Here is a 53359-nt window from a genome sequence, read left to right on the forward strand (position 1 = left end):
GCCTGCGGCCTCCTCCTTGATTTCGCTGCGGGAAGCACCCAGTGTCCTGCGCACGGGACGCGGCGGTGGTGTGCGGCTGATCAACAAGTGCTCTGACCGCGCTCACGTCGATGGGGTGCCTTGCGCAGCGAAATCAAGGAGGAGGGGCGCAGCCCCGGGGGACATTCGCGGAGCAAGGCTCCCCGTCGGCGGGAGCGCCGCCCCGAACACTCGGCCCTTCAAAAATCAAACTTCGCCGACACCTCGAAGGTCCGCCGCGGCGCCAGCAGCACCTGGCTCGCGGCGCGGCCGGTCCAGGTCGCGTAGAGCCGGTCCGTCAGGTTGCGCACACGGAAACTCAACAGGGCATTCTTCAAGCGATAGCTCACGGCCGCATCGACCGTCGTGAAGCCGTTGATGCGGATCTGGTTGGCGTTGTCGGTGTACATCGGCCCGGTGTGGTTCAGCGATGCGAAGTACTCGAACTTCGAGCCGTCGGGCCGGTAGGTGGCGAAGACATTGGCCATGCGCTCGGGCACGTTCGGCGGGGTCTTGCCCACGCGCGAGACGTTGCCGGCTTCGACCAGCGTGTCGAAGCGCGCATCGAGCGCCGCGAGGTTGCCCGCCAGCGTCCATTCGCGCGTGGGCTTCCACACGGCCGACAGCTCGAGGCCGCGTGACGACTGCCGGCCGTTGTTCACGGTGGTGGCGGCGTTGTTCGGGTCGCGCGAGAGCACGTTGTCGAGTTCGATCTTGTACAGCGCGGCCGTCCACTCCAGGTTCGCTGCAGGCAGGCTCTGCTTGAAGCCCACCTCGGCCTGTTTGCCGCGCGACATCGGGAACGCGGCGTTCGACGCCGACAGCAGGAAGAGCGATCCCACCGGCAGCGTGGCGTTGGTGTACTGCGCATACAGGCTCGACTGCGGCGACAGGTCGTACACCGCGCCGAGGCGCCCCGAGGTGGCGCGGTAGCTCGCACCGAAGCGCGTGACGCTGCCTGCGTTCAGGTCCCAGATGCGGCGGTCGACCTCGGTGCGGTCGTGGCGCAGGCCGCCGACCAGCGTGAGGTCGCGCATCGGCTTGAGCGCGTCTTCCACGAAGACCGAGGCGACCTTCACGCGCGAGAAGGTGTCGGCGCGGTTGCCCGCGCCGGTGGTCAGCGCGGGGTTGTCATCGAAGTAGCCGGTGTACGGATCGAACACGGGCACGCGCAGTTGCGCGGCGGTGGCGGGGCTGCTGTTGGAGAAGCGGCGCTGGCTGCCGAAGCGAGTTTCGCTGTACTCGCCGCCGACGACGAAGCGGTTGTCCAGCCCGGCGATCTTTCCCTTGTGCGTGGCGTCGAAGCGGTCGAGCCAGAAGTCCTGGTCGTGCGTGATGAGCGTCTGGTCGCGCGCGATGCTGGCGGGCGGCACGAAGGTCGCGCTTTCGGAGTTGCGGAACATGCGCTTCGATTGGTTGGCCGAGAACTCGTTGCGCCACGACCAGCCGCCGTCCAGTTGCCCCGTGAGGCGCGCGCGCAGCCAGTAGGTCTCCGACGAGTTCTCGTCGTCGCGCACGTTGTAGTTGGTGCGCGCCATGCGCCGGTCGATCACGCGGCCGTCGGGCGTGCTGACGACGTTCGTCGGCTGTGTGGCGAAGCTGCGCGGCACGAGCGGCGTGCCCCAGTAGGCGTCGTTGTCGTCGCGCAGGTAATCGAACGAAAGGTCCAGCTTCACCGAGCCACCCAGGTCCACCAGCAGGCCGCTCGTGAAGTGGTCGATGCGCTCGCCGTTGCGGTCGATGGTGCCCACCTTCGTGTCGTTGCGGCTGTAGTCGAGCCGGTAGGCGCTGGCCTCGCCCAGCGCACCACCGAAGCCGAAGGCCGCGCGCGTGGAGCCGTAGCTGCCGTACGAAAGCAGCGCCTCCTTGTGCGGGTTGCTGCGGTCGGGCCGCTTGGTCACGAAGTTGACGATGCCGCCGATGGCGCCCTCGCCGTCGAGCACCGAGGCCGGGCCCTTGAGCACTTCGATGCGCTCGTAGTTCCAGGTGTCCTGCACGCGGTTAGTGACGCCCGCGCCCGAACTGCGCACGCCGTCGTACAGGTACATGAGGCTCGTGAAGCCGCGCAGCGACAGCGTGGTCGGCGACGAGGGCGGGCCGCCGCCCGAGAGGCCCGCCATGCCGCGCAATGCTTCGCTGAAGGTGCGCGCGCCGCGCTGCTGGATCGCGTCCTGCGACAGGATCTCGACCGAGGCCGGCGTCTCGCGCACCGACAGGCCCAGGCGCGAGGCCGTGCCGCTCGAATCATCGAGGTGCAGGCTGTTCGCGTCGCGGCTGCCTTCGATGGTGACGGTGCCGAGTTCGGCGTTGTTGCGGCTGTCTTGTGCAGAGGCGACTTGCAAGGCGGTGAAGGCGGCCAGCGCGACGGTGGTGCGGGTGAACGGGGTCATGGAGCGGTGCGTGGAAGAAATGAAGAAAGCGTCAGGCCACCGAGAAGCGCCGCAGCCGCCAGGCCGCGAGGCCGAACAGCAGCAGGCTCGGCACCAGCAGTTGCAGCACGGCCAGCGCGGCCTGCCCGCGCACGAGCTCGGCAGGCTCCTCGTGCCAGGCGAAGGTGGGCATGCGGTCGAAGTCGGCCGGGGCGAGCGCATCGCGCGCGTCGATGCGCGGGAAGAAGAAGGCCTTCCAGGCTTCGTGGTGCGCCACGGTCTGCGCATCGAAGCGCGCGTGGCGGCGTGCGCCGTTGCCGGCCAGCGCGGTCATGCCTTCGTAGGCCACGGCCGCCGGCGACACGGCGCCGAAGCGGCCCACCAGCGCCTGCTGTGCCGCCTGTTGTGCGTCGAAGCGCGCGAGCGCGGGGCGGATCGCTTCGTCGACCTCGCGCTGGATGCGGTAGTTGGCCAGCGAGCGGCCGGCGATCTCGATCTTGCCGTCGCGCGGCACGAGGATGGCGCCCTGCCCCACGTGCTGGTACTCGGTGCCCAGCAGGTCCTGGTAGCGCTTCATCGCCTCGGCCGTGACCACGCGCTGGCGCGTGGCCAGTTCGGTGCGCGACGGCGCGGGCGCGGCCTGCGTGACGGCCAGGTTCAGCAGCACCGGCGCCACGAGCACCAGCAGCACCCAGGCGATGACCAGCACCATCGCGTTCGTCGCCGACGAGGCGCCGAAGGCATTGACCGCCACCACCAGCGCGAACCAGAACAGCGCGTAGGCGCCGACCAGCAGCGCCCACCACAGCGTGGCGCTGCCCGCGCCGCCCGCCGTGAGCCCCGCATGGCGCGCAATCCACAGCACCGCCACCGGCAGCAGCACCGCCGGCCCCAGCAGCACGGCTGCGCGCACCGTGAGCTTGCCCGCGAGCAACGTGCGCAGCCGCAGCGGTTGCGACAGCAGCAGGCGCAGGGTGCCGTTCTCGCGCTCGGCCGACAGCAGGTTGTAGCTGAGCGCAAAGATCAGCAGCGGCAGCAGGTAGACGATGACGAAGGCCAGGTCGAAATGCCCGCTCAGCAGGTGCCACGGGTTCTCGATGTCGCTCGGGTTCATGAACACCACGCGGCTCTGGTTCGTGACCTGGTACTGGCTCGGGAACAGGTCGCTCTGCCCCAGCGCGACCGGGCCCAGCGGCGCGGTCGGCAGCAGCACGTGCTGGCCGCCGTAGCCGCTCGCCATGCGCGAAGGGTCGGCCGGATTCTCGAAGGGCGTGGGCTGCGCGGTGCCGGCCAGGATGGCTTCGAGCAAGGTGCGCTGCGCGGTGCGGGTGTCGCGGTCGGCCTGCGCCACGGCCGCCTGCGCGCGGTCGCGCTGGGCGGTCTGCAGCAGGCCGTTGCCCAGTGCATAGGCCACGAGCAAGAGGAACAGCGCGCCGACGACCCAGAGGCCGCGCTCGGCGAGCATCAAACGAACTTCCTGGCGCATCACGGCCAGCAGGCGGCGGCCTTGGGGAGGATGGAGGGACGACATGGGTGGCATCCCCTCTCAGAGCGCGCGCTGGCGCAAGGTGGCAAAGGCCGCGAACGCCGCCGCGAGCAGCAGGCCGGCGCACAGCACGAGGAAGCTGCGCGCCTGGTGCCGCAGCGCCCACCCTGCGCCCGGCGGGTGGTAGTCGAAGGGCGGCACGGTGGCCCAGAGCTCGGGCGTGGCCTGGTAGGAGAAGTGGCGGTCACCGAGCGGATCGGCATGCGCCACGAGGTCCTTGCTCATCAGGTCCTGGATGTGGCGGCGGTGCAGCTCGGCGGCCGTGGTGAAGCGGCGGTGGTGCGAGAAGTCGGTGCCCGCCATGCCCATCGAGAAGCTGCGCACCGCGAGCAGCGGCAGCAGCAGGCCGCTCCACTCCTGCACTTTCTGCTGCTGTTCCCAGGTGTCCCACAGGCGGCCGTAGTGACGGTCGTACACGGGGTACGAGGCTTGGTCGTCCAGGCGCAGCGCAATGCCCCATTTGCTCAGCGGCACGTCGCGCCCCCAGCGCTCGGTGGTGCCGAAGTTCTGCTGCCAGACCTGGTTCGACACGGCCTTGAGTTCCGCGCCCAGCGCTTTGTTGAATTCGAGCCGCGTCGGGCTCGGATACCAGGTGCGCGAAAGCTCGGAGAGCACGCGCGGCGCCATCACGGCCTGCCCGATCCACAGCGCGAGCAGCACGGTGATCGCCATGCGCGAGGTGGACGACAGCGCCGACACACCCAGCACGAGGCACACGAAGATGCCGAGGTACACCGCGTAGCCCAGCGACCACGCGCCCAGCCGCAGCAGCGCATCGACGCGCCCGCCCGGCTCCGCGCCCACCGCCACGGCGACAGCCGCGACCAGTGCCGCCGGCACCAGCAGCACCGCGAGCAGCGCCGACAGCGCGAGCGCCTTGCCGGCCAGCAGGCGCAGCGGCGCCACGCCCAGGCTCAACGTCTGGCGCAGGATGCCCTGCTCGCGCTCGCCCGCGAAGGCGTTGAAGCCCAGCACGATCACCAGCAGCGGGCCGAGCACCTGCAGGATCCAGCCCACCGACAGGTTGCCGAAACGCTGCAGGCCCGTCGCGTCCTGCGCGGCGTTGAACTTGACCTCGCTCTGGCGGTGCGCCTGCAGCCACACGGTGCTGCCGATGTAGGGGTTGATGCCCGCGTCGACCATCGACAGCGGCGGCTCGGGCTTGAAGGCGTGCATGCCCTGGTGCGCGGCGTCGTGCGGATGGCGCTTGTCCTGGTGCAGCCAGTCGCGGTAGTCCATGGCCTGCGCGGCGACCTGCTCGGCATGCGCGCCGCGCTGGTGCGCCCAGCCGACGGCCAGCGCGGTGAAGAGCAGCACGGCCACGAGCCCGCCGGCCCAGTACAGGCGGCCGTCGCGCAGGCGTTCGGTGAATTCGCGTCGGGCGATCCAGCGCATCGTCATCGGGTCAGGCCCTCATGTGTTGCAGGTAGAGGGACTGCAGGTCGGTCTGGCCGATCTGCGCGCCGTCGAGGCTTTCGACCAGCCGGCCGCGCTTCATGATTCCGACGCGCGTGGCGGTCTGCTGCGCGTGGAACAGGTCGTGCGTGGTGGTGAGCACGGCCACGCCGCGGTCGGCCGCGCGCCGCAGCAGGTCGGAGAACTCGGCGGCGGCATGCGGGTCGAGCCCCGAGGTGGGCTCGTCGAGCAGCAGCGCCTTGGCCTCTTTGGCCAGCGCCACCGCGATCCACACCTTCTGGCGCATGCCCTTCGAATACATGCTGACGCGCTTGTCGGCGGCCGCGTGGTCGAGCCCCACCTCGGTCATCAGCGCGAGCAGGCGTTCGCGCGGCAGTTCGTGGCCCAGCGCCAGGCCGGCGAAGAAGCGCAGGTTCTCCAGGCCCGAGAGCGTGCCGTACAGCGTGACCTGCTCGGGGATGTACGCCACGTCCTGCTTGGTCGCGACCGGGTGGCGCGTGACGTCGGTGCCGTTGATCTGCACCGTGCCGTCGGTCGGCGCGATGAAGTTCAGGAACAGGTTGATGGTCGTCGTCTTGCCCGCGCCGTTGGCACCCAGCAGGCAGTAGATGTCGCCGCCGCGGATGTCGAGGTCGAGGCGGTCGAGCGCGGTGTGCGCGCCGTAGCGTTTGGTGAGGCCGGAGGCTCGGAGCATGGCGGAGGGATTCCGATGGAAGGAAGAAGGAAAGGAAAGACGCGCGCAGGCACGCCCCGGCGTGGGCACGCCGATGCGGTCATCGAGGGGGAATGAAGGCGGCAGCGGTGCCGCCGCGCGTCAGCGCTTGTTCTTGTTCTTTGCGCCGCCTTGCCGCGCCTTGAAGCGCGGGTTGGACTTGCAGATGACGTAGGTGCGGCCGCGCCGCGTCACCACCTGGCAATCGCGGTGACGCTTCTTGGCTTCCTTGAGCGAGGACAGGACTTGCATGTGCGTGGCCGGGGAGTTCGTTCGGACACGCGAATATACGTTATTGCGAATTCATTCTCAATAACTTTGTTAACCTTCCCCGGCATCCGGGGCTTCGCCGTCGTCAGTGCGGCGGATGCGCCTTCGGTGCTTTCGCGCCGGCGTCGACGCAGGCCGCGCACAGGCCATGCAGCGTGACCTCGTGGTGCGTCACCTGGAAGCCCTTGGGGGCGAGGTCGTGCATCGGCCCCGGGCACGCGTGCAGCAGGAAGACCTGGCCGCAGTGCGAGCAATGGAAGTAGTGATGGTGGTGGTGCCCTGCATCGTCACCAGCGCCGTGCGAAGCGTGGTCGTGTGGATCAGCCTTGCAGGCCACTTCGTAGCGTGCCGGTTCGCCCGGCAGCTCGACCTTGGCGATCTCGCCGTCGGCCAGCAGCAGCGAGACCTGGCGGTACACCGTCGACAGGCTGATCTCGGGCACGATGGCCCGTGCGTGTTCGAGGATTTCGGGGGCGGTCAGCACGCGGCCGGCGTCGCTGAAGGCGGAGAAAACGGCGTTGCGCTGGCGCGTGAGACGTTGCATCTCTCGATGATAGGGGCGGCCCGCGCGGCCTTCAGCGCGGCGCGCGCAAGACCTTCACGCGTCGGCCGTCGGGCTGCCGTCAGCCTCGGGCGCCTCGGGCTTGGCCTTGCCCTTCTTGCCACGCGCCGCCTTCTTCGCGGCGCGCTCGGCGTCGGCGCGCTGGCCGGCGGCCAGCCACTGCGCAAACTCCTCGGGCGTCTCGAGCGTGATGCGCCCCAGGTTGCCGGCGCGGAACTCGTGCATCACGATCTCGGCGGCCTTCTGCAGGTTGACCTTGCCCTTGCCCAGCAGCGCGCCGCGCTTGCGGCCGACGGTGTCGAGAACGTCTTCGTCCTTCATGCCAGCCAGGGTGGAGGCATCGAGCTCGACGAGCTTGAAGCGCGCGACGATGCCCTCGGCGTAGTTCGCCTTGAGGTAGTCGAGCAGCTCCAGCGCCACTTCTTCTTCATCGAAGGCATTGCGCCCCACCGCGCCGCTGGCCGCGAGGTTGTAGCCGCTCTTGGGCACGATGATGCGCGGCCACAGCATGCCGGGCGTGTCCCACAGGTAGAAGTCGTCGGCCAGCGTGATGCGCTGCTCGAGCTTGGTGATGCCGGCCTCGTCGCCGGTCTTGGCCTTGCGCCCGCCGGTGAGCGTGTTGATGAGGGTCGACTTGCCCACATTGGGAATGCCGCAGATCAGCACGCGCATCGGCTTGGCCATGCCGCCGCGGTTGGGCGACAGCTCGTGGCAGGCGCGCACGATGCGCTGCGCGGGCATGGTCAGGCTGGCATCGAGCGCGATGGCGCGGGTGTCGGGCAGCGCGTTGTAGTGCGCCAGCCAGGCCTCGGTGCGCGCGGGGTCGGCCAGGTCCTGCTTGTTGAGCACCTTCAGCGTGGGCCGCCCGGCCGTGAGCTCGGCCAGCATCGGGTTGGCGCTGGAGCCGGGCAGGCGCGCGTCGAGCAGTTCGATCACCACATCGATGTCCTTCACCCGTTCGGTGATGGCCTTCTGGGTCGAATACATGTGACCGGGGAACCACTGGATCGCCATCGATGGATGCTCTTTCTTTCGCGCTGTCTGGAAGGGGACCGGCCTCGCAGGCCGGGTGCGCATTGTGAACCGGGAAACGGACCGATTTCTCGATGCTTCGCTTTTGATAGCACCGACTGGCGTATTCACTGGCTTGTTGGCCGCAAGATCACCCCTAGAATCCGCGCGCTGCGCCTGCAGCCGTTTCAAAAAGTCACATCGAGGGAGATCCTTTTCATGGTCCAGCGCCTTGCCGCCGCCGCCCTGCTCGCGGCCACCACCATCCTGTCCGCCACCGTGGCGCATGCCCAGCGCCCGTCGCCGCCGCCCGGCCCGCTGACCGACGGTTTCCTGTGCTGCAACATGCGCACGTATGGCGACTCGATCAGCGACATCAACTACGACGAACAGGGCACGAGCATCGTCCCGGTGGGCACGCCGGCGCGCATCACGGCCTACGACTTCCGCTTCTTCAACCTCGACCTCGCGGGCAAGCCCCAGCGCATCAAGAACGACTACAGCCGCAACATCACGCTGATCGACTTCGCCAAGCGCTACGTGGTCACCGAAGACCCCAAGCGCAAGATCGCCAGCTTCCCGCCTGCGGTGGGCGCCGCCATCCTCGCGGGCAAGGTGATGCCGGGCATGACGCGCGAACAGGTGCTGATGGCGCTGGGCTACCCGGTGGCCAGCGAGAACCCGAGCCTGGACGCGCCGGTGTGGCGCTACTGGCGCGACAGCTGGTCGGAGTTCCAGGTGAACTTCGACGCGCAGGGCCTCGTGAAGGACGTCGCGGGCAATGCCGTGGCGCTGAGCCGCGTGCTCGCCGCCGCGCCCTGAGCACCCTTGATCATCCCCAGGTTCGTGTGCGCGGCATGACACGCGCAACACCCGGGAGGGTTTTGCATCGCGAAGGGCGATTCCGCCCCTATGATTTGTCCGAAGCACGGCGCCGCCACGTGCGTCGGCCGGATCGAAACCCCTGAATGGAGTGCCTGCGATGAAACCCGTCTCCGAACTGCTCAAGCGCCACGATTCCGCCGCCTGGCGCACCTCGCCCGACACCAGCGTGTTCGACGCGCTGGCCACGCTGGCGCATTTCGAGGTGGGCGCGCTCATGGTGATGGACGGCGAGAAGCTCGTGGGCTTTCTGTCCGAGCGCGACTACACCCGCAAGGTGGCGCTGCAGGGCAAGAACTCCAAAGAGATGAAGGTCGCCGAGATCATGACGCCCGACGTGATGACCGTCACCCCGCAGACCCGCACCCGCGCCTGCATGGCGCTCATGAGCCAGCGCAAGTTCCGCCACCTGCCCGTGGTCGACGGCGACAAGGTGGTCGGCATGATCTCGATTCAAGACCTGATGGACGACATCATTTCCGAGCACGAGCAGACCATCACCCAGCTGACCAGTTACATCCAGAGCTGAACACGCTGCGATGCCCCGGCAAAAAGGGGCAACACACCTACGCACAGGGGCACTCTTTCGGGTGCACAGTGAAGGCTCGTTCACCATCCAGCAGGGACATACGCAATGCAGATCCAGGTCAACACGAGCAATGGCATCACCAACAAGGACACGCTGGAGCGCTGGGCAGACACCGAGATCAAGCAGCACCTGAGCCGTTTCGTCGAAGACGTGACGCGCGTCGAGGTGCACCTGAGCGACGAGAACCACGACAAGGCCGGCGGCGGCGACAAGTGCTGCGTGATGGAAGCGCGCCTGGCGCACCACCAGCCGCTCGCGGTGACACAGCATGCCACCAGCCTCGACGAGGCCTTCCGCGGCGCGGCCGACAAGCTCAAGCGCCTGCTCGACAACACGCTGGGCCGCCTCAACAACCACCGCGCGCGCGATTCGATCCGCCGCGACGGCGAGGGCTTCGTCGCCGAGTAGTCGAGTCGAAGCTCAGCGCGCCGGCTTGCGCTTCGGCGCGGGCAGGCGCTGCGGCGTCTCCACCGGAATGAGCGGCGGGCGCCGCCCGTCGGCCATCCAGGCGTCGTAGAAATCGATCTTGCGATCGACCAGCGACAGCGCCTGCTGCCAGTCGGCGATCGTCTGGTGCACGCGCGCGCGGTGCGCCTCGAGCAGGTCGCGCCGCTGGCGCAGCGTGGCCTTGCCCTGCAATGCGAGCGCCGTGTAGTCGCGCATCTCGGCGATCGACATGCCGGTGCGGCGCAGCCGGTCCATCAGGTCGAGCCAGCCCACATGCAGTTCGCCGTACACGCGCCGTCCGCCCGCATCGCGCGCCACGCCGGGCACGAGGCCCTGCGATTCGTACCAACGGATGGCATGCACCGTGCGGCCCGTGCGCGCGGCCAGTTCGCCGATGTGGAACGACGGCGTGGCAGTGCTGGCGTCAACCGGCATGGGCGGTCGGCGCGTCGAGCGCCCGCTCGACCAGCGCGGTGTCGAAGTACTCGGTCAATGTTTTCACCTGGCCTCCTTCGAGTCGGTAGACGTAGCAATAGCGATTGTTGTAGCGCTTGCCGGCCTTGGTGGGCACGTCGCCGCTGAACAGCACCACCACGCGGTCGCCCTCGGCAATGATGCATTCGGTCTTGCTCACATAGGGCCCGGCGAACTGCCCGAACAGCGGCTTGATCAGCTCTTCGCGGATCGCCTGCTTGCCCTGGTAGGTGCGCGACCAGGGCGTGCTGCCTTCCAGCGTCCAGCTGGCGTCGTCGGCGAGGCTGTCGATGAAGGCCTGGCCGTTGCCCCTGTCCAGCTCCGCGTGGATGCGCTGGACCAGGGCCTTGTTGTCGATCGTGTGCATGGCGTGATTTCCTTGGATGAATGAAGACACCGGACATCCGGTGAATTCATTGGAAATGCTCGAGTGCGCTCGAAGTCAAGCGCCATGCACCGAGTGACGAAAGTTCAGCCCCGGCCGGCGTTCGCCTGGCCCTTGGCGACTTCGTTCGCGCCCTGGGCGGCGCCGCTTTGCGGCACGGCCTCGCCCTCGCGCGCCGTCACTTCCGACAGGCGCGCGGCCAGCTGCTCGGGCGTGTCGGCGGCAATGCCCAGCCAGGCGCCCTGCGTGAGCGTGATGTGGGCGGCCTCGAAGGTGCCGGCGCCGGCGCAGAGGATGGTGCGGTTGGGCGCGTCCTGCGCGGCCAGCACCAGCATCGCGGGCACCACGGCCTCGGGACGGAAAGCCTCGAGCATGTCCTTGGGGAACAGGTCTTCCGTCATGCGCGTGGCGGCGGTGGGCGCCAGGCAGTTCACGCGGATGTCGTTCTTGGCGCCTTCGATGCTCAGCGTCTGCATCAGGCCCACCAGCGCCAGCTTGGCGGCGCCGTAGTTGCTCTGGCCGAAGTTGCCGTACAGGCCCGACGACGAGGTGGTCATCACGATGCGGCCGTACTTCTGCTCGTTCATGAGCGCCCAGACGGCCTTGGTGCAGTTCACGGCGCCCATCAGGTGCACGTCGACCACCAGCTTGAAATCGTCCAGTTCCATCTTGGCGAAGCTCTTGTCGCGCAGGATGCCGGCGTTGTTCACCAGGATGTCGACGCGGCCCCAGGCGTCGACCGCCTGCTTGACCATGGCCTGCACGGCCTCGAAGTCGGTCACCGAGGCGCCGTTGGCAATGGCTTCGCCGCCGGCCGCCTTGATCTCGTCGACCACCGCCTGCGCGGCGCTGACCGAGCCGCCCGAGCCGTCGCGCGCGCCGCCCAGGTCGTTGACCACCACCTTGGCGCCGCGCGCCGCCAAGGCCAGCGCATGCTGGCGGCCCAGGCCGCCGCCGGCGCCGGTCACGATGGCCACGCGGCCCTGGAAGTCGATGGAGGTGCTGTTGCTCATGAGGTCTCTGCTCGCTGTCTGAACTGTGTGGGTCGGTGTTGGTGAGGGTTGCCAATTGACAACAACCCAACGTTTTACCTCAGTTCCCCGCCCCGTTCGCCGCCGGGCGCCCCCGGTGGGAGTCACCCATGCGACGGCTGGACCGTGGCGCAGTACGCCACCAGCTGGTCGAGTTCGGCCGATTTGTCGAAGAAGGCATCGGCGCCCAGTTGCTGGGAACGCAGACGCATGTCGGCGGTGGCGTAGTTGCTGAGCACCACCACCTTCTGGTGCGGCGAGCGCTGGCGGCAGGCGTTCAGCACGGCCAGGCCGTTGCCGCGCTGCAGGAACAGGTCGACGATGGCCAGGTCCCAATCGCTCTTGTGATCGCGCAGCCAGTCGAGCGCTTCGTCGGCGGTGCTGGCCGAGGCGATCACGTGCGCATCGATCACGTCCTCGAGAAAGTCGACCAGGTTCTCGCGGATCACCGGACTGTCCTCGACCAGGTAGGCATGGAGCGTCATGGTGGGTGTCTCGGGTCCGGAACTGGGCAGCGCATGACGCCATCTTCGGGGCTGGCCGCCGCGCCACGGTGAGCCGGACAGGTCAATGGCTGTAGGCCATCGGCCAGCGGCGCTGTCGGCATGCGCCGGCCGGCGCCGCCGTGGCACCGCCGTGAGGATGCTTCAGGCTGCGACCGGCAGGCGGCCGGGGGCCATGCCCAGGCGCGCCGGCGAGACGTACTGCTCGCGGTAGATCTCGAAGGGCATGGTGTCGGCCGCCTCGATGCGCTTTTGCGCCTGGATCGACTCGGCCGTCATCTGCTCGAACCCGGCCTGCTGCGCGGCCGAGAACGGCAGCGCCAGCAGCGCGGCGCGGGTCTGCTCCGACTGGGCACGCACGAAGCCGACGAAGGAGTTGCCGTGCTGCTGCTCGATGGCCGCGAGCACGCGGGCCGAGGGCAGGCTGTCGGGGTTCTCGAGGCCGGCCTTGGCGGCGCGCACGGCGTCGACGTGCTGCGTGCCGCCCTGCGCCGCGTCGAGCGCGGCAGCAATCGGCAGGCACTGCTCGACCAGCTCCAGGCCCCAGTCGGTGAGCGCGACCTCGCGCCCGTCGCGGCGCAGCTTCAGCCCCGGCTCGCGGCCGCGCGCGGCCGTGAGGTGCTGGTTCTGCGCCAGGTCGGCGATTTCTTGCGGGGTGTCGTCGGGGCTGTCGTTCAGCAGGCAGTGCAGCAGGAACACGTCGATGAAGCGCATGGTCTGCGCGTTGATGCCGACGGTCTCGAAGGGGTCGAGGTCCATCAGGCGCACCTCGACGTACTCCACGCCGCGCTCGCGCAACGCATGCAGCGGGCGCTCGCCGGAATGGATCACGCGCTTGGGGCGGATCGTGCCGTAGAACTCGTTCTCGATCTGCAGCAGACTGGTGCCCAGCTGGTTGTAGTCCCCGCCCAGGTTGCGGATGCCGATGGCTTCGTAGGCCGGCCACGGGCGCGTGAGCGCGTCCTGCAGCGAGGCGCCGTAGCCCTCCAGGCTGTTGTAGCTCACGGCCAGCGAGGCCTGTGCCTCGCTCTGGTAGCCCAGGCGGCCCATGCGCAGCGAGGTGCCGTGCGGCATGTACATGCTGCCGTCGCCCAGCGGCTGCAGCTCGTGCGGGCGGCCCGCGACAAAGCTCGAACACAGGGCCGGCGAGGCGCCGAACAGGTACAGCAGCAAAAAGGCCTGGCGGCGGAAGTTGCGGATCAGCGCGAAATACTCTTCGCTCGACACCTCCGGCAGCGACCAGTTGTAGTGGATGCCCGAGATGGTCTGCATGCGCCGGCCATAGCGGTGGCTCAGGCCCATGCGGTAGACGCTCTTGGCGCGGCCCACGTTCGACGAGCCGTAGCGGCCGATCGGAATGGTCTCGTCGGTCGGCAGGCCGCAGGGCATGCTCGACACCCAGAGGCGCTCGTCGCCGAGCTGGTCGAGCACGCGGTAGGTGAACTGGTGCACCCGCGTGAGCTCTTCGAGCGCCGACTCCACGCCAGCGTGCACGCCCGTGATGAGTTCGAGCTGCGACTCGCTGAAGTCGGTCGTGATGTGCGGATGCGTGAGCGCCGAGCCCAGCGCCAGCGGATGCGGCGTGAGGGCCAGCTTGCCGTCGGGCAGCGCGCGCAGGCTTTCCTTCTCGATGCCGCGACGCATTCCCTTCAGTCGCGCGGCCGGGAGTGCACCCAGCCTCTCCTGCAATCTGTTGCTCATGTTCTTATGACCCATCAATCTTCTGTGGGGCTGGAAGGTAGCACGGGCGGACAGGCACTGCTGAAGCAGGGAATCCCGCATCCGGCTATGCTGTTTTTTGCTACTTTTTTCATAGCTACCCTCTCAAATACCACCGGCCTTTCGGCGCGCAGCGGGGTTCGAAATTCAGGCCTTGGCGCGGCCCGCCGACAGGTCGATCTCTTCCGACTGGTAGACATGGATCGACGGCACCCCGTCGGCCATGGCCGCGAGCGCCTTGCCGAAAGCGCGCGACGCATCGACGCGAAAGTGCGCCTGCAGCGCCGCCATGTCGCTCCAGCGCTCCACGAAGGTGAGCTGCAGCGGGTCTTGCACGTCGGTCGTGACGTCGTGCGAGATGCAGCCGGGCTCGGCGCGCGAGCGCAGCACGTGTTCCACGCTGATGGCCAGCATCGCCTGCAGGGTGTCGGCCTTTGCCAGCGCGTGTCCGATGACCAGGATCATGGGGGTCTCCTTCTGTGCGTTCTTTCGGGGTGACAGGATCAGGATGGATGCGCGCGCGGCCCGCCGTGGCGGGCCTTCAGCCGAACACGCGCAGCAGGAAGCGGTTGAGGTCGGCGATCTCTTCCATGCAGACCGAGTGCGCCATCTGGTATTCGTGCCATTCGACGGGGTGGCCCAGCGCCACCAGCGCGTCGCGCGACTGTTCGGCGCGCGCCAGCGGCACCACCGGGTCCTGCCGGCCGTGCGCGAGGAACACGGGCGTGTCGTGGTTGGCGCCGTGGCGCTCGGCCGCCGTGGTCGCGGCGATCGGCAGATAGCCCGAAAGGCCGACGATGCCGGCCAGCCGCTCGCCGTGGCGCAGCCCCGTCATCAGCGCCATCGCGCAGCCTTGCGAGAAGCCGGCCACCACGATGCGATGGGTGGGAATGCCGCGTGCCTTTTCGTTGGCGATGAGGGCCTCGATGCTCGCCTGCGAGCGGCGCAGGCCGGCCTCGTCCTCGCGCGCCACCAGATCGGCCACCGCGATGTCGTACCAGGCGGGCATCTCGTAGCCGCCGTTGATGGTCACGGGAATGACGGGCGCGTTGGGGAACACGAAGCGCACCGGGCCCACGGCCGACAGGTCGAGCTCGCCGGCGATCGGCACGAAGTCCTTGCCGTCGGCACCCAGGCCGTGCATCAGGATCACCGAGGCGGTGGGGTTCGGGGCGGTTTCGATTTCGATGGGGGGACGGGACATGGTCAACGAAGGTATTCAGGAATGCGAATGCCCGGACCTTAGCGCATTCGGGCGACCCGGGCCGCGGCGAAACGGCCGGTTGGCTGACTTGCACCTCGCAACATCCGGGCCTTCGGGCCCGCCCCGGCGCCCTTGCCGGCACAAGGGGGCGCCGGATGCAACACAATGGCGTTTCGCATGAAGACCACCCCGAACCCGTCCCCGAAGACCTCGTCGCCCGGCCCCGCCTTCGACAGCGAGGCGCTGCTGCGCGGCAGCGGGCTGCGCGTGACGCGCGCCGCCCAGACCGTGCTCGAGCTGCTCGAACACGGCTCGCAGCCGCTGACTCACGAGGAAGTGGCCGCCGCCTACACCGCCGCCACGGGCGAGCCGCCCGACCGCGTCACGCTCTACCGCGTGCTCGACCGGCTGGTCGAGGCCGGCCTGTGCGACCGCCGCGTGGGCGCCGACCGGGTCAACCGTTTCGCGCGGCACGTTGACACCGCCTCGGGCAACACCTTCGAATGCGACCAGTGCCACAAGGTGCTGGCCCTGCCCTCCGACCCCGAACTGCCCAAGGTGATGGGCCGGCTCGGCAAGGCGCTGCGCAAGCAGGGCATCGACACGCGGCACACGGCGCTCACGCTGCACGGCATGTGCGGCGACTGTGCCCGATAGGTCGCCGAGCCGACCAGGCCGCGCGTGTACGTCTCCCGGCACCACCGCCAGCCCGACCTCGGCGCGAGCCACGCGCTGATCGACGCGCATCCGCTGGGCGCCTGGGTCGTGCCGGGCGCCGACGGGCTGGTCGCCAACCACCTGCCCTTTCTGCTCGACCGCTCGCGCGGCCCGTTCGGCACGCTGCTCGGCCACGTGTCGCGCGCCAATCCCGTGTGGCGCCAGCTCGATGCCGCGGCCCCTTCGGTCGTGATGTTCCAGGGGCCGCAGGCCTACATCACGCCCGGCTGGTACCCCGGCAAGGCCGAGCACGGCCAGGTGGTGCCGACCTGGAACTACGCCGTCGCCCATGCGCACGGCATCGCGCGCGCCATCGACGACGAAGCCTGGCTGCTCGACCTGCTCGCGCGGCTGACCGCGGCGAACGAGGCCAGCCAACCGGTGCCCTGGCAGACCACGGACGCGCCCGAGACCTTCATCCGCAAGCTGGCGCGCGCCGTGGTGGGCATCGAGATCCCCATCGACCGCCTCGAAGGCAAGCTCAAGGCCAGCCAGGACGAAGCCCTGCAGGACCGTCAAGGCACCGTGCAGGGCCTGGCCGCTGTCGGCAGCGAGAACGCGTCGGCCATGGCGCGGCTGGTGCAGCAGGCGATGCAGCCCGGCAGCGCCGGCGACTGAACCGCCCGCGCACTCACACGTTCCACGACGGAAACGGATCGGGCAGGTTCTGCCACCACGAGGGGCCGAAGCGCATCTCGTTGGGCGTGAGCAGGCAGGCATCGAGCCGCGCGCGCAGCGCGGCTTCGTCCATGCCGATGCCGATCAGCACCAGCTCCTGGCGCGCATCGCCGGTGGCGTCGTCCCAGTTCTTGCGGATGAGTTCGAGCCCGTCGGGGTCGGTGGGCCAGTGTTCGCGCGGCACGGCCGCCCACCACAGGCCTGCCACGCCGTAGCGGCAGGCGCCGCCGGCCTGCGACCACGAACCCGCGCGGGTCGGCCGGCTCGCGAGCCAGAAGAAGCCCTTGGAGCGCACCACGCCCTCCCACTCGCTCTGCACCAGGTCCCAGAAACGCTGCGGATGGAACGGCAGGCGCGAGCGGTAGACGAAGCTGCGGATGCCGTAGGCCTCGCTCTCGGGCACATGCTCGCCGCGCAGCTCGGCCAGCCAGCCGGGCGCCTGCTCGGCCTGCTCGAAGTCGAACAGGCCCGTGTCGAGCACGCGGTCGAGCGCGACGCGGCCGAACTCAGACTCCTCGATGCGCGCACGCGGGTTGAGGCTGCGCAGGATGGCCATCAACCGCTCGCGCTCCTCGCCCGTCACGAGGTCGGTCTTGTTGACCACCAGCACGTCGCAGAACTCGATCTGCTCGATCAGCAGGTCGACCACCGTGCGCGTGTCTTCGTCGCCCAGCGACTGGCCGCGCTGGCCCAGGCTGTCGGGCGAGCCGTAGTCGCGCAGGAAGTTGAAGGCATCGACCACCGTGACCATGGTGTCCAGCCGCGCCACGTCGGCCAGGCTCTGGCCGTCCTCGCCCGCGAAGGTGAAGGTCTCGGCCACGGGCAGCGGCTCGGAGATGCCGGTCGACTCGATCACGAGCTGGTCGAAGCGCCCTTCCTTGGCGAGCCGCTTCACCTCGATCAGCAGGTCTTCGCGCAGCGTGCAGCAGATGCAGCCGTTGCTCATCTCGACCAGCTTCTCGTCGGTGCGCGACAGCGCGGCGCCGCCTTCGCGCACCAGCGCGGCGTCGATGTTGACCTCGCTCATGTCGTTCACGATCACCGCCACGCGGCGGCCCTCGCGGTTGTGCAGGATGTGGTTGAGCAGCGTGGTCTTGCCGGCGCCCAGGAAGCCGGACAGCACGGTGACGGGAAGGCGATCGGCCATGAGGGCAGGCTCCATAGTTGCAACAGAATTGCATTATATGGATTGACGCAACTAAGTTGCATTTATTGCAAGAGTGACCGACAGGCGCGCGCTCGCCTACCATCCAGCGCATGACCGATTTCTCTGCCTTCGTCGCCCCGCCGCCCTCCGACGCGCCGCACGCTGCCGTCGTCGCCGCCGCGTCGGCCTGCCTCGACCGCTTCACGGCCGCCTTCAACGCCTCGGACACGCGCGGCATGGACGCCGAGCTGCACTTTCCGCACACGATGCTCTCGGGTGCGCAGCGGCTCGACTGGCCCGCGCCCGGCCGGCACCCGGTGGATTTCTTCGACACGCTCAAGGCCGGCGGCTGGGCCTCCACGCAGTACGAACAGAAGGAACCCGTGCTCGTGAGTCACGACAAGGTGCACTTCGTCGTGCACTACACGCGGCGCGATGCGGCCGGCGCGGTGCTCAGCACGCACGCCAACCTCTGGATCGTCGTGCAGGCCGAGGGGCGCTGGGGCATCGCCCTGCGCTCGTACTGATCAAAAAACAAGGACCGTTTCCCATGTCCCTTTCCGCACTGCAGCTCGTCTGGCCGTCGCCCGAGCACCTGCCCGGCTACATCGCCGCCCTGGAGCGCGGCTGGTCGCCCAACAACCTGCGGGCCGAAGCCGGCCTGGAAGAACTGGCGCTGATCCGCACCGACCCCGACGGCTTTCTCGCCGGCCTCGTCGACCGCGAGGCCAAGGGCCCGCCCATCGCGCTGCCCACCGGTGGCACCGTCCCCCGGCTGCCGGGCTACCGGCGCTGGCTGTGGGACGGCGAGTTCTGCGGCAGCATCCAGCTGCGCTGGCAGCCGGGCACCAACGCCCTGCCTTCGTACTGCCTCGGCCACATCGGCTACGGCGTGGTGCCGTGGAAAAGCGGCCGGGGCTATGCCACCGCCGCGCTGCGTGCGCTGCTGCCCGATGCACGCGCCATCGGCCTGGACCATGTCGAGATCACCACCAGCCCCGACAACCTCGCCTCGCAGCGCGTGATCCGCGCCAACGGCGGCGTGCTGGTCGAGGAGTTCATCACCGAGCCCGGGCTCGGTGGCGCGCCCGAGCTGCGCTTTCGCATCGACGTGCGCGACCTGCGCTGACGTGCCCTACAGCTCGAACGCCTCGACCTGCCGCCCGTCGATGTCGGTGAAGCCGTAGGCACGCGCCAGGTCGGCCACGCGCAGCACCTGGCCGGTCTTGTCGAGCACCTGCGCATCGCCCGCCAGCGCGGCCACGGCGCGGCCCAGGTAGCGCGGCGATTCGGTGCGCGCCAGCGCGGGGCGCTCCTGCCAGTGCGCTTCGTCGGTCTTGTGGCCCGCGAGCACGAACTCGGTGCGCATCCAGCCCGGCGACACCGCCACCGAGGCCACGCCGTGCGGCTGCAGTTCCTGCGCGATGCCGAAGGCCAGCCGCGTCATCGAGGCCTTGGCGAGGTCGTAGAACAGGTTGCCGCGCAGGTAGTGGCCGCGGTCCCAGAAGGTGGTGGTGACGATCAGGCCTTGCTTGCGCGCCACCATGCCCGGCGCGGCGCAGCGGCTGGCCACGAGGTGGTTGCGCACGCCGCGGTCGAACATCGAGTCCCAGTTGGCGAGCGGGTGTTCCCAGAACGGCGCCTCGAAGACACCCGTGAAGCTTTCGTGCCCGCCCCAGGCGTTGTTCACGAGCAGGTCGAGCCGGCCCTGTTCGCGCTCGACGCGCGCGAACAGCGCCGCCACTTCGTCTTCCTTCGTGTGGTCGCAGGCCACGGCGATGCCACGCCCGCCGCGTTGCGTGACCTCGTCGGCGGTGTCGTCGATGGTGCCGGGCAAGGCGGCCAGCTCGGACAGGGCGAGCAGCTGCCCGTAGCTGTCCGCCGGCCGCGCGCGGGTGCTGCGCCCGGTCACGTACACGGTGGCGCCGGCCGCGCCCAGTTCCTGCGCGATGCCGCGGCCCGCGCCGCGGCTGGCGCCGGTGACCACGGCCACGCGGCCCGCCAGCGGACGGTGCGCGGCGTCAGGGGTGGAGGGGGCTGCTGTCATTTTTCGTTGCTCCTTCGTTCGGTGAGGGTCCTCCTTCCAGAGCGAGGACAAGCCGCCACGATAGGCCGGCCTCAGCGCGCCGTCTTGGAAGAAACCGAAACCCGGCACCCGAGGAACTCGGTGGGTGTCACGCCGCACAGGGCGCGGAACTCGTTGACGAGGTGCGACTGGTCGTAGAACCCGTGGTCCAGCGCCATGTCGGCCCAGGCCGGCGCGCTGTGCAGGCGCAATGCGCGCAGGCAGGCATGCAGCCGCGCGAGCCGGCCCCAGGCGCGCGGCGACAGCCCGACGTGCGCATGAAAGAGCTGCTGCAGCCGGCGCTCGCCCACGCCGACCGCCTGCGCCACCTCGCGCAATGCCTGGCGACCGTCGGCGGCGGCGATGAGCCGTGCAGCGTGCATCGCGGCGGCCGGCGGCGTGCCGTCGCCGGCTTTCTGCAGGCGCTTCATCAGGGCCTGCTGCAACAGATCGGCGCGTGCAACATCGCCGTGCGCTTCGGCCATGCGCGCGAGCAGCGTCGTGCCCTCGCCGCCCCAGAGTTCGTCCAGGTGCACCGCACGGCCCGCGATCTCACCGGCCGGCACGCCCAGCAGCGCGGCCGCCGCGCCGGGGCGCAGCGCCACCGACAGGCCTTCCACCGTGTCGCGCATCCGCACCACGGCGGGCGCGGCGAAGGCGCCGATGGCTTCGATCGCCTGCCCGGGCGCGTCGTCGGCCGAGGGCGCGTCGCCGAAATTGAAGACCAGCCGGATCGCGCCATCGGGCAGCACGCGCTCGCGCACCTCGTGGCCGGGCGCGAAGGTCTCGCGGTACATCAGCAGGTGCGAGACATGCGACCGCAGGGCCGGCGCGATCGGCAGCACCTGCAGCGTGCCGTCGGGCACGCCCGACTCCGGCCCGTGCAGTGGGTCGTCGTGGAGCCGGAGGAAAAGGCGTTCGCCCATGGCGGTCGATTGTGAGTAAAAACCCGCCGCCGCGCGACCCGGCAGGCACGGGCCGACAATCGGCCGGCTCCCTCTGCTCCCCTGTCGTTCGCATGCCCGATTCCGCCCTCCCCGTGCTCTATTCGTTCCGCCGTTGCCCCTATGCGATGCGGGCCCGGCTCGCGCTGGTTGCGAGCGGACAGCGCTGCGAACTGCGCGAGGTCGAGCTCAAGCGCAAGCCCGCCGAGATGCTCGCGGCCTCGCCCAAGGGCACGGTGCCCGTGCTGGTGCTTGACGGCGGCGCGGCGGTGCTGGAGCAGAGCCTTGACGTGATGCTGTGGGCGCTGCGTCGCCACGATCCGCTGCGCTGGCTGGCTCCGGAGCGCGGCACGCTCGATGAGCTGCTCGCGCTGATCGCCGCCTGCGATAACGATTTCAAGCCGCTGCTCGACCGCTACAAGTACCCGGCGCGTTATCCCGCGTCGGAAGGCTCAGCGCGCGACGAGGGTGCGCGCTTCCTGCAAGGGCTCGAAGACCGGCTCGCAATGTCGGCGCAGCTGGCCGGCGCGCACGCCACGCTGGCCGATGCGGCGCTGATGCCTTTCGTTCGCCAGTTCGCGATGGTCGATGCGGCCTGGTTCGACGCTCAGCCGTGGGCGCGCCTGCAGGCCTGGCTCGCGGGCTGGACCGCGTCGGACATGTTCGCGCGCATCATGGCCAAGTACGCGCCGTGGCAGACGGGCGACCCGGGCGTGGACTTCCCGCCCGCGTAGCCGGTCAGTACACGTCGCGGCGGTAGCGGCCTTCGGCGATGAGCGCGTCCATGCCGCTCTCGCCCAGGACCTCGGTGAGCGCCGCATCCACGCCCGGCGCCATGCCTTCGAGGCTGCCGCAGACGAAGACGATCGCGCCCTCTTCGTCCACCCACTGCGTCAGCACCTCGCCAGCCTCGCGCAGGCGGTCCTGCACGTACACGCGCTGCGCCTGGTCGCGCGAGTAGACGAAATCGGCGCGCGCCACGAGGCCGCCGGCCTGCCATGCCGCGACCTCGTCCGCGCCGAAGCCGTCGTGCGCCGCCTGCCGTTCGCCGAACACCAGCCAGTTGCGGCCGTGCCCTCGGCGCGCACGCTCGCGCAGCAGCGCGCGCAGGCCCGCAAAGCCCGAGCCGTTGCCGATGAAGATGCAGGGCCGCGCATCGTCGGGCAGCGCGAAGCCCGGGTTGGCGACGAGGCGCAGCGCGAGTTCCGTGCCCATCGGCGCGCCGACCGTGAGCCAGCCCGAGGCCACGCCCAGGCCGTTGTCGTGCCGCGCCTGCCGCACCAGCAGTTGGACGGCGCCGTCGGACGGAATCGACGCGACCGAATAGCTGCGCGGCGCGGGCGCCGGGGCGCCGTCGTCGTGCATCTGGCGCGGCACGATCTCGACCAGTGCGCCGGGCGTCCAGTTCACCGCATCGCTGCCGCTGACGCGCCGCAGCTCGATCTCGAACAGCGGATCGCCCTGGCTGCCCGCATTGAGCAGGCGCCGACCGTCGAGCCGCCAGGCCTCGAAAGCCGGCGCGGTCGACACGGGCCACGTTGCATCGCGTACCCCGAAGGTCTCGCGCAGCGCGTCGTGCCAACGTGCAAGCGCCAGCGGGTCTTCGCCGTCCACCTCGATCATGGGGAACAGCGGCTGCGCCCCCTGGTTGTGCAGGTCGTGGTCGAGCTTGCGGCCGAAGCCGCAGAAGGTCGCGTAGTGGCGGTCGCCGAGCGCGAGCAGGCCATAGCGCAGGTGGCGCAAGCCCGGGCCGCTCTGCCGCGCGAACGCACGGGCGAAGGCACGCGCGCTGTCGGGCGGCTCGCCCTCGCCGAAGCTGCTCGCCACCCACAGCACCTGACGGAAATGCAGCAGCGCGTCGGCACTCAACGCGGACACGGGCCGCACCACCGCCGCGACACCGGCCGCCTGCAACGCGCCGGCCGTCTGCAGCGCGAGGCGCTCGGCATGGCCGGTCTGGCTCGCGAAGGCGACCAGCACCTGCCCCGCGTCGCCCGCCGGGGCGGGCACGGCGACCGCATCGAGCCGCGCACGCTCGGCGCGCACGGCCTTCGCGGTGCGGCGGCGGCCGAGGTACATCATCCAGCCGCTGATCGCGAACAGCGCGAGCCCCAGGCTCGTGAGCATCATCACGATGCGCCCCGGCAGGCCCCAGTAGGTGCCCATGTGCAGCGGGTAGATGCTGTTCACGAAGCGGCCCAGGGGCGGCTTGTCGGCATAGCGTTCGTGGCGCAGCGTCTCGCCGGTCGCGGCCTGCAGGTACAGGCGGTTGCGCGCGCGCTCATGCTCGGGGTGCGTGCGCAGGTAGACGGCCTCCACCTGCGCCCCGTTGCGCGCCGGCAACCGCAGCGTCACCTGGGTCCAGTCGCCGCCCGTGGTGTCGACGAAGGCCTGCCAGACGCGCGCCAGGTCGAGCGTCACCGGGGCATCGGCCGGCGCGCGTTCGGCGCGCGCCATGCGGCCTTCGCCGACCGCGCCGTCGACCGCCTTGCGCAGCCCGTCGAAGGCCCAGTACATGCCGGTGGTGGTCGACACCACATACGCCAGCAGCGCGACGGTGCCGACCACTGCGTGCAGGTTCCAAAGGAAGGCGCGCCCGCGCAGCGCGAAGTCGATGCGCAGCCACTGGCGCCACGCGAAGGGGCGGCGCGGCCAGCGCAGGTACAGGCCCGACAGCGCGAGCAGCAGCAACAGGCCGGCCAACGAGCCGGTGATGGGCTTGCCGTCGTCGCGCGGCAGCAGCAGCCAGCGGTGCAGCTCCTCGACGAACTCGAAGAAGTGCTCGCCCACCGGATCGGGCAGCAGCGCGCCGGTGGCGGGATCGGCGAAGCGCGTCTCGCCGCGCCGCTCACCGGGCGGAGGCGCGAAGCCGATGCGCGCGGCGCGCCCGGGCTCGGTGGAGACGGCGACAGTGGCGATGCGCCGCCCGGGCATCTCGGCCTGCACGCGCGCAACGAGCGCAGGCGGCGCCAATGCGGGCGCGGCCGAGGCCGCCGGGATCGGGTTCAGCAGGTCGGTGATCTCGGCACGGAACGACAGCGTCGCGCCGCTCAGGCCGATGACGACCAGCACGCTGCCCGCCGTGATGCCGATGAACCAATGGATCTGGAACCAGACGCGTCGCAGCAAAGCCATGAAAAACAGAAGAAAACGAGAAACAGGAAGCCCCGCCAGGCGGGGCGCGCGGGTTCAAAGATCGATCTTGACCAGGGCCTTGATCGTACGCGGCGCGCCCACCGCCAGTCGCGTGCCGGCCGCCGACCAGTAGCGCTTGTCGCCCACGTTGTCGACGTTCAGCTGGAAGGTGGTGCGCCTGCCCATGAGCTGCGCCACGTAGCGCGCGCCCAGGCCGAAGACGGTGGTGCCACCGATGAAGCCCTGGTTCAGGTCGTCGACGGGACGCCGCCCCGTGAAGTACGCACCGCCATTGACCGACAGCCCCGGCACCGCCGCGATGTCGTACGAGAGAAAGGCGCTCGCCGTGGTGCGCGCCGTGTTCTCGGGCCGCTTGCCGTCGTACTGCGCGTTGATGCGGCGGAATTCGGCATCGAGCCACTGGCCCGAGAGCTGCCACGCCAGCGCGGGCGTGAGCCGCCCCTGTGCCGACACCTCAAGGCCGCGATAACGCTGGCGCCCGCTGGCCACGAAGGTGTTGGCGCTGTCGGTGTAGGCGCCGGGCCGTTCGATGTCGAACAGCGCGCCCGACAGCAGCGTGCCGCCGCCGGTCAGCCAGCGCAGGCCGACTTCCTTCTGCCGGCTCACGCCGGGCGGCATGCGCGTGTTCTGGTTGGCGGTGCCGGCGGGCGCCACCTCGCCCTCTTCCACGCCCTGCGAGTACGACACGTAGGCCATGAGCTCGGGCGTGAACTTGTAGCTCAGCGCCGCCAGCGGCGTGGTCTTGCGCACGCTGTAGTCCAAGGCCGGCAGCGTGGCGCTCGCGCCCTGCCAGCTCTGGTAGCGCGTGTGGCGCAGGCCGGCCACCAGCTGCCACTGCGGCGAGAACGTGATGCGGTCGAGCGCGTACAGGCCGAGCTCCTCGCTGTCCTGCGCGCCCGAGGTGGGGCGCGACGGCAGCGCGCTCAGCGCCAGCGCGCCGATGGGCACGGGGCTGCACAGGTTCTGCAGCGTGGTCGCGCCGCCGTAGTTGCGCTGGAACACGGGCGCCTGCGTCTTGTCGCTGCGCGCCGCGCCGAGCGTCAGCTCATGCTGCAGCGCGCCGGTGGCGAAGGTGCCGAACAGCTCGGCGCGCAGCAGGTCGGAGCGCTGCTCGAGATGCTGCACATTGCCCGTGAGGCGGCCCAGGCCGGTGCGCACGTTGTAGGTGCCGAACTGCGCCAGGCGCCGGTCGCGCTCGGCCTCGGAATGGCCGGCTTCCACGCTGAGCGCCCAGTGGTCGCTCAAGGCGTAGTCGGCACGCAGCTGCGTGTTGGTGACCTCGGCCTCGAACACGGCCCAGGGCGGTGCGATCAGCTTGTGCGGGTCGGGCAGCGCCGGCAGCGCGATGACGCCGTTCACGGCCGCAAGCCGCGCGATGCCGGCCTGCTCGGTGATGCGCTTGCGGTAATGCTCGATGTCGGCCTTGAGCGTGAGTCGCCGGTTCACGCGCCAGTCGAGCGCGGCCGAGACGAAGCTGCGCTTGCCGTCCACGCCGTCGATGGTCGAGCCCAGCTGGCCGCCGGCCGCGTTCAGGCGCAGCCCGAACTGGTCGTTCTCGCCGAACTGGCGGCCGATGTCGACCTGCCCCTGCAGCCCGCCCTGGTTGTCGACGCTCATCCCGAGCGAGGTGACGGGCGTGCGGCCCGCGCGCTTGGTGACGAAGTTGATCACCCCGGCCGGCGTGGTGAAGCCGTAGTACAGCGCCGACGCGCCCTTGAGCACCTCGACGCGCTCCTTGTTCTCCATCGGAATTTCCGACACGTTGGGAATCGCGAGCGCGCCGTTGAGGCGGTAGTTGGTGCGGTTCTCCACGGCGATGCCGCGGATCACAAGCTGGTCGAAGGTGTCGCCGCCGTTCTGCTGGCGCGTCACGCCGGCCGTGTTGCGCAGCACGTCGTACACGCCCGCCGCGCCCTGCAGCTCGATCACCTCGCGCGTCACGGTGTTGACCGTGGCCGGCACGTCCATCACGGACGCGCCCCGGAACGTGCCCGCCTCGACCGTCTCGGCCAGGAAGCCGTTGGCGCGCGAGGCCTCGACGTTGACGGTGCTCAACTCGCTTGCCCGCGATTCGGGGGCAGCGGACGCAGGCACGGATTGCGCCTGCGCTGCCTGCACGGCGGCGAGCGCGAGGCCCACACAAACTCTCTTCATTCAAATCCCTTGGATGTTCTTCTGGCGGCGCGCCTCCCGGCGGCCTGGTGACGCTTCCGGCGTGCGGAAGCGGGAGGGATTATGGATGAGAGGAGTTCTCATTTGACAACAGTTGCCGGACCCTGCCGATAGGATCGAGCGCCAGAGCGTTCCATGTCGAAACGCCATCAAGGAGGAATTCATGACTGCCAGTGAAACATCGACCAGGCGGGAGGCCCTGCGATGAAGACGGCCGGACGCCTGGCGCTCGGCGTGCTCGCCTGGGTCACCGTGGTCCCGCTGCTGGGACTTCTCTGCTTGTGGCTGGGCGCGGTGGTCTTTGACGCCCCCGAAGCCTCGTCCGTCATCCTGTATGTGACCGTGGCATTCAACATCGGCACGGCCGCACTGCTCTACTGGTATGCCGTGCCGAGCGTGCCGCACTGGGGCCGACGCGTGGCCTACTTCGTCGCCTTCGTGGTGCTGCTGGTGGTCGCCAGCGCCGTCGTGACCTTCGGCGTCCAACTGCTCATCGCGATGCTGGTGACGTTCAGGCGCTGAGCAAAGGCCCGGCTGGCCATTACGCCGCCCTCATCGCCGACGCCCGCTGAATGCACTCGATGAAGTGCTGCGCCGCCGGCGTCGACGGCTGCCCGCGCCGGCGCACCACGCACACGTTCAGCACCGGCAGCGTCTCGCGCACGTCGACGCGGCGGATGCCGTGGCGCTTGAAGCTGAGCCCTGCCAGCGGCTCGACGAAGAGGCCGATCAGGTCCATGTGGCCCACCAGCGCGAGCGCCACGGTGACCGAGTGGCCCTGCAGCACGCGCGTGGGCGGCGACAGCCCGAGCGGGGTGAACAGCGGCGCCACGGCGTTGGTTCCGCCGTGGTCGTCGCCCGGCAGGACCCATTCGGCGGCATAAAGGTCGTTCAGCGAGCGCGCATTGCGCAGCGGATGGCGCTCGCGCAGGCCGACCACCAGCTGCACCGGGAACAGCTCCAGCGCCTCGAACTGCGGATCGAGCGTGCCGGGCACGATGTGCGCCACCGCGAAGTCGAGATACCCGTCGCGCAGCCGCGCGAGCATCCACGGCAGCACGGCCTCGCTGAACTGCACGTCGACCGCCGGCAGGCGCGTGTGAAAGTCCTTGAAGGCGGCGGGCAGCACGGTGAGCGCGAACGAGGCGCTCACGGCCAGCGAGACGGAGCCGGTGGCGCCGTCGCGGATCTGCGCAATTTCGTCGCGGGCGCGTTCCATGTCGGCCAGCAGCAGCCGCGCGCGCGGCGCGAAGGCCAAGCCGAACTGCGTGAGCCGCACGCCTTTCACACTGCGCTCCACCAACGGCGCACCGACCTCGCGCTCCAGCTCGCGCACGATCTTGGTCACGGCCGGCTGCGAAATGCCGAGCACGCGCGCGGCGGCGCGGATGCTGAGCTGCTCGACCACGGCCACGAAGGCATGCAACTGATTGGGTTTCATCTTTGGAGTGACAACCAAAAGTTATCGTTGACGCCCAATTATTGTCTTTTCATGACAGCGGTGAGTCTCTAGCATCCGCCGCGGTTCGGGCCCACGCGGCCTGCGCCCCCGATACACACAGGAGACACATGAACACCCCCGCTTCCCAGCCCTCGCCCACATCGCCCTCGTCGCCGGCCCGCCGGCGCCAGACCATCGTGGCCACCACCATCGGCAACGGGCTGGAGTTCTTCGACTTCACCGTCTACGGCTTTCTCGCGCTGGTGATCGGCAAGCTGTTCTTCCCCACCTTCAGTTCCTACGGCCAGTTGCTGCTCACGGTGGCGAGCTTCGGCGTCGGCTTCATCATGCGGCCGCTGGGCGGCATCGTGATCGGCGCGTACGCCGACCGCGCGGGCCGCAAGAAGGCCATGACGCTCACGATCTTTCTGATGGCGCTGGGCTGCGCGCTGATCGCCTTCACGCCGACCTACGCGAGCATCGGCGTCGCGGCGCCGATCGTGATCGTGCTGGCGCGCCTGATCCAGGGCTTCTCGGCCGGCGGCGAGGTGGGCGCATCGACCACGCTGCTGGTGGAGCACGCCACGCCGGCCAACCGCGGCTACATGGCGAGCTGGCAGTTCGCGAGCCAGGGCCTGGGCGTGCTGATGGGTGCCGTGGTGGTCGGCGTGCTGACCGTCTCGCTGTCCGCCGAAGCCATGCAGAGTTGGGGCTGGCGCGTGCCGTTCGTGCTCGGCATGCTGATCGCGCCGGTGGGCATGTACATCCGTCGCCACCTCGAAGAGTCGCTGCACATCACGCCGGAAGACGCCAAGGCACCGCGCGAGAGCAGCCTGAAGATCGTCTGCACGCAGCACGGCAGGACGGTGCTGGCCGCCATCCTCGCGCTGGTGGGCGGCACCACGGCGGCCTACGTGGTCACCTTCTACATGCCGACGTACGCCGTGCGCGAGCTCGGCCTCACGCCGTCGGTGGCGCTGTTCGGCGCAGCGCTCACGGGCCTGCTGTCGTTCGCGCTCGCGCCCTTCGTGGGCAAGTGGTCGGACATCGTGGGCCGCAAGACGCTCATCCTGTGGAGCCGCATCGTGATGGCGATCCTGATCTACCCGGGCTTCCTGTGGCTCAACGCCTCGCCCACGCCCGTGGTGCTGTTCACCGTGCTCGGCGTGCTGAGCATCGGCCTGGTGGTGCAGACGGTGCCGGGCATCACGATGCTGCCGGAGATGTTTCCCAAGCGCGTGCGCGCCAGCGGCATGTCGCTGGTCTACAGCGTCGGCGTGGCGCTCTTCGGCGGCTTCGCGCCCTTCATCAGCACCTGGCTGGTCAACGCCACCGGCAGCAAGCTCGCGCCGGCCTGGTACCTGGTGGGGATGACGCTGGTGTCGCTGCTGGGCCTGCTCTGGCTGCGCGACCACACCGGCCGCGACATCGATGCGGCCCACGCCCACGCGCCGGCCTGATACCGTCTTCCTCCTTCCCGCCCTCATGCACAGGAATCTTCCCGCCATGTCCCAGCCTGCCACCGCCGCCACCCGCCATTTCTCGGGCACGTACGTCGAAGCCCGCGCCAAGTTCCTCGAGGCCGCCGCGGCGCGCGGCGCCACCATCGAGTCGTTCGTGCACCCGACGCACCGCGGGGCGCTCGGCGAAGAACTCGCCACCGACGTCGCGCTGCTCGGCGCGGCTGACGCGAAAAAGGTGCTGCTCGTCACCTCGGGCACGCACGGCCCCGAGGGCTTCTGCGGCTCGGGCGCGCAGGTGGCCACGCTGAACGACGCCGACCTGCTCGCGCGCCTCGAACGCGCGGGCGTCGCGCTGCTGCTGGTGCATGCGGTGAACCCGCACGGCTTCTCGCACCTGCACCGCACCAACGAAGACAACATCGACCTGAACCGCAACCACATCGACTTCAGCGCGCCACTGCCGGTGAACGCCGAGTACGCCGACGTGGAGCCGCTGGTGCTCCCTGCCAGCTGGCCGCCGACGCCGGCCGACGACGCGGCGGTGGCCGCCTACATCGCCACGCACGGCATGACCGCCTTCCGCGCGGCCGTCACGCGCGGGCAGTACACCTCGCCCGACGGCCTCTTCTACGGTGGCACCGCGCCGTCGTGGAGCAACCGCACCATCCGCGCGATCCTGCGCGGCTACGCGGCCTCGGCCACGCACCTGGGCTGGATCGACGTGCACACGGGCCTGGGCCCCTACGGCCACGGCGAAAAGATCTACCCGGGCCGCAACACGCCCGAAGACCTCGCGCTGGCCCACGCCTGGTGGGGCGCCGACGTGTTCGCGCCCTTCGCGGGCGACTCGGCCTCGGCCGACGTGTCGGGCCCGGTGATCTCGACCGCGTACGACGAATGCCCGAACGCGCGCGTCGCGCCCATGGGCCTGGAGTTCGGCACGCTGCCCGACCTGGAAGTGCTCGACCGCCTGCGCGCCGACACCTGGCTGCGCCGCCATCCCGAGGCGCCCGAATCGCAGAAGCGCGAGATCCGTCGCCGCCTGCGCGACGCGTTCTACTGCGACAACGACGAGTGGAAGGGCATGGTGCTGGGGCAGACGCGCGTCGTGCTCCTGCAGACCCTGCAAGGCCTCAAGAACGCCTGACCCGGCGGACTTCGGCTCAGCCGAAGTTCGGCGCGCGCTTCTCGCGCAGCGAGGCCACGCCTTCGCGCACGTCGGCGCCCGCGAAGCCCATGAACTCCAGCGCCAGCGAGGCGTCGAAGGTCGGCCCGGCCTGGCGCAGCCAGTTGTTCAGCGCGTACTTGGTGAAGCGGATCGCGCTCTGGCTGCCGGCCGCCAGGCGGTCGGCGATCTCGTAGGCGCGCGGCAACAGGTCGGCCTCGTCCACCGCCAGCGACACCAGGCCGATGCGCTCGGCCTCCTCGCCGCTCACCGGCTCGCACAGCAGCAGGTGGTACTTGGCCTTGGCCATGCCGCACAAGAGCGGCCACACGATGGCCGCATGGTCGCCCGCCGCCACGCCCAGGCGGGTGTGACCGTCGACGATCTTCGCGTTCTTCGTGGCGATGGAGATGTCGGCCAGCAGCCCCGCCACCAGCCCTGCGCCCACGGCCGGGCCGTGCATGGCGCTGACGATGGGCTTGTCGCAGTTGACGAGGTTGTAGACCAGGTCGCGCGCTTCCTTCCACACGCGCTGGCGCACGGTGTCGTCGGTGGTCATGTCCTGCACCATGCCCAGGTCGCCGCCGCCCGAGAAGCCCATGCCCTCGCCGCGCAGCACGGCGCAGCGCACCGTGTCGTCGGCCGCCACGTCGCGCCAGATCTCGGCCAGCTCGCGATGGCCGTCATGGCCGGCCGTGGGCAGCTTGCCGTTGGCGGCGCGCATCTGGATGTCGAGCACCGCGCCGTTCGCGCCGCGGCGCGTGAGGGCGAGGGTCTGGTAGCGGGTGTAGTCCATGCGTGTGTCTCCGCCCCGCACGCACGGCCATGGCGCGGGGACTTCGTTCGGTGAGAGGAAGGACGAAAGGCCGGAGGCCTATTTTTGCGCGGCCAGCTCGCGGCAGCGCTTCACGTTCGCATCGAAACGCGGCGCCAGGCCCGGCTCGCAGGCGTCGTCGGCGGGGTTCAGCCTGCACATGCCGACCACCGCGTAGTCCATGACGGCCGCCGTGCACATCGGGTAGGCGGCCAGCTCGGGGTTGGCCTTGGCCTTGAAGCCCCAGCGCTCGGAGAACTGCACCATGCGCGTCATCGCGCCGAGGAAGAAGCTGCGGTCCTTCGCGGCAATGGCCGCTTCCATGCGCGGCAGCTCCTCGTTGAGGTAGCCGACCGAGTCCATCGGAAAACCGGCGGGGTCGGGCTGCGGCTGCGCGAAGGCCGTGGCGGCCATCACGGCCAGCGAGGCGCCCACGCAGGCGCGTCGCAACGGAAGGAAGAAGGCGGAACCGATGGGCAGGTGGCGGTATGGCATGGCCTGCGATTCTGCAACGTTTGGAAGCATTTTTGCGCGCCGAGCGATGCGCGCACGCGACGTTTTGCGGTGGCCACCGGCCTCCCCGCGCGGCGCGGGACAATGGCCGCTTCCGTTTTCCCTTGCAAAGACCCCCATGGCCCGACGCCCCCAACGACAGCTGCGCACCATCGAGCGCGGCATCCTCTGCCTCCTGATCGGCGTCGCCGTGCTGCTGGGCCCGCGCTTCCTGCAGGGCACGCGCTGGTTCGAGATGGTGGCCGGCGCGTACCTCGTCGGCTGGTTCGCGCTCGCGCTGGGGGTGGCGCTGGTCGGCGTCGGCCTGTTCCAGCGCGGCAAGCCGGAGCGCTGAGGCCCGGCCGCAAGGTCAGCAGGCGCTCAGTGCGCCGCCGCCTTCTTGCCGCGCAGCTTGCCGACGAGTTCCACCACGGCCAGCACGACGGCGCCGGCCACGATGCCGACGACGGCATTGACGCCCATCGAGCCCAGCGAGCCGAACACGCCACCCGTGGCCTTGGCCCAGTCTTCGACCGCATGGCCGAACGCCGGCACGCCGTGCACCAGGATGCCGCCGCCCACGAGGAACATGGCGGCCGTGCCGGCCACCGACAGGCCCTTCATGAGCCACGGCGCCGCCGCCAGGATGCCGCGGCCCAGGGCGCGCGCCGCCGCGCTGCTGCGCTGGCTCAGGTACAGGCCCGCGTCGTCCAGCTTCACGATGCCGGCCACGAGGCCGTAGACGCCCACCGTCATGATCAGCGCGATGCCGACCAGCACGCTGAGCTGCGTCGTGAACGGCTGGCCCTGCACGGTGCCCAGCGTGATGGCGATGATTTCGGCGGAGAGGATGAAGTCGGTGCGCACCGCGCCCTTGATCTTGTCCTTCTCGACCGCGACCACGTCGACCGTGGTGTCGGCCACGGCCTTCTGGTGGCGCGCGGTGTCGGCCTCGTGCTCCTTTTTGTGCAGGAACTTGTGGACCAGCTTCTCGGCGCCCTCGAAGCACAGGAACGCGCCGCCCACCATGAGCAGCGGCGTCACCAGCCAGGGCAGCCAGGTGCCGATGGCCAGTGCGGCCGGCACCAGGATCGCCTTGTTGACGAGGGAGCCCTTGCACACGGCCCACACCACTGGCAGCTCGCGCTCGGTGCGCACGCCGGTGACCTGCTGCGCATTCAGCGCGAGGTCGTCGCCGAGCACCCCGGCGGTCTTCTTGGCAGCAACTTTGGTGAGGACGGAGACGTCATCGAGCACGGTGGCGATGTCGTCGAGCAGCAGGAGCAGGCTGGTGGCCATGGGCGAAAGTCAGGCTGTGGAAGAAGCGGCGAGCTTATCCGCAGCCGATGGCCGCGCCGGTGAAGACCGTACGCGGCATCCGGGGGTGGATCAGTCCACCGCCCGCTTCAGGCGGATTTCCTCGACGCGGACCGTGCCCAGTGCGGTGGTCTTGGCAGTCTTCATCTCGCGCTTGAAGCCTGCGAGTTCGTGGAAGCGCATGGCGCGGTCGTTGCGCAGCGGCACCCAGATGGTGACCGTGGTGCAGCCTTCTTCGGCCAGGCCTTCGCGGGCGGCGTCCCACAGGGCCACGCCGGCGCCCTTGCCCCAGTGCTCGGGCTTGACGTAGATGGCCCAGATCTCGCCCGTGGTGGGCGGCGTCTTGGGGTCGCGCGAGCGGTCGAAGCCCACGAAACCGACGATCTCGCTGCCGTGCGTCACCACATGGACCTGGGGTTCGCTGAATTCGATGGCCTCGCGCCACTTGGCCTCGCGCGAGGCGGGGGCCAGCACGCGCAGGTCGTCTTCGGACAGGATGCCTTCGTAGGCGGCCTTGGCAGAGAGGGCATGGACTTCGGCGACGGCCTTGGCGTCGCGCATCGTGGCGGGGCGAACTTCGTAATCGGACATGAAAGCGGAAAAACGTGTGGAACCGGCTATTGTCGCCGCACCGCTAAACTCCTCCGGCATCCGCACGTATCAACTGGAGAAAGCACATGGCCAAGGGTCAGCAACGCACCAACAAGGAAGCGAAGAAACCGAAGAAGGACACCTCGCCGCCGAAGGCCCCCACCGGCGGCATCGAGCCCGTGCGCACCGTCACCACGGCGGTGATTCCGCGCGGCAAGCTCAAGAACAAGTGACCGAGTGACCGACGTCCCCGCGCCCGCCCCCAAGCCGGCGCAGCCGCGCAACCCGTTGCATGGCCTCACGCTGGAGGCCATCGTGACTGCGCTGGCCGATTACTACGGCTGGGAGCAGCTCGGGCACCTGGTGCCGATCCGCTGCTTCATCAGCGAGCCCAGCGTGGGTTCCAGCCTCAAGTTCCTGCGCAAGACGCCCTGGGCACGCGACAAGGTCGAGAGCCTGTACCTCTTCATGCTGCGCGAGCAACGCCGCGAACAGCAACAGCAGCAAGAACCTCCCGCGCGATGAAGGTCCGTCTCGAACCGTCGGGCCTCGAATTCGAGGCCGAGGCGGGCGTCACGCTGCTGCATGCGGCGGAGGCGGCCGGCATCGAGCTGCCCAGTTCGTGCCGCAACGGCACCTGCCGCACCTGCATCTGCCAGCGCCTGTCGGGAGAGAGCCGCCACCTCATCGAATGGCCAGGCCTGAGCTTCGACGAAAAGATCGACGGCTGGATTCTTCCCTGCGTGGCCGTGGCGCAGAGCGACCTCACGCTCGACGCGCCGCAGGCCCGCGCCCTCTTCGACTGACGATCAGGACCGCGCCGAAGCCGAAGCCGGTGCAGCCACCACCAGCCGGTCGCGCTGCGCCAGCGACGGGAACAGGCGGAACCACGTCAGCGCCACCAGCATCGTCCCCACGCCGCCGAGCACCACCGAGCCGACCGGCCCCAGCAGCGCCGCCGTGGCGCCCGACTCGAACTCGCCGAGCTGGTTGCTCGCGCCGATGAAGATCGAGTTGACAGCGCTCACCCGCCCGCGCATGGCGTCGGGAGTTTCCAGCTGCACCAGCGTCTGGCGGATCACGACGTTGACCATGTCGGCCCCGCCCGACACCGCCAGGGCGACGAGCGAGACGAGAAAGCTCTTCGACAAGCCGAACACCACCATGCACAGCCCGAACGCCCCCACCGCCAGCAGCAGCGTGCGCCCCACGTTGCGCTCGACCGGCCGGCGCGTGAGCGCGATCGACATCACCAGCGCGCCCACCGCCGGTGCGCTGCGCAGCAGGCCCAGGCCCCAGGGGCCGGTGTGCAGGATGTCCTTGGCATAGATCGGCAGCAGCGCCACCGCGCCGCCCAGCAGCACCGCGAACAGGTCGAGCGACACGGCGCCCAGCACCGGCTTGCGCTTCCAGATGAAATTGACGCCCGCGAACACCGTGGCCAGCGTGACCGGCTCGCGCGCGGCCGGGGCGTGGTCGTAGCGCAGCCGCAGCACCAGCACGCAGGCCACCGCGAAGCACAGCACGCTCGCGCCGTACACCACCGCCATGCCCGCCACGAACAGCAGCCCGCCGAGCGCCGGCCCGCCGATGATCGCGCCCTGCATGCCGGCCGAGCTGAACGCCATCGCGCGCGACAGCAGCAGCGGCGGCACCAGCAGCGGCGTGAGCGCCTGCTGCGCCGGCATCTGGAAGGCGCGCACCGCGCCCAGCACCAGCGACAGCCCGAGCAGCAGCCCGCGCGTGTCGTTCTTGTGCAGCACCGCGAAGAGCAGCGCCAAGGCCACCGTGCCCTGCACCGCGAAGCACACCGCCACGATGCGGGCGCGGTGGTGCCGGTCCACCACGTGGCCGGCCAGCAATGCCAGCAGCAGCGCGGGCACGAACTGGTACAGCCCGACCAGGCCCAGGTCCCACGCACTGCCCGTCAGCTCGTACATGTGCCAGCCGATGGCCACGAGCATCATCTGCGAGGCGGCGGTGCCGAACAGGCGCGCCACCCACAGCTGCATGAAGGGGCGCTCGCGCCTCAGGTCGGTGAACGTGGGAGACAAGGGAGGAGAAGCGGCGCCGGGCATATCGGTCGAGGATAGCCCAGCCTTCTTCCGGCTTTCTGAGCCTCTCTACACTCGCTGTCCCCATGACCGCTTCGCCGCCCGACCTGCTCCCCGTTCACGAAGACGCCCACCTGCTGGTGCTCGACAAGCCCGCCGGCCTGCTGTGCGTGCCCGGGCGCGGCGAGGACAAGCAGGACTGCCTGAGCGCGCGCGCCCAGCGCCAGTGGCCCGACGCGCTCATCGTGCACCGGCTCGACATGGGCACCAGCGGCCTCGTGGTGATGGCGCGCGGCCTGGAGATGCAACGCGCCCTGAGCGCGGCCTTCGCCGACCGCGAGGTGCACAAGCGCTACGAAGCCATCGTCGACGGTGTGATGCCGCAGCGCGATGACTGGTCGCTCATCGACGCCCCGCTGATGGCCGACTGGCCGCGCCGGCCGCTGCAGAAGATCGACCCGGCCGGCAAGCCCAGCCTCACGCGCTGGCGCGCACTGGCCAGCGTGTCGCCGCCCGGCGGCCCTGCGGCCACGCACGTGCTGCTGGAGCCGCTCACCGGCCGCTCACACCAGCTGCGCGTTCACCTGCTGTCGATCGGGCACCCGATTTTGGGCGATGCGCTGTACGGCGACGCCGCGCTGCAGGCACGCGCACCGCGCCTGCTGCTGCATGCCAGGGAACTGGGGTTCGTGCATCCCGCGACGCGGGAGCCGTTGCACTTCGAACGTGCGGCGGGCTTCGTGCTCAGCGGCCCTTGACGACGAGCACCGGCATGGTGGCGTCCTGCAGCACGCGCTGCGTCACGCTGCCCAGCAGCAGTTTCTCGATGCCGCTGCGCCCGTGCGAGCCCATCACGATCAGGTCGGCCGCGATGGCGATGGCGGTGTCCACGATGCCTTCGTGCACCACGTGGCCGTCGATCACGCGCTGGTCGCTGTGCAGGCCTTCGGCCGCCAGGGCGGCCACGCCGCGTGCGAGCGCCGCGTTGGCGCTGGCGGTGGCCGCCGCGAGGTATTCGTTCTGGCCGAGCGCGTAGTCCGCGCCCACGCCGATGAAGGGGTAGTTGTCGATCACGTGGATCAGCGTGATGCGGCTGCCGAAGGCCAGGGCGAGACCGCTGGCCTTGCTGACCGCGAGCATGGAAGTTTCGGAGCCGTCGATGGGGACCAGGATGTGATTGAACATGGCGGGACCTCGCTTAGCGTTCGCAGACAGACAGACTGACGGACCCGGTTCGCACCGGGTCGGGCCCCGAATTTAACCGCTATGCAGAACCCGCCCTGTAGGACTCCGACCAGCGAAGTCCGCAGGCGTCTCAATCCCCCTGGAAACCCTCAGACCGGCAGGTGACCACCAGCGTGTCGCGCCACCCATCGCCGCCCTCTTCCAGCGGCTGGATCGGCGTCGATTCGTGGATCACGCGCGCGTCGTCCAGCAGCAGCAGCGTCCACGGCTCGGTCATGGTGAAGCGCTCGCCGCGCCGGCCATTGGCCTCGAACACGCGCGTCTCGCCACCCTTGATGCCCTGGCGCCCGATCAGCACCACCGCCACCAGGTCGACACCGTCGCGGTGCGCGCCTTCGGGCGTGGGGCGGCCGATGCCGCCGGCGGTGTCGATGCGGAACTGGTGCGCTTCCACGAACCAGCGCTGCGGTGCGCCGCGCATGTCGCTGCTGACCTGGCCCAGCTGCTGCATCAGCCGCTGCCACACGGGCTGCGCCACCGTGGCGTCGAGCATCGGCGCAAACCAGCGCTGCATGCCGCCGTGCAGCGCGTTGTATTCGACCGGCTGCCAGTGCGCGCGGTGCGGCACCTGCGCCAGCGTGGCGTCGGCCTCGACCGTGAAGCAGGCGTGGCGCCGCGTGCGGTAGCGCCCGCCGTCCTTCAGGTACTCGTCGGGCGGCAGGTCGTTCCAGTCGGCGTGCAGCGCCTCGAGCTGCGCCAGCGGCACGCCGAGCCAGTCGCACACGCCCTGCGGGCTGAGCACCGCGTAGCCGTGCTCGCGCAGCGCACCGGCCAGTTCGGCCGGCGGCGTGAACGGGGGAGCGAAGGCGGCGGTGCTCACTGGGCGCTGACCTTCACGTCCTTCCAGAACGCGACGCGGTCACGGATTTCCTCGGCTTCGGGCTTCGGGTCGGGGTAGTACCAGGCGGCGTCGGCGTGCAGCTCGCCGTTGACCAGCAGCGAGTAGTAGTTCGCCGAGCCCTTCCACGGGCAGGTGGTCTTGTGGTTGCTGAAGGTGACCACGTCGCGGTTGAGCGAACTCATCGGGAAGTAGTGGTTGCCTTCGACGAGCACGGTGTCGTCGCTTTCGGCGATGGTGACGCCGTTCCAGGTTGCTTTCATGGGATCGATCTCCGGGGAGGTGCAAGGTGCCGATGCCGCATTGCGCGCTCGGGACAGCGGCTATTGTGACGCTGGCGCGACGTGCTTTCCTTGCGCCGGGTCATCCCGGCCCGATGCCGGCAGGGTTTCCCCGGCCGTGTCAGGCGCGGCCGCGCCCGGTGCGCCCCGACGCCGGCTCGAGAAACAGCTGCCGGAAGTAGTTGCGGAACGCGGTCATCGCCGGCGAAAACTCCACGCCCTGCTTCCACCCCAGGCCGATGTTCATCGTGGGCACCGCGTCGCGCAGGTTGATGGTCTCGATGCGCTTGCCTTCCAGCGACCACGGCCGGTACACCATGTCCGACAGCACCGTCACGCCCAGCCCGTTGGCCACCGTGCTGCGCACCGCCTCCACCGAACTCGTGCGCAGCCGGATCTGCGGCTGGTGCGGCGTCTTGCTCCAGTACTTGAGCGCGGTGGCCGCGGCCTCGTCCACGGTGAGCATGATGTAGGGCTCGGCCGCCACGTCGGCCAGCGTCACCTCGGCCTTGTCCAGCAACGGGTGCTTGGCCGGCACCCACAACCGGCGCTGCGAGCCGAAGAAGGTTTCGAGCGACAGCTCGCGCAGCACCACGTTCGACGTGAGCACCACGCCGATGTCGTAGCGCTGCGTGATCAGGCCCTCTTCGATGGCTTCGCGCGCCACCTCGTGCACCTTCACCGTCACCTGCGGATGCAGCTGCTCGAAGCGCTGCAGGTGGTGCGGCAGGAAGTAGCCCAGCACCGTGTAGCTGGCCGCGATGGTGAGCGAGCCCTCGACGTTCTCGCCTTCGTGCGGCATGCGCACCGCCTCGTCGGCCGCCGACAGCACCGCGTAGGCATGGCTGAGAAAGCGGCGCCCGGCCTTGGTGAGTTCCACGCCGTGCGGGTGCCGCTCGAAGAGCTGCTGCCCCATCAGCTCCTCGAGCTCGCGGATGGCGGTGGTCACGGCCGACTGCGAGATATTGAGCTGCAGCGCCGCGTGCGAGATGCGCCCCACCTCGGCCACCGCAGAGAAGTACTTGAGCTGGCGAAGGGTCAGGGACATGGCGCCGTCTTCCTAGGGTATTTACGGATACGCGCTGCCTGCCTCGGGCGAAAACCCGATACCGCGCGATCGCTTCCCTCCAGCGTAGCGCCCATTCCAGCGGCTTGCAGCATCTGTTTTTCAGATATCGGACCGCCTGAAAACAATGCTTTTCGGCCTTTCGACTGCTGGCTAACCTTCGCGCCAACCTGCACCGCCCCCTTGGCGATGCGCACCACACAAAGGCGGGACGACGTGACGAAGACAACGCGGATCGATCTGAATTCCGACATGGGCGAAGGCTTCGGCCCCTGGACCATCGGCGACGGCGTGGACGAGCAGCTCATGCCGCTGATCAGCTCGGCCAACATCGCGACCGGCTTCCATGCCGGCGACCCGAACATCATGCGCAGGATGGTGCTGCTGGCCCGCGAACACGGCGTGGGCATCGGCGCGCACCCGGGCTTTCGCGACCTCGTGGGCTTCGGGCGCCGCCACATCACCGCGCCGGCCGACGAGCTGGTGAACGACATGGTCTACCAGCTCGGCGCGCTGCGCGAGTTCGCGCGCCTGGCCGGCATGACGCTGCAGCACATCAAGCCGCACGGCGCGCTGTACATGCATGCGGCGCGCGACGAGGCGCTGTCGCGCGCCCTCGTCACCGCGCTGCAGCAGATCGAACCCACGCTGCGCCTGTTCTGCATGGAGTCGTCCGTCACCTTCCAGGTGGCGCGCGAGCTGGGCCAGCCGGTGGTGCGCGAGTTCTATGCCGACCGCGACTACGACCTGAGCGGCTCCATCGTCTTCACGCGCCGCGTCGGCGCGCTCGACCCCGAAGCCGTGGCCGCCAAGGTGCTGCGCGCCTGCACCGAGGGTGTGGTGCGCACGGTCGAAGGCCAGGACGTGGCGGTCGGTTTCGACTCGGTCTGCATCCACAGCGACACGCCCGGCGCGCTGGCGCTCGTGCAGGCCACGCGACGCGCCCTTGCCGACAACGGCATCGAAGTTGCAGGCCTGGCCAAGCCCGCCTGAGTTTTTTCTCGTTTTCCCGAACTTGTTCCAGGAGTGCCCCGATGCCCGCTACCCATGAAGTCCTGAGCCCGCTGCCGGGCACCTTCTACCGCCGCTCGGCGCCCGACGCGCCGCCGTTCAAGGCCGAAGGCGACACCGTGGCCGTGGGCGACGTGCTCGGCCTGGTCGAGGTGATGAAGCAGTTCAGCGAAGTCACGGCCGACGCGGCCGGGCGCCTGGCCCGCTTCGCCGTCGAGAACGGCGAGCCGGTCGATCCGGGCCAGCTGCTGGCCGTCATCGAAACGGCCTGAGGCAACCGCCCATGACCGCCGCATTCGACACACTGCTGGTCGCCAACCGGGGCGAGATCGCGGTGCGCATCATCCGCGCCGCCAAGGAGCTGGGGCTGAAGACCGTCGCCGTCTACAGCGACGCCGACGCGCAGAGCCTCGCCGTGCGCATGGCCGACAAGGCCGTGCGCATCGGCCCGGCGCACGCCACCAAGAGCTACCTGAGCATCGACGCGATCCTGCAGGCCGCCGCCGACAGTGGTGCCGGCGCGGTGCATCCGGGCTACGGTTTTCTTTCGGAGAACGCGGCCTTCGCCGAGCGCGTCGAGGCCGCGGGCCTGGTGTTCGTCGGCCCGACGCCGCATGCGATCCGCACCATGGGCGACAAGGCCGCGGCGCGTGCCGCCGCCCTGCGCGCCGGCGTGCCCACCGTGCCCGGCAGCGCGGGCGTGGTAACCGACCCGGACACCGCCGTCGAAGTCGCGAAGGACATCGGCTACCCCATCATGATCAAGGCCTCGGCCGGCGGCGGCGGGCGCGGCATCCGCGTGGCGCACGACGAGGCCGAGCTGCGCCAGCAGTTCGCCACGGCCACCGCCGAAGCGCAGGCGGCCTTCGGCAACGGCGAGGTGTACCTCGAACGCTTCATCCGCCAGGCGCGCCACATCGAAGTGCAGATCCTGGGCGACGGCGAGCGCGTGGTGCACTGCTTCGAGCGCGAATGCTCGCTGCAGCGGCGCCGCCAGAAGGTGTGGGAAGAAGCGCCCTCGGCCGCCATCAGCGAGGCCACGCGCGCCGCGCTGTGCGAATCGGCACTGCGGCTCGCACGCGCCGTGGCCTACCGCGGCGCGGGCACGCTCGAATACCTGTACGACGACGACACGCGCGAGTTCTTCTTCATCGAGATGAACACGCGCATCCAGGTCGAGCACCCGATCACCGAGATGGTCACCGGCGTCGACCTCGTGAAGGAGATGCTGCGCATCGCGCTGGGCCAGCCGCTGCGCCTGCAGCAGGAGGACATCCGCCTCACCGGCGCGGCCATCGAGGTGCGCATCAACGCCGAGAACGCGGCGAAGAACTTCATGCCGAGCCCCGGCCTCGTGTCGCAGCTCGTGGTGCCGGGCGGCCCGGGCGTGCGCTTCGACACCTTCCTGTTTCCCGGCTACACCGTGCCGGCCTACTACGACTCGCTGCTCGGAAAGCTCATCGTGCACGACACCGACCGCGCCAGCGCCCTGGCTCGCATGCGGCGTGCGCTCGACGAGTTGCAAGTCGAAGGCATCCACACGACGATCCCGCTGCACCGTGCGCTGTGCGAGGACGCGGATGTCGCCAAGGCCGAGTTCCATACCGGCTTTCTCGAAACCTGGCTCGCGGCGAATCCACTCGCCGACGCGCCTCCTTTGTTGAAGGTGGCCGCATGACCGCTGCAAGCACCCTCCCCCCGCAAGCCCGCTACAGCTTCGGCGGCGACGAGCACCTGTTCGTCGAAATCAGCGAAGAGATGTCGCTGCCTGCCTTCTTCAAGGGCATGGCGATCTGCAACGAGCTGCGCCGCCGCGCGCTGCCCGGCGTGACCGAGATCTGCCCGGCCAACGCCGCCTACCTCGTGCGCTTCGACCCCGATGCGATCGCGCCCGACGCGCTGCTCGCCACGCTGAAGGAGATCGAGGCGGGCCTGGGCGATGCCGACCTGCAGATGCAGACACGCATCGTCGAGATTCCGGTGCTCTACAACGACCCGTGGACGCACGAGACGCTGATGCGTTTTCGCGAGCGCCACCAGGACCCGTCGAGCACCGACATCGAGTACGCGGCGCGCATCAACGGCCACGCCTCGGTCGAGGCCTTCATCGAGGCGCACTCGTCGGCGCCGTGGTTCGTGTCGATGGTCGGCTTCGTGGCCGGCCTGCCCTTCCTGTTCCAGATGGTCGAGCGCCAGCGCCAGATCCAGGTGCCCAAGTACCTGAGCCCGCGCACCGACACGCCCAAGCTCACACTGGGCCACGGCGGCTGCTTCAGCTGCATCTACTCGGTGCGCGGCGCGGGCGGCTACCAGATGTTCGGCGTCACGCCCGCGCCGATCTTCGATCCGGCCCAGCGGCTGTCGTACCTCAAGGACCTGATGGTGTTCTTCCAGCCCGGCGACATCGTCAAGTGGAAACCCATCGATCGCGCCGAGTACGACCGCCAGGTGGCGCAGGTCGAGGCCGGCACCTACGCACTGCGCATCGCGCCGGTGTCGTTCTCGCTCAACGACTTTCTGGCCGACCCCGACGGCTACAACCAACAACTGCTGAAGGTGCTCCATGGCGATTGACGTGCTCAAGCCCGGCCTCGCGACCAGCGTGCAGGACGCCGGCCGCCCCGGCTACTACCACCTGGGCATTCCGCTGTCGGGCGCGCTCGACCAGCAAAGCCTGGTGCTCGCGAACCTGCTGGTGGGCAACGACGAAGGCGCGGCCGTCATCGAAAGCACGCTGCTCGGACCCGAGCTGCAGTTCGACGCGCCCGCGCTGGTGGCGGTGACCGGCGCCGACGCGAAGATCAAGCTCAACGGCAACGAAGCGCCGCGCAACACCTCGTTCGCGGTGCAGGCCGGCGACAAGCTGAGCTTCGACTTCATGAAGCTCGGCGCCCGCATGTGCATCGCCGTGGCCGGCGGCATCGACGTGCCGGTGGTGCTCGGCAGCCGCTCGACCTATGGCCTGGGCGCGTTCGGCGGCTTCAACGGCCGCAAGCTGCTGGCCGGCGACAAGCTGCCCGTGGGAACACCTTCGGCCAACGCCCGCGCGGGCCGCACGGTCGATGCCGCGCTGCTGCCGGTGCTCGAGAAGGAAGTGGCCCTGCGCGTGCTGCCGGGCATCTACTTCCATCGCCTGCAGGAGGTGTCGGTGCACAGCTTCTTCGCCGACACCTGGACCGTCGGCTCCGAGGCCGACCGCATCGGCTACCGCTACAAGCACGGCACGCCGCTGAAGTTCCAGGACCGCACGCCGCCCTTCGGCGCGGGCGACGACCCGTCGAACATCGTCGATGCGGGCTACCCGTACGGCTCCATCCAGGTGCCGGGCGGACGCGAGCCGATCATCCTGCACCGCGACGCGGTGTCGGGCGGCGGCTACGCCATGGTGGGCACCGTCATCAGCGCCGACATGGACCTCATCGCCCAGATGCAGCCCAACCACAAGGCGCGCTTCGTCGAGGTCGACATGGCGCAGGCGCTCGACGCCCGCGCCGAACGCCGACGACGGCTCGACCGCCTGCGGGCCGCGCTCGCGGCCTGACGCGCGCCCGTCCTCCCCTTTTTCTTCACCGCTGTCACCCAAGGAGTTCTTCATGAACAGCTCGCCCCTGCGCGTTTCATTGATCGCCGCTTCGCTCGCCGCCACCCTGGCGTGGCACGCCCCGGCCTCGGCCGCCGACTGGTTTCCCTACAAGGCCGAGGCCACCGAGCCCGCCTTCTCGGCCGAAGGCACGAAGAAACCCATCGACTACACGCCGCTGGCCAAGGCATCGAAGAAGTGGGACATCTGCGTGTCGTTCCCGCACATGAAGGACGCCTACTGGCTCGGCGTGGACTACGGCGTGATCGAAGAGGCGCGTCGCCTGGGCGTGAAGCTGCAGGTGGTCGACGCGGGCGGCTACACCAACCTGGGCAAGCAGGTCTCGCAGATCGAGGACTGCGTGGCGCGCGGCGCCAACGCGGTGGTCATCGGCGCGATCTCCGGCGACGGGCTCAACAATGTCATCAAGGCCACGGCCGCGAAGAAGGTGCCGGTGATCGACCTGGTCAACGGCATCAGCTCGCCCGACCTGTCGGCCAAGTCGCTCGTTTCGTTCTACACGATGGGCCAATCGACCGGCGAGTACCTCGCCAAGAAGCATCCGGCCGGCTCGCCGCCGGTAAAGGTCGGCTGGTTCCCCGGCCCGGCCGGCGCGGGCTGGGTCGAGGCCGCGCACAAGGGCTTCATGGAAGCGATCAAGGGCAGCGCCGTGACGGTGCTCGACCCGAAGTACGGCGACACCGGCAAGGAGGCGCAGGCCAAGCTGGTCGAAGACGTGCTGCAGGGCAACCCCGACCTCGCCTACGTGGCCGGCACGGCAGTGACCGCTGAGGCCGCCACCGGCATCCTGCGCGCGCGCAACCTCGACAAGAAGGTGCAGGTGCTCTCGTTCTACATGACGCCGGGCGTCTACGAAGGCATCCAGAAGGGCCGCATCGTGGCCGCGCCGGCCGACTCGATGGTGATCCAGGGCCGCATCGCGGTCGACCAGGCCGTGCGCCTGCTCGAGAACAAGGACGTGGTGAAGCACGTCGGCCCGAAGATCTTCGTGGTCGACGCCGGCAACATCAAGACCGTGAAGCAGGCCGACATCCTGCCGCCGACCGGCTTCAAGCCGGTGTTCGAGGTCAAGTAGGCCGGCCATGGCTCCCGTGCTGCTGCAGACCCTCGGCCTGGGCAAACGCTACCCCGGCGTGCTCGCGCTCGATGCGATGGACTTCGAGCTGCGCGCCGGCGAGGTGCACGTGCTGTTCGGCGAGAACGGCGCCGGCAAGTCCACGCTGATCTCGCTGCTGGCCGGCGCCAACGTGCCGAGCGCGGGCGAGATCCGCATGCACGGCGCGCCGGTGAAGTTCGCCAACGTGCACGACGCGCGGCGTCACGGCATCAGCGCGGTGTTCCAGGAGTTCTCGCTGATCCCCACGCTGTCGGTGGCGCAGAACCTGAGCCTGGGCGAAGAGCCGTGCCAGGGCGGCCTGCTCGACCGCGCGGCGGTGCGCGAGCGCGCCCGCACGATGCTGGCCGACCTGGGCTTCGAGATCGACGTCGATGCGCCCGTGGCGGGCCTCACGCGCGCGCAGCAGCAGATGGTGGAGATCGCCAAGGGCCTGCGCGGCGAGGTGTCGGTGCTGATCCTCGACGAGCCCACCGCCTCGCTCACCGACACCGAAACGCAGCGCCTGTTCGAACTGGTGGCGCGGCTGAAGGCGCGCGGCGTGGGCATCGTCTATATCTCGCACCGCATGCAGGAGATCGCGCAGATCGCCGACCGCATCACGGTGCTGCGCGACGGCCGCAAGGTCACGACGGTGGACGCGCATGCGACCAGCGCCGACCGGCTCATCGAGCTGATGAGCGGGCGCGCCATCGACAACATCTACCCGCGCATCACGGCCAACCCCGGCGAGGTGGTGCTGCAGGTCGAGGGGCTGGCCTCGCCCAACGGCGTGCGCCACGCCAGCCTCACGGTGCGACGCGGCGAAGTGGTCGGGCTGGCCGGATTGGTGGGCTGCGGCAAGTCGGAGCTGTTCCGCGCGATCTACGGGCTCGACCCGGTGAGCGAAGGCCGCGTGCTCTTCAAGGGCCGGCCGCGCACCGGCGCGACGGTGCGCCAGCTGCTCGACGAGGGCCTGTTCTACCTGCCGCCCGACCGCAAGGGCGAAGGGCTGGTGCTCGGCTTCACGTCGCGCGCCAACATCACCTTGCCCCTCGTGCACGGGCCGCTGCGCGGGCGTGGCGGCTGGCTGCGCAAGCGCCTCGGGCGACGGCTTTCGACGACAGCCGCCGAGCGCGTCGAGCTTGCGCCGCGCAACCTCGAACGGCCCGTCGGCCTGCTCTCGGGCGGCAACCAGCAGAAGGTGCTGTTCGGCAAGGGCATGACGCGCGACGCCGCGCTCTACGTGTTCGACGAGCCCACGGTCGGCGTCGACGTCGGCACCCGCAGCGCGCTGTACGAGGTGATCCGCAAGCTCTGCGAAGGCGGCGCGGCGGTGGTCGTGATCTCGTCCGACCTGCCCGAGGTGCTGCACCTGAGCCACCGCGTGTACGTGATGTGCCGCGGCGAGATCGCCGGCGAGCTGCACGGCGACGCCATCCAGGAAACCGCCGTGCTCAACCTGTTTTTCGGCCCCAGCGAGAACCCCTCCTCATGACTTCGCCTTCCCTCACCGCCGCCCCGGCGGCTCCCACGCCCGGCCTGGCCGGGCGTGCCCTCGGCCTGCTGCGCAGCCTCTTCTTGCGCCTGGGCGTGCTGCCCTTCATGCTGGTGATCGCCTGCGTGGTGTTCGCCACGCTGTCCGACCAGTTCCTCACAGTGCAGAACCTCGTGAACCTGCTGCGCCAGTCGGTCTACCTGATCCTCGTGTCGCTGGGCCAGATGCTGGCGCTGGTCACCGGCGGCTTCGACCTGTCGGTGGGCACGGTGATGGCGATCACCTCGGTGGTCTCGGCGCTTGCCATGCAGGCGCTGGGCGCGGCCTTTCCCGACGCGGCCTGGATGGTGGTGCTCGTGGGCTGCGCCTGCGGGATGCTCGCCGGGCTGGTGGTGGGCCTGGTCAACGGCTTCGGCGTGGCGGTGATCGGCGTGTCGCCCTTCATCGTGACGCTGGGCGTGCAGTCGATCGGTTTCGGCTTCGCGCTGTTCCTCACGGGCGGCGTGCCGGTGTCGGGCATGCCGGCGCAGTTCAGCGAGCTGTTCGGCTTCGGCACCGTGCTCGGCGTGCCGGTGCCGATCCTCGTGACGGCCGTGTGCGTGGCCGGCATGGGCCTGCTCATGGGCCGCCTGCCGACCGGCACGCACCTGCTCGCGGTGGGCGGCAACGCCAAGGCCGCGGCACTGTCGGGCATCGACACGCGCCGCGTGCTGCTCATGGCCTATCTGCTGTGTGCGGGCCTGGCGGCGGTGAGCGGCCTGCTGCTCACGGCGCGCGTGGAAACCGGCGAGGCCAACCTCGGCGGCACCGTGGCGCTCGAATCGATCGCCGCCTGCGTGATCGCGGGCGTGAGCCTGCGCGGCGGCATCGGCCGCGTGCCCAACGTGGTGATGGGCGCGATCTTCATCGGCCTGGTGCAGAACGGCATGAACCTGGCCAGCGTGGGTTCGTACCTGCAGATGGTGGTGCTGGGCGCCCTGCTGATCGTGGCCGTGGTCGCCGACCAGATCCGCCATCGCATGGTGGCGCCGGGCAGCCATTGAGCGCCCCCCAATACAAGCAACAAAGGAATCTCTCATGACATCCAAGACCAACGCCGCCATCGACGCGCGCCGCATCGCCGCCACGCCGCGCGGCGTCGGCATCGGCTTTCCGATCTACGCAGAGCGCGCGCTCAACGCCGAGCTGTGGGACGTCGAAGGCCGGCGCTACATCGACTTCGGCTCGGGCATCGCGGTGCTCAACACCGGCCACCGGCACCCGCGCGTGGTGGAGGCCATTCGCGCGCAGCTCGAGCGCTTCACCCACACGGCCTACCAGGTGGTGCCGTACGAAAGCGTGGTGTCGCTGGCCGAGCGCCTGAACCGCCTCACGCCCGGCACCCACGCCAAGAAGACCGCCTTCTTCACGACCGGCGCCGAGGCGGTCGAGAACGCCATCAAGATCGCGCGCGCCGCCACGCGCCGGCCCGGCGTGATCGCGCTGGGCGGCGGCTTTCACGGCCGCACCTTCATGGGCATGGCGCTCACGGGCAAGGTGGTGCCGTACAAGACCGGCTTCGGGCCCTTCCCCGGCAGCATCTTCCACGTGCCCGCGCCGATCGCGCTGCACGGCGTGTCGGTGGACGATTCGCTGCGCGCCATCGACAAGCTGTTCAAGGCCGACATCGAGCCCGAGCAGGTGGCGGCCATCATCCTGGAGCCGGTGCAGGGCGAAGGCGGCTTCTACGCCGCGCCGCCCGCCTTCATGCGCGCGCTGCGCGAGATCTGCGACCGCCACGGCATCCTGCTGATCGCCGACGAGATCCAGACCGGCTTCGCGCGCACCGGCAAGTGGTTTGCCATGGATCACTACGACGTGGTGCCCGACCTCATGACGATGGCCAAGAGCCTGGCCGGCGGCACGCCGCTGTCGGCCGTGTGCGGCCGCGCCGAGATCATGGACGCGCCCGCGCCCGGCGGGCTCGGCGGCACCTACGCCGCCAACGCGCTCGCCATCGCGGCGGCGCATGCGGTGCTCGACGTGATCGAGGACGAACGCCTGTGCGAGCGCGCGCAGGTGCTGGGCGACCGGCTCAAGGCGCGCCTCGAAGGGCTGCGCGCCAAGGTGCCGCAGATCGCGGACGTGCGCGGCCTGGGCGCGATGGTGGCGGTCGAGTTCGCGGGCGCCGACGGCGCGCCCGACCCCGAGTTCACGAAGCAGGTGCAAACCCGAGCGCGCGACGCGGGTTTGCTGCTGCTGACTTGCGGCGTGCACGCCAATGTGGTCCGCTTCCTGTTCCCCCTGACCATCGAAGACGCGGTGCTCGGCGAAGGCCTCGACATCCTCGCCGCCGCATTGCAAGCCTGAGACAAACCACCCATGCCACTGAAACTCCAAGACCCCACCCTGCTGCGCCAGCAGGCCTGCATCGCCGGCGCCTGGGTGAATGCCGACAACGGCACCACCGTCGCCGTCACCAACCCCGCCACCGGCGAGCAGATCGGCACCGTGCCGATGTGCGGCACCGAGGAAACCGTGCGCGCCATCGCCGCCGCCGAAAAGGCCCAGAAGGCCTGGGCCAAGGTGCCCGCCAAGGAACGCTCGGCCATCCTGCGCAAGCTCAACGACCTGATGCTGGCGAACGTGGACGACCTCGCGCTGATCATGACCACCGAGCAGGGCAAGCCCCTGGCCGAGAGCCGCGGCGAGATCGCCTACGCCGCCTCGTTCATCGAGTGGTTCGCCGAAGAAGCGCGCCGCGTGTACGGCGACACCATTCCCGCACCGCAGGCCGACCGCCGCATCCTGGCGCTGAAGCAGCCCGTGGGCGTCACCGCCGCCATCACGCCCTGGAACTTTCCCACCGCCATGCTCACGCGCAAGGCCGGGCCCGCGCTCGCGGCCGGCTGCGCGATGGTCGTGAAGCCGGCCACGCAGACGCCGTTCTCGGCGCTGGCCTTTGCCGTGCTGGCCGAACGCGCGGGCGTGCCCAAGGGCCTGCTGTCGGTGCTCACCGGCTCGGCCAGCCAGATCGGCGGCGAGATGACGCGCAGCCCCATCGTGCGCAAGCTCACCTTCACCGGCTCGACCGAGGTGGGTCGCACGCTCATGAAGCAGTCGGCCGACACCATCAAGAAGCTGTCGCTCGAACTCGGCGGCAACGCGCCCTTCATCGTGTTCGACGATGCCGACGTGGATGCGGCCGTCGAAGGTGCGATGGTCTCCAAGTACCGCAACACCGGCCAGACCTGCGTGTGCGCGAACCGCTTGTACGTGCAGCGCGGTGTGCTCGAGGCCTTCACGCAGAAGCTCGTGGCCAAGGTCAACGCGCTGAAGGTCGGCAACGGCACCGAGGCCGGCGTCAACCAGGGACCGCTGATCGACGCCAAGGCGGTCGAGAAGATCGAGGAGCACGTGGCCGACGCCGTCGCCAAGGGTGGCACCGTGCTCGCGGGCGGCAAGCGCCATGCGCTGGGCGGCCTGTTCTACGAGCCGACCGTGATCGGCGGCGCCACGCCCGACATGCTGTTCGCGCGCGAGGAAACCTTCGGCCCGCTGGCGCCGATCTTCGCGTTCGACACCGAGGCCGAAGCCATCGCCGCGGCCAACGACACCGAGTTCGGCCTGGCCGCGTACTTCTACAGCCGCGACATCGGCCGCATCATGCGCGTGGCCGAAGCGCTCGAGTCGGGCATCGTGGGCGTGAACACCGGGCTGGTGTCGACGGCCGAGGCGCCGTTCGGCGGCGTCAAGCAGTCGGGGCTGGGGCGCGAGGGCTCGAAGTACGGGCTCGACGACTTCCTCGAGATCAAGTACGTGTGCCTTGCGGGGCTGGACAGCTAAGAACTCGCTGCCCGTGACAACGTACCAAGGCGCTTGCCACTGCGGCGCGTGCCGCTTCGAAGTCGACACCGACCTCGACCATGTCCGCAGCTGCAACTGCTCCGTGTGCCGGCGCCGGGGCGCGCTGATTCACCGCGTGCCCGCATCGGCGCTTCGCCTGCTCACGCCGCTGGAAGACCTCACGGTCTATCAGTGGCACTCACGGACCGCACGCGACTACTTCTGCCCCACCTGCGGAATCATGCCGTTCCGAATTCCCAGCGCGCCGACCGCGCAAGAGGCAGCCGAAGGCAAGCTTCCGTTCACGGGATGGGCCATCAATGCGCGCTGTCTTGAAGGCGTGGACCTGGCCAGCGTGCCGGTCCGGCTCGTGAACGGCGCGGACCTGTCCTGAGGCTCAGCTTAGGAGCCAGTGAACGCTGAACAACCGCTCGGGGTCGGTCCACACCGCCCCGACGCGGAAGCCCGCGCGCACCGCCAGGGCCTGCAGGCCCTCGACGGTGAACTTGTGCGAGTACTCGGTGTGCAGCGTCTCGCCTTCCTCGAACGAGAAACGCTCGCCGCGCAGCTGCACGCTCTGCGCGCGCCGGCTCACGAGGTGCATCTCGATGCGCCGCATCGGCGCGTTGTAGAAGGCCGCGTGCGAGAAGCCGTCGAGGTCGAAGTCGGCCGACAACTCCGCGTTCGCGCGCCGCAGCAGGTTGAGGTTGAACGCCGCCGTCACGCCCTGTGCGTCGTTGTAGGCCGCGTGCAGCCGGTCGGGGTCTTTCACCAGGTCGACGCCGATGAGCAGGCCGCCGCCGCGCAGCATGCGCGCCGCGAGCTGCAGGAACGCCAGCGCCTCGTCGGGCTCGAAGTTGCCGATGGTCGAGCCCGGAAAGAAGCCCACGCGCCGGCCCGCCCCGGCCATCGGCGCGGGCAGCACGAGCGGCATGGTGTAGTCGGCCGCGATGGGCTGCACCGCGAGCGCCGGGTAGTCGGCCTTCAGGCGCGCCGCCGCGGCTTCGAGGTGCTCGCCCGAGATGTCGATCGGCAAGTAGCGCTTGGGCGATTCGAGCGCGTCGAGCAGCAGCCGCACCTTGGTGAGCGAGCCGGCGCCGAACTCGACGATCTCGGCGTTCGGCCCGATCTGCGCGGCGATCTCGCCGGCGCAGGCGCCCAGGATGCCCAGCTCGGTGCGCGTGGGGTAGTACTCGGGCAGTTCGCAGATGCGGTCGAACAGCTGCGAGCCGGCCACGTCGTAGAAGAACTTGGGCGAGATGTGGCGCGGCGTGCGCGCCAGGCCGGCCTGCATGGCACGGCCGAACTCGGACCACGGGGCGGTGTCGGGCGGGGTCGCTGCTTCCTGTCGCTGCAGGTGGCTGGCGAGGGCGAACGGGGCGGTCGGATTGCGCATGGTGCTCGGCTCCATCGAGGTGTCGGTCAAAGGTCTTTCGCGAGCCGCAGCCCCGAGAACTGCCAGCGTGCCGCCGGCGGAAAGAAATTGCGGTAGCTCGACCGCGTGTGGCCGGCCGGCGTGGCCACGCTGCCACCGCGCAGCACCAGCTGGCCCACCATGAACTTGCCGTTGTATTCGGCCGCGATGCCGGGCAGCGGACGAAAGCCCGGGTACGGGTCGTACGACGAACGCGTCCATTGCCAGACATGGCCGCTCATCTGCGCGATGCCGGGCGCGTCGAAGGCGGCCTCCCATTCGAACTCGGTGGGCAGCCGCGCGCCGGCCCATTCGGCGTACGCGGCGGCCTCGTAGAAGCTCAGCTGGGACACGGGCGCGTCGGCCTCCATCGGCCGCACGCCGTGCAGGCCGAACACCTGCCAGCCGCCAGTCGCGGCATGGCCGCCGCCGGCACCGAGGGTGGCGATGCGCGGGTCGTCGGCTTCGAGCCAGTAGGCCGGGTGGCGCCAGCCCTGCGCCTGCACCGTGGCCCAGCCGTCGGACAGCCACAGCTCGGGCCGCCGGTAGCCGCCGTCGGCAATGAACTGCGCGAAGTCGCCGCAGTTCACCAGCCGGTCGGCGATGGCGTAGGGGCGCAGCAAGGCGGCGTGGCGCGGCGTCTCGTTGTCGAAGCAGAAGCCTTCGCCTGCATGCCCGACCTCGACCGTGCCGCCCGGCTGTTCCAGCCAGCGCACCTCGGCCGGCACGGCGGCCAGCCGCCGCGCGGGGCCGCTCGCGGGCTTGTACGCCGGCAGCAGCGGGTTGCACGACAGCGCATGCAGGATGTCGGTGAGCAGCAGCTCCTGGTGCTGCTGCTCGTGGTTCAGCCCCAGCGCGACGATGGCCTCGATGGCCGCCCAGTCGAGCGCCTCCGGCGCCGCCAGCAGCGCGAGCACCGCCTCGTCGACATGGCGGCGGTAGGCATGCACTTCGTCGAGCGACGGCCGCGTGAGCAGCCCGCGCTGCGGCCGCGGGTGGCGCGGGCCGAGCGCCTCGTAGTAGGAGTTGAAGAGGTAATGAAAACGCGCATCGAAGGGTTGGTACCCCGCCGCATGCGGCTGCAGCAGCACGGTCTCGAAGAACCATGTCGTGTGCGCCAGGTGCCACTTGGTCGGGCTGGCGTCGGGCATCGACTGGATGCACTGGTCCTCGGCGGACAGCGGCGCGGCCAGCGCCAGGCTGGCGGCGCGCACCGTGCGGAATTGCTCGCGCAAGGCGCTCGCCACGGGGGCGATCGGCCGGGAAAACGTCATGGTGTCTCCAGTTCGAAGGTGTGAATGAATCCGCCGTGTCCGAGCGGCCCGCGCAGGCGTGTGCCATCAAGGCGCAAAGCGCAGTCGCAGCTCGGGCTGCGGCGAGCATTTGCAACGCCGAGGGCGCGCGTCTGCGCGGGATGAGCGGGCATGGCGGGTTCGTTCACACCTTCTCAGGTCAGCGGGAAGTTTTAGCCCATTCGGGCGACAAAAGCACGTAGGACAAGACGCCGCCGCCGCGCCGCCGCAGGAGCCCGTCCTGCGCGCAAGCGGCCCCGGAACGCCCCGGCCCGCTGCGTATGATCCGGGCGATGCAAACCCCCTCTCCTTCGGCCAGGCCCCACGTTGTCATCATCGGCTGCGGTTTCGGCGGACTCGAGGCAGCGCGCAAGCTGCAGCGGGCCGACGTCGATGTGACGGTGATCGACAAGACCAACCACCACCTGTTCCAGCCTCTGCTCTACCAGGTGGCGACCGCCGGGCTCGCGGCGCCGTCGATCGCGGCGCCGGTGCGGGCGCTGTTTCGCAAGCAGTCCAACGTGACCACGCTGCTGGCCGAGGTGACGGGCATCGACCCGGCCGCGCGCACGGTGCAGCTGGCCGACGGCAGCCAGGTGGCCTACGACCACCTGATCGTGGCGGCCGGCGCCACCCACAGCTACTTCGGGCACGACGAATGGGCGCCCGCCGCGCCGGGCCTGAAGACGCTGGCCGATGCCTTCGAGATCCGCCGCCGCGTGCTGATGTCCTTCGAGACGGCCGAGACCACCGCCGACCCCGAGCGCCGCCGCGCGCTGCTCACCTTCGTGGTGATCGGCGCCGGGCCGACCGGCGTCGAGATGGCCGGCACGCTGGCCGA

The 53359-nt window shown here is 69.7% G+C and carries 59 protein-coding genes (1 of these 59 cut by a window edge); 28 read left to right on the forward strand and 31 right to left on the reverse strand.

Annotated elements, in window-relative coordinates:
• Nucleotides 1-218: 218 nt before the first annotated feature.
• The 7 genes from AC07SQ_RS24975 to ylqF form a co-directional block, all read right to left on the reverse strand.
• The gene (locus tag AC07SQ_RS24975) at nt 219-2408 is read right to left on the reverse strand and encodes a TonB-dependent receptor (protein ID WP_495271678.1); all 2190 of its coding nucleotides are present in this window, start codon (nt 2406-2408) and stop codon (nt 219-221) included.
• A 31-nt stretch (nt 2409-2439) separates the two neighbouring features.
• On the reverse strand, nt 2440-3918 hold the full coding sequence (locus AC07SQ_RS24980; RefSeq protein WP_495271679.1) for an ABC transporter permease subunit: 1479 nt from the start codon (nt 3916-3918) through the stop codon (nt 2440-2442).
• Between the two features lie 15 nt (nt 3919-3933).
• The gene (locus AC07SQ_RS24985) at nt 3934-5334 is read right to left on the reverse strand and encodes an ABC transporter permease subunit (RefSeq protein WP_495271680.1); all 1401 of its coding nucleotides are present in this window, start codon (nt 5332-5334) and stop codon (nt 3934-3936) included.
• A gap of 4 nt (nt 5335-5338) precedes the next feature.
• A complete protein-coding gene (locus AC07SQ_RS24990; protein ID WP_062476970.1) occupies nt 5339-6043 on the reverse strand; it encodes an ABC transporter ATP-binding protein in 705 nt (234 codons plus the stop codon).
• Nucleotides 6044-6163: 120 nt separating this feature from the next.
• Nucleotides 6164-6313 carry a type B 50S ribosomal protein L36 gene (gene ykgO / locus AC07SQ_RS24995; RefSeq protein WP_013542562.1) on the reverse strand — a complete coding sequence of 50 codons (150 nt, stop codon included), beginning with the start codon at nt 6311-6313 and terminating at the stop codon, nt 6164-6166.
• 103 nt (nt 6314-6416) lie between these two features.
• Nucleotides 6417-6875, reverse strand: a complete 459-nt coding sequence (locus AC07SQ_RS25000) for a Fur family transcriptional regulator (RefSeq protein ID WP_070062569.1) — start codon at nt 6873-6875, stop codon at nt 6417-6419.
• Nucleotides 6876-6929: 54 nt separating this feature from the next.
• Nucleotides 6930-7907 (reverse strand): ribosome biogenesis GTPase YlqF, encoded by a 978-nt coding sequence (gene ylqF / locus AC07SQ_RS25005; RefSeq protein ID WP_495271681.1) that lies wholly within the window; start codon nt 7905-7907, stop codon nt 6930-6932.
• A 216-nt stretch (nt 7908-8123) separates the two neighbouring features.
• Between ylqF and bamE the strand changes: the two genes are divergently transcribed.
• The 3 genes from bamE to AC07SQ_RS25020 all read left to right on the forward strand — a co-directional run bounded on the left by bamE (nt 8124) and on the right by AC07SQ_RS25020 (nt 9783).
• Nucleotides 8124-8726 carry an outer membrane protein assembly factor BamE domain-containing protein gene (gene bamE, locus AC07SQ_RS25010; RefSeq protein WP_095948936.1) on the forward strand — a complete coding sequence of 201 codons (603 nt, stop codon included), beginning with the start codon at nt 8124-8126 and terminating at the stop codon, nt 8724-8726.
• A 160-nt stretch (nt 8727-8886) separates the two neighbouring features.
• Nucleotides 8887-9315, forward strand: a complete 429-nt coding sequence (locus AC07SQ_RS25015) for a CBS domain-containing protein (protein ID WP_070062567.1) — start codon at nt 8887-8889, stop codon at nt 9313-9315.
• Between the two features lie 105 nt (nt 9316-9420).
• Entirely contained in the window at nt 9421-9783 is a 363-nt protein-coding gene (locus AC07SQ_RS25020; protein ID WP_062476985.1) for an HPF/RaiA family ribosome-associated protein, read from the forward strand.
• 12 nt (nt 9784-9795) lie between these two features.
• Here the strand turns inward: AC07SQ_RS25020 and AC07SQ_RS25025 are convergent, their stop codons facing one another.
• From AC07SQ_RS25025 to AC07SQ_RS25055, 7 genes are all read right to left on the reverse strand, one after another.
• Entirely contained in the window at nt 9796-10257 is a 462-nt protein-coding gene (locus AC07SQ_RS25025; protein WP_307696153.1) for a MerR family transcriptional regulator, read from the reverse strand.
• Nucleotides 10247-10663 (reverse strand): nuclear transport factor 2 family protein, encoded by a 417-nt coding sequence (locus tag AC07SQ_RS25030; protein ID WP_159270919.1) that lies wholly within the window; start codon nt 10661-10663, stop codon nt 10247-10249. Before AC07SQ_RS25030 ends, AC07SQ_RS25025 begins: the two co-directional genes overlap by 11 nt.
• Before the next feature lie 104 nt (nt 10664-10767).
• On the reverse strand, nt 10768-11694 hold the full coding sequence (locus tag AC07SQ_RS25035) for an SDR family NAD(P)-dependent oxidoreductase (RefSeq protein ID WP_095948938.1): 927 nt from the start codon (nt 11692-11694) through the stop codon (nt 10768-10770).
• Nucleotides 11695-11816: 122 nt separating this feature from the next.
• Nucleotides 11817-12197: a response regulator transcription factor gene (locus AC07SQ_RS25040; RefSeq protein WP_062476998.1), complete on the reverse strand. Its 381-nt coding sequence runs from the start codon at nt 12195-12197 to the stop codon at nt 11817-11819.
• A 162-nt stretch (nt 12198-12359) separates the two neighbouring features.
• On the reverse strand, nt 12360-13916 hold the full coding sequence (gene gshA, locus AC07SQ_RS25045) for a glutamate--cysteine ligase (protein WP_095746179.1): 1557 nt from the start codon (nt 13914-13916) through the stop codon (nt 12360-12362).
• A 165-nt stretch (nt 13917-14081) separates the two neighbouring features.
• Nucleotides 14082-14399, reverse strand: coding sequence for a putative quinol monooxygenase (locus AC07SQ_RS25050; RefSeq protein ID WP_159270917.1), 318 nt, complete (start codon nt 14397-14399; stop codon nt 14082-14084).
• Between the two features lie 76 nt (nt 14400-14475).
• Nucleotides 14476-15138 (reverse strand): alpha/beta hydrolase, encoded by a 663-nt coding sequence (locus tag AC07SQ_RS25055; protein ID WP_495271682.1) that lies wholly within the window; start codon nt 15136-15138, stop codon nt 14476-14478.
• 177 nt (nt 15139-15315) lie between these two features.
• On the opposite strand from AC07SQ_RS25055, the gene AC07SQ_RS25060 reads away from it, so the two are divergent.
• Both AC07SQ_RS25060 and AC07SQ_RS25065 read left to right on the forward strand, forming a co-directional pair.
• On the forward strand, nt 15316-15795 hold the full coding sequence (locus AC07SQ_RS25060; protein ID WP_062477006.1) for a Fur family transcriptional regulator: 480 nt from the start codon (nt 15316-15318) through the stop codon (nt 15793-15795).
• 24 nt (nt 15796-15819) lie between these two features.
• Nucleotides 15820-16473 (forward strand): FMN-binding negative transcriptional regulator, encoded by a 654-nt coding sequence (locus AC07SQ_RS25065; protein ID WP_495271683.1) that lies wholly within the window; start codon nt 15820-15822, stop codon nt 16471-16473.
• Nucleotides 16474-16486: 13 nt separating this feature from the next.
• On the opposite strand, the gene zigA is transcribed toward AC07SQ_RS25065, so the two are convergent.
• Nucleotides 16487-17680, reverse strand: a complete 1194-nt coding sequence (zigA, locus tag AC07SQ_RS25070; protein WP_492736533.1) for a zinc metallochaperone GTPase ZigA — start codon at nt 17678-17680, stop codon at nt 16487-16489.
• 110 nt (nt 17681-17790) lie between these two features.
• On the opposite strand from zigA, the gene AC07SQ_RS25075 reads away from it, so the two are divergent.
• Together AC07SQ_RS25075 and AC07SQ_RS25080 are read left to right on the forward strand one after the other, a co-directional pair.
• On the forward strand, nt 17791-18207 hold the full coding sequence (locus AC07SQ_RS25075; protein ID WP_495271684.1) for a hypothetical protein: 417 nt from the start codon (nt 17791-17793) through the stop codon (nt 18205-18207).
• 23 nt (nt 18208-18230) lie between these two features.
• Complete coding sequence (locus tag AC07SQ_RS25080) at nt 18231-18809, forward strand: GNAT family N-acetyltransferase (RefSeq protein ID WP_495271685.1); 579 nt, start codon at nt 18231-18233, stop codon at nt 18807-18809.
• A 6-nt stretch (nt 18810-18815) separates the two neighbouring features.
• Here AC07SQ_RS25080 and AC07SQ_RS25085 read toward each other — a convergent pair whose 3' ends face one another.
• Nucleotides 18816-19727, reverse strand: coding sequence for an SDR family oxidoreductase (locus AC07SQ_RS25085; protein ID WP_495271686.1), 912 nt, complete (start codon nt 19725-19727; stop codon nt 18816-18818).
• 71 nt (nt 19728-19798) lie between these two features.
• Complete coding sequence (locus AC07SQ_RS25090; protein ID WP_495271687.1) at nt 19799-20671, reverse strand: helix-turn-helix transcriptional regulator; 873 nt, start codon at nt 20669-20671, stop codon at nt 19799-19801.
• A gap of 92 nt (nt 20672-20763) precedes the next feature.
• On the opposite strand from AC07SQ_RS25090, the gene AC07SQ_RS25095 reads away from it, so the two are divergent.
• Nucleotides 20764-21423 (forward strand): glutathione S-transferase, encoded by a 660-nt coding sequence (locus AC07SQ_RS25095; protein ID WP_495271688.1) that lies wholly within the window; start codon nt 20764-20766, stop codon nt 21421-21423.
• Between the two features lie 4 nt (nt 21424-21427).
• On the opposite strand, the gene AC07SQ_RS25100 is transcribed toward AC07SQ_RS25095, so the two are convergent.
• Entirely contained in the window at nt 21428-23824 is a 2397-nt protein-coding gene (locus AC07SQ_RS25100; RefSeq protein WP_495271689.1) for a PepSY domain-containing protein, read from the reverse strand.
• Between the two features lie 54 nt (nt 23825-23878).
• Nucleotides 23879-25999: a TonB-dependent siderophore receptor gene (locus tag AC07SQ_RS25105; protein WP_495271690.1), complete on the reverse strand. Its 2121-nt coding sequence runs from the start codon at nt 25997-25999 to the stop codon at nt 23879-23881.
• A 222-nt stretch (nt 26000-26221) separates the two neighbouring features.
• Between AC07SQ_RS25105 and AC07SQ_RS25110 the strand changes: the two genes are divergently transcribed.
• Entirely contained in the window at nt 26222-26539 is a 318-nt protein-coding gene (locus AC07SQ_RS25110) for a hypothetical protein (protein WP_495271691.1), read from the forward strand.
• Nucleotides 26540-26558: 19 nt separating this feature from the next.
• On the opposite strand, the gene AC07SQ_RS25115 is transcribed toward AC07SQ_RS25110, so the two are convergent.
• Nucleotides 26559-27458 (reverse strand): LysR substrate-binding domain-containing protein, encoded by a 900-nt coding sequence (locus AC07SQ_RS25115; RefSeq protein WP_495271692.1) that lies wholly within the window; start codon nt 27456-27458, stop codon nt 26559-26561.
• A gap of 128 nt (nt 27459-27586) precedes the next feature.
• On the opposite strand from AC07SQ_RS25115, the gene AC07SQ_RS25120 reads away from it, so the two are divergent.
• The gene (locus AC07SQ_RS25120; RefSeq protein WP_495271693.1) at nt 27587-28918 is read left to right on the forward strand and encodes an MFS transporter; all 1332 of its coding nucleotides are present in this window, start codon (nt 27587-27589) and stop codon (nt 28916-28918) included.
• Nucleotides 28919-28964: 46 nt separating this feature from the next.
• Nucleotides 28965-30068, forward strand: a complete 1104-nt coding sequence (locus tag AC07SQ_RS25125) for a M14 family metallopeptidase (RefSeq protein WP_495271694.1) — start codon at nt 28965-28967, stop codon at nt 30066-30068.
• 16 nt (nt 30069-30084) lie between these two features.
• Here the strand turns inward: AC07SQ_RS25125 and AC07SQ_RS25130 are convergent, their stop codons facing one another.
• Together AC07SQ_RS25130 and AC07SQ_RS25135 are read right to left on the reverse strand one after the other, a co-directional pair.
• Nucleotides 30085-30882, reverse strand: a complete 798-nt coding sequence (locus tag AC07SQ_RS25130) for an enoyl-CoA hydratase/isomerase family protein (protein WP_492736556.1) — start codon at nt 30880-30882, stop codon at nt 30085-30087.
• A 78-nt stretch (nt 30883-30960) separates the two neighbouring features.
• Complete coding sequence (locus AC07SQ_RS25135; RefSeq protein ID WP_495271695.1) at nt 30961-31395, reverse strand: hypothetical protein; 435 nt, start codon at nt 31393-31395, stop codon at nt 30961-30963.
• A 136-nt stretch (nt 31396-31531) separates the two neighbouring features.
• Between AC07SQ_RS25135 and AC07SQ_RS25140 the strand changes: the two genes are divergently transcribed.
• Entirely contained in the window at nt 31532-31747 is a 216-nt protein-coding gene (locus AC07SQ_RS25140) for a hypothetical protein (RefSeq protein WP_070062548.1), read from the forward strand.
• Between the two features lie 26 nt (nt 31748-31773).
• On the opposite strand, the gene AC07SQ_RS25145 is transcribed toward AC07SQ_RS25140, so the two are convergent.
• Together AC07SQ_RS25145 and AC07SQ_RS25150 are read right to left on the reverse strand one after the other, a co-directional pair.
• Nucleotides 31774-32691, reverse strand: coding sequence for a DUF808 domain-containing protein (locus tag AC07SQ_RS25145; RefSeq protein ID WP_495271696.1), 918 nt, complete (start codon nt 32689-32691; stop codon nt 31774-31776).
• A gap of 90 nt (nt 32692-32781) precedes the next feature.
• Nucleotides 32782-33300: a GNAT family N-acetyltransferase gene (locus AC07SQ_RS25150; protein ID WP_062477596.1), complete on the reverse strand. Its 519-nt coding sequence runs from the start codon at nt 33298-33300 to the stop codon at nt 32782-32784.
• 86 nt (nt 33301-33386) lie between these two features.
• Here AC07SQ_RS25150 and AC07SQ_RS25155 point away from each other — a divergent pair, with 86 nt between their 5' ends.
• The 3 genes from AC07SQ_RS25155 to AC07SQ_RS25165 are packed head-to-tail and all read left to right on the forward strand — an operon-like array spanning nt 33387 to nt 34106.
• On the forward strand, nt 33387-33533 hold the full coding sequence (locus tag AC07SQ_RS25155; protein ID WP_167395057.1) for a hypothetical protein: 147 nt from the start codon (nt 33387-33389) through the stop codon (nt 33531-33533).
• 4 nt (nt 33534-33537) lie between these two features.
• Nucleotides 33538-33825 carry a VF530 family protein gene (locus AC07SQ_RS25160; protein WP_070062546.1) on the forward strand — a complete coding sequence of 96 codons (288 nt, stop codon included), beginning with the start codon at nt 33538-33540 and terminating at the stop codon, nt 33823-33825.
• The gene (locus AC07SQ_RS25165; RefSeq protein WP_354343678.1) at nt 33822-34106 is read left to right on the forward strand and encodes a 2Fe-2S iron-sulfur cluster-binding protein; all 285 of its coding nucleotides are present in this window, start codon (nt 33822-33824) and stop codon (nt 34104-34106) included. The genes AC07SQ_RS25160 and AC07SQ_RS25165 overlap by 4 nt, the downstream gene beginning before the upstream one ends.
• A 3-nt stretch (nt 34107-34109) precedes the next feature.
• On the opposite strand, the gene AC07SQ_RS25170 is transcribed toward AC07SQ_RS25165, so the two are convergent.
• Entirely contained in the window at nt 34110-35312 is a 1203-nt protein-coding gene (locus tag AC07SQ_RS25170) for an MFS transporter (RefSeq protein ID WP_447748798.1), read from the reverse strand.
• 128 nt (nt 35313-35440) lie between these two features.
• On the opposite strand from AC07SQ_RS25170, the gene AC07SQ_RS25175 reads away from it, so the two are divergent.
• Nucleotides 35441-36112, forward strand: a complete 672-nt coding sequence (locus AC07SQ_RS25175) for an RluA family pseudouridine synthase (RefSeq protein ID WP_354343682.1) — start codon at nt 35441-35443, stop codon at nt 36110-36112.
• Here the strand turns inward: AC07SQ_RS25175 and AC07SQ_RS25180 are convergent.
• From AC07SQ_RS25180 to AC07SQ_RS25195, 4 genes are all read right to left on the reverse strand, one after another.
• Nucleotides 36099-36539 (reverse strand): universal stress protein, encoded by a 441-nt coding sequence (locus tag AC07SQ_RS25180; protein WP_056579296.1) that lies wholly within the window; start codon nt 36537-36539, stop codon nt 36099-36101. The genes AC07SQ_RS25175 and AC07SQ_RS25180 overlap by 14 nt on opposite strands.
• Nucleotides 36540-36669: 130 nt before the next feature.
• On the reverse strand, nt 36670-37419 hold the full coding sequence (locus tag AC07SQ_RS25185; protein WP_070062542.1) for a 2OG-Fe dioxygenase family protein: 750 nt from the start codon (nt 37417-37419) through the stop codon (nt 36670-36672).
• A complete protein-coding gene (locus AC07SQ_RS25190; protein ID WP_056579293.1) occupies nt 37416-37700 on the reverse strand; it encodes a DUF427 domain-containing protein in 285 nt (94 codons plus the stop codon). The genes AC07SQ_RS25185 and AC07SQ_RS25190 overlap by 4 nt, the downstream gene beginning before the upstream one ends.
• A gap of 139 nt (nt 37701-37839) precedes the next feature.
• Nucleotides 37840-38766 carry a LysR family transcriptional regulator gene (locus tag AC07SQ_RS25195; protein ID WP_062477611.1) on the reverse strand — a complete coding sequence of 309 codons (927 nt, stop codon included), beginning with the start codon at nt 38764-38766 and terminating at the stop codon, nt 37840-37842.
• A gap of 234 nt (nt 38767-39000) precedes the next feature.
• Between AC07SQ_RS25195 and AC07SQ_RS25200 the strand changes: the two genes are divergently transcribed.
• Genes AC07SQ_RS25200 through AC07SQ_RS25250 form a run of 11 tightly spaced genes read left to right on the forward strand, consistent with a single transcriptional unit; the run spans nt 39001 to nt 50206 of the window.
• Complete coding sequence (locus AC07SQ_RS25200; RefSeq protein ID WP_495271697.1) at nt 39001-39777, forward strand: 5-oxoprolinase subunit PxpA; 777 nt, start codon at nt 39001-39003, stop codon at nt 39775-39777.
• Between the two features lie 41 nt (nt 39778-39818).
• Entirely contained in the window at nt 39819-40067 is a 249-nt protein-coding gene (locus tag AC07SQ_RS25205; protein WP_095746198.1) for an acetyl-CoA carboxylase, read from the forward strand.
• 11 nt (nt 40068-40078) lie between these two features.
• On the forward strand, nt 40079-41473 hold the full coding sequence (locus AC07SQ_RS25210; protein WP_495271698.1) for an acetyl-CoA carboxylase biotin carboxylase subunit: 1395 nt from the start codon (nt 40079-40081) through the stop codon (nt 41471-41473).
• Complete coding sequence (locus AC07SQ_RS25215; RefSeq protein ID WP_369629608.1) at nt 41470-42369, forward strand: 5-oxoprolinase subunit B family protein; 900 nt, start codon at nt 41470-41472, stop codon at nt 42367-42369. The genes AC07SQ_RS25210 and AC07SQ_RS25215 overlap by 4 nt, the downstream gene beginning before the upstream one ends.
• Nucleotides 42359-43336, forward strand: a complete 978-nt coding sequence (locus tag AC07SQ_RS25220) for a 5-oxoprolinase subunit C family protein (RefSeq protein ID WP_495271699.1) — start codon at nt 42359-42361, stop codon at nt 43334-43336. Before AC07SQ_RS25215 ends, AC07SQ_RS25220 begins: the two co-directional genes overlap by 11 nt.
• A 52-nt stretch (nt 43337-43388) precedes the next feature.
• On the forward strand, nt 43389-44471 hold the full coding sequence (gene torT / locus AC07SQ_RS25225) for a TMAO reductase system periplasmic protein TorT (RefSeq protein WP_495271700.1): 1083 nt from the start codon (nt 43389-43391) through the stop codon (nt 44469-44471).
• Nucleotides 44472-44478: 7 nt separating this feature from the next.
• The gene (locus AC07SQ_RS25230) at nt 44479-45987 is read left to right on the forward strand and encodes a sugar ABC transporter ATP-binding protein (RefSeq protein ID WP_495271701.1); all 1509 of its coding nucleotides are present in this window, start codon (nt 44479-44481) and stop codon (nt 45985-45987) included.
• Nucleotides 45984-47030: an ABC transporter permease gene (locus AC07SQ_RS25235; RefSeq protein WP_139705676.1), complete on the forward strand. Its 1047-nt coding sequence runs from the start codon at nt 45984-45986 to the stop codon at nt 47028-47030. The genes AC07SQ_RS25230 and AC07SQ_RS25235 overlap by 4 nt, the downstream gene beginning before the upstream one ends.
• Nucleotides 47031-47064: 34 nt before the next feature.
• Nucleotides 47065-48336 carry a 4-aminobutyrate--2-oxoglutarate transaminase gene (gene gabT / locus AC07SQ_RS25240; protein WP_307696120.1) on the forward strand — a complete coding sequence of 424 codons (1272 nt, stop codon included), beginning with the start codon at nt 47065-47067 and terminating at the stop codon, nt 48334-48336.
• 12 nt (nt 48337-48348) lie between these two features.
• The gene (locus AC07SQ_RS25245) at nt 48349-49812 is read left to right on the forward strand and encodes an NAD-dependent succinate-semialdehyde dehydrogenase (protein WP_447746167.1); all 1464 of its coding nucleotides are present in this window, start codon (nt 48349-48351) and stop codon (nt 49810-49812) included.
• A 13-nt stretch (nt 49813-49825) separates the two neighbouring features.
• The gene (locus AC07SQ_RS25250) at nt 49826-50206 is read left to right on the forward strand and encodes a GFA family protein (protein WP_495260363.1); all 381 of its coding nucleotides are present in this window, start codon (nt 49826-49828) and stop codon (nt 50204-50206) included.
• A gap of 3 nt (nt 50207-50209) precedes the next feature.
• Here the strand turns inward: AC07SQ_RS25250 and egtD are convergent, their stop codons facing one another.
• A complete protein-coding gene (gene egtD / locus AC07SQ_RS25255) occupies nt 50210-51208 on the reverse strand; it encodes an L-histidine N(alpha)-methyltransferase (RefSeq protein WP_139705681.1) in 999 nt (332 codons plus the stop codon).
• A 26-nt stretch (nt 51209-51234) separates the two neighbouring features.
• Complete coding sequence (egtB, locus tag AC07SQ_RS25260) at nt 51235-52500, reverse strand: ergothioneine biosynthesis protein EgtB (protein WP_495271702.1); 1266 nt, start codon at nt 52498-52500, stop codon at nt 51235-51237.
• Nucleotides 52501-52811: 311 nt separating this feature from the next.
• Between egtB and AC07SQ_RS25265 the strand changes: the two genes are divergently transcribed.
• Nucleotides 52812-53359 carry the beginning of an NAD(P)/FAD-dependent oxidoreductase gene (locus AC07SQ_RS25265; protein ID WP_447746174.1) on the forward strand. It continues 799 nt past the right edge of the window, so the window shows 548 of its 1347 coding nt (coding positions 1-548); its start codon is at nt 52812-52814; its stop codon lies beyond the right edge, outside the window.

It is taken from the genome of Variovorax sp. GW821-FHT06D12 (assembly GCF_059419205.1).

Bases quoted from the DNA above. Each gene is read 5' to 3' on its own strand.
- AC07SQ_RS25030 (WP_159270919.1), bottom strand. From the start codon at position 10,663: ATGCACACGATCGACAACAAGGCCCTGGTCCAGCGCATCCACGCGGAG.
- gshA (WP_095746179.1), bottom strand. From the start codon at position 13,916: ATGAGCAACAGATTGCAGGAGAGGCTGGGTGCACTCCCGGCCGCGCGA.
- AC07SQ_RS25115 (WP_495271692.1), bottom strand. From the start codon at position 27,458: ATGAAACCCAATCAGTTGCATGCCTTCGTGGCCGTGGTCGAGCAGCTC.
- AC07SQ_RS25150 (WP_062477596.1), bottom strand. From the start codon at position 33,300: ATGTCCGATTACGAAGTTCGCCCCGCCACGATGCGCGACGCCAAGGCC.
- AC07SQ_RS25050 (WP_159270917.1), bottom strand. From the start codon at position 14,399: ATGATCCTGGTCATCGGACACGCGCTGGCAAAGGCCGACACCCTGCAG.
- AC07SQ_RS25125 (WP_495271694.1), top strand. From the start codon at position 28,965: ATGTCCCAGCCTGCCACCGCCGCCACCCGCCATTTCTCGGGCACGTAC.
- bamE (WP_095948936.1), top strand. From the start codon at position 8,124: ATGGTCCAGCGCCTTGCCGCCGCCGCCCTGCTCGCGGCCACCACCATC.
- AC07SQ_RS24975 (WP_495271678.1), bottom strand. From the start codon at position 2,408: ATGACCCCGTTCACCCGCACCACCGTCGCGCTGGCCGCCTTCACCGCC.
- AC07SQ_RS24990 (WP_062476970.1), bottom strand. From the start codon at position 6,043: ATGCTCCGAGCCTCCGGCCTCACCAAACGCTACGGCGCGCACACCGCG.
- AC07SQ_RS25020 (WP_062476985.1), top strand. From the start codon at position 9,421: ATGCAGATCCAGGTCAACACGAGCAATGGCATCACCAACAAGGACACG.
- AC07SQ_RS25075 (WP_495271684.1), top strand. From the start codon at position 17,791: ATGACCGATTTCTCTGCCTTCGTCGCCCCGCCGCCCTCCGACGCGCCG.
- AC07SQ_RS25085 (WP_495271686.1), bottom strand. From the start codon at position 19,727: ATGACAGCAGCCCCCTCCACCCCTGACGCCGCGCACCGTCCGCTGGCG.
- AC07SQ_RS25105 (WP_495271690.1), bottom strand. From the start codon at position 25,999: ATGAAGAGAGTTTGTGTGGGCCTCGCGCTCGCCGCCGTGCAGGCAGCG.
- AC07SQ_RS25015 (WP_070062567.1), top strand. From the start codon at position 8,887: ATGAAACCCGTCTCCGAACTGCTCAAGCGCCACGATTCCGCCGCCTGG.
- AC07SQ_RS25175 (WP_354343682.1), top strand. From the start codon at position 35,441: ATGACCGCTTCGCCGCCCGACCTGCTCCCCGTTCACGAAGACGCCCAC.
- AC07SQ_RS25120 (WP_495271693.1), top strand. From the start codon at position 27,587: ATGAACACCCCCGCTTCCCAGCCCTCGCCCACATCGCCCTCGTCGCCG.
- AC07SQ_RS25135 (WP_495271695.1), bottom strand. From the start codon at position 31,395: ATGCCATACCGCCACCTGCCCATCGGTTCCGCCTTCTTCCTTCCGTTG.
- AC07SQ_RS25025 (WP_307696153.1), bottom strand. From the start codon at position 10,257: ATGCCGGTTGACGCCAGCACTGCCACGCCGTCGTTCCACATCGGCGAA.
- AC07SQ_RS25100 (WP_495271689.1), bottom strand. From the start codon at position 23,824: ATGGCTTTGCTGCGACGCGTCTGGTTCCAGATCCATTGGTTCATCGGC.
- AC07SQ_RS25145 (WP_495271696.1), bottom strand. From the start codon at position 32,691: ATGGCCACCAGCCTGCTCCTGCTGCTCGACGACATCGCCACCGTGCTC.
- ykgO (WP_013542562.1), bottom strand. From the start codon at position 6,313: ATGCAAGTCCTGTCCTCGCTCAAGGAAGCCAAGAAGCGTCACCGCGAT.
- egtB (WP_495271702.1), bottom strand. From the start codon at position 52,500: ATGACGTTTTCCCGGCCGATCGCCCCCGTGGCGAGCGCCTTGCGCGAG.
- AC07SQ_RS25235 (WP_139705676.1), top strand. From the start codon at position 45,984: ATGACTTCGCCTTCCCTCACCGCCGCCCCGGCGGCTCCCACGCCCGGC.
- AC07SQ_RS25210 (WP_495271698.1), top strand. From the start codon at position 40,079: ATGACCGCCGCATTCGACACACTGCTGGTCGCCAACCGGGGCGAGATC.
- AC07SQ_RS25230 (WP_495271701.1), top strand. From the start codon at position 44,479: ATGGCTCCCGTGCTGCTGCAGACCCTCGGCCTGGGCAAACGCTACCCC.
- AC07SQ_RS25190 (WP_056579293.1), bottom strand. From the start codon at position 37,700: ATGAAAGCAACCTGGAACGGCGTCACCATCGCCGAAAGCGACGACACC.
- AC07SQ_RS25195 (WP_062477611.1), bottom strand. From the start codon at position 38,766: ATGTCCCTGACCCTTCGCCAGCTCAAGTACTTCTCTGCGGTGGCCGAG.
- AC07SQ_RS25205 (WP_095746198.1), top strand. From the start codon at position 39,819: ATGCCCGCTACCCATGAAGTCCTGAGCCCGCTGCCGGGCACCTTCTAC.
- AC07SQ_RS25165 (WP_354343678.1), top strand. From the start codon at position 33,822: ATGAAGGTCCGTCTCGAACCGTCGGGCCTCGAATTCGAGGCCGAGGCG.
- AC07SQ_RS25090 (WP_495271687.1), bottom strand. From the start codon at position 20,671: ATGGGCGAACGCCTTTTCCTCCGGCTCCACGACGACCCACTGCACGGG.
- AC07SQ_RS25040 (WP_062476998.1), bottom strand. From the start codon at position 12,197: ATGACGCTCCATGCCTACCTGGTCGAGGACAGTCCGGTGATCCGCGAG.
- AC07SQ_RS25035 (WP_095948938.1), bottom strand. From the start codon at position 11,694: ATGAGCAACAGCACCTCCATCGACTTCCAGGGCCGCGTGGCCATCGTG.
- AC07SQ_RS25180 (WP_056579296.1), bottom strand. From the start codon at position 36,539: ATGTTCAATCACATCCTGGTCCCCATCGACGGCTCCGAAACTTCCATG.
- AC07SQ_RS24980 (WP_495271679.1), bottom strand. From the start codon at position 3,918: ATGTCGTCCCTCCATCCTCCCCAAGGCCGCCGCCTGCTGGCCGTGATG.
- AC07SQ_RS25095 (WP_495271688.1), top strand. From the start codon at position 20,764: ATGCCCGATTCCGCCCTCCCCGTGCTCTATTCGTTCCGCCGTTGCCCC.
- AC07SQ_RS25155 (WP_167395057.1), top strand. From the start codon at position 33,387: ATGGCCAAGGGTCAGCAACGCACCAACAAGGAAGCGAAGAAACCGAAG.
- AC07SQ_RS25110 (WP_495271691.1), top strand. From the start codon at position 26,222: ATGAAGACGGCCGGACGCCTGGCGCTCGGCGTGCTCGCCTGGGTCACC.
- AC07SQ_RS25170 (WP_447748798.1), bottom strand. From the start codon at position 35,312: ATGCAGCTGTGGGTGGCGCGCCTGTTCGGCACCGCCGCCTCGCAGATG.
- torT (WP_495271700.1), top strand. From the start codon at position 43,389: ATGAACAGCTCGCCCCTGCGCGTTTCATTGATCGCCGCTTCGCTCGCC.
- AC07SQ_RS24985 (WP_495271680.1), bottom strand. From the start codon at position 5,334: ATGACGATGCGCTGGATCGCCCGACGCGAATTCACCGAACGCCTGCGC.
- gabT (WP_307696120.1), top strand. From the start codon at position 47,065: ATGACATCCAAGACCAACGCCGCCATCGACGCGCGCCGCATCGCCGCC.
- zigA (WP_492736533.1), bottom strand. From the start codon at position 17,680: ATGGCCGATCGCCTTCCCGTCACCGTGCTGTCCGGCTTCCTGGGCGCC.
- AC07SQ_RS25055 (WP_495271682.1), bottom strand. From the start codon at position 15,138: ATGTCCCGTCCCCCCATCGAAATCGAAACCGCCCCGAACCCCACCGCC.
- AC07SQ_RS25000 (WP_070062569.1), bottom strand. From the start codon at position 6,875: ATGCAACGTCTCACGCGCCAGCGCAACGCCGTTTTCTCCGCCTTCAGC.
- ylqF (WP_495271681.1), bottom strand. From the start codon at position 7,907: ATGGCGATCCAGTGGTTCCCCGGTCACATGTATTCGACCCAGAAGGCC.
- AC07SQ_RS25130 (WP_492736556.1), bottom strand. From the start codon at position 30,882: ATGGACTACACCCGCTACCAGACCCTCGCCCTCACGCGCCGCGGCGCG.
- AC07SQ_RS25140 (WP_070062548.1), top strand. From the start codon at position 31,532: ATGGCCCGACGCCCCCAACGACAGCTGCGCACCATCGAGCGCGGCATC.
- AC07SQ_RS25215 (WP_369629608.1), top strand. From the start codon at position 41,470: ATGACCGCTGCAAGCACCCTCCCCCCGCAAGCCCGCTACAGCTTCGGC.
- egtD (WP_139705681.1), bottom strand. From the start codon at position 51,208: ATGCGCAATCCGACCGCCCCGTTCGCCCTCGCCAGCCACCTGCAGCGA.
- AC07SQ_RS25080 (WP_495271685.1), top strand. From the start codon at position 18,231: ATGTCCCTTTCCGCACTGCAGCTCGTCTGGCCGTCGCCCGAGCACCTG.
- AC07SQ_RS25060 (WP_062477006.1), top strand. From the start codon at position 15,316: ATGAAGACCACCCCGAACCCGTCCCCGAAGACCTCGTCGCCCGGCCCC.
- AC07SQ_RS25245 (WP_447746167.1), top strand. From the start codon at position 48,349: ATGCCACTGAAACTCCAAGACCCCACCCTGCTGCGCCAGCAGGCCTGC.
- AC07SQ_RS25220 (WP_495271699.1), top strand. From the start codon at position 42,359: ATGGCGATTGACGTGCTCAAGCCCGGCCTCGCGACCAGCGTGCAGGAC.